Origin of the sequence: Streptosporangium sp. NPDC048047, assembly GCF_040653115.1 — a bacterium.
Classification (GTDB): Bacteria; Actinomycetota; Actinomycetes; order Streptosporangiales; family Streptosporangiaceae; genus Streptosporangium.
This window is the reverse complement of record NZ_JBEZNH010000028.1, coordinates 24,312-81,982: the sequence shown is the minus strand read 5'-3', so window position 1 is coordinate 81,982 and position 57,671 is coordinate 24,312. Positions and strand designations below refer to the sequence as shown.

Annotated in this window: 46 protein-coding genes (1 of these 46 only partly in view); 19 read left to right on the top strand and 27 right to left on the bottom strand. The window is 74.0% G+C overall.

All coding sequences use genetic code 11. The features are described 5' to 3' along the window. Positions 1-467: the 5' portion of an enoyl-CoA hydratase/isomerase family protein gene (locus AB0D67_RS23310; protein WP_362939352.1), read on the bottom strand. Its footprint begins 319 nt before the window's first position; the window shows 467 of its 786 coding nt (coding positions 1-467); it begins with the start codon at positions 465-467; the stop codon falls past the left edge of the window. A gap of 353 nt (positions 468-820) precedes the next feature. On the opposite strand from AB0D67_RS23310, the gene AB0D67_RS23305 reads away from it, so the two are divergent. Together AB0D67_RS23305 and AB0D67_RS23300 are read left to right on the top strand one after the other, a co-directional pair. Next, positions 821-1,921: a ThiF family adenylyltransferase gene (locus tag AB0D67_RS23305; protein WP_362939349.1), complete on the top strand. Its 1,101-nt coding sequence runs from the start codon at positions 821-823 to the stop codon at positions 1,919-1,921. A 63-nt stretch (positions 1,922-1,984) separates the two neighbouring features. After that, complete coding sequence (locus AB0D67_RS23300) at positions 1,985-3,319, top strand: AarF/UbiB family protein (protein WP_362939346.1); 1,335 nt, start codon at positions 1,985-1,987, stop codon at positions 3,317-3,319. 281 nt (positions 3,320-3,600) lie between these two features. On the opposite strand, the gene AB0D67_RS23295 is transcribed toward AB0D67_RS23300, so the two are convergent. The 4 genes from AB0D67_RS23295 to AB0D67_RS23280 form a co-directional block, all read right to left on the bottom strand. Beyond that, the gene (locus tag AB0D67_RS23295; protein ID WP_362939343.1) at positions 3,601-3,795 is read right to left on the bottom strand and encodes a hypothetical protein; all 195 of its coding nucleotides are present in this window, start codon (positions 3,793-3,795) and stop codon (positions 3,601-3,603) included. 121 nt (positions 3,796-3,916) lie between these two features. After that, positions 3,917-4,186, bottom strand: coding sequence for a WhiB family transcriptional regulator (locus AB0D67_RS23290; protein WP_179826406.1), 270 nt, complete (start codon positions 4,184-4,186; stop codon positions 3,917-3,919). A gap of 582 nt (positions 4,187-4,768) precedes the next feature. Continuing rightward, the gene (locus AB0D67_RS23285; RefSeq protein ID WP_362939340.1) at positions 4,769-5,635 is read right to left on the bottom strand and encodes an acyl-CoA thioesterase II; all 867 of its coding nucleotides are present in this window, start codon (positions 5,633-5,635) and stop codon (positions 4,769-4,771) included. After that, positions 5,632-7,752, bottom strand: a complete 2,121-nt coding sequence (locus AB0D67_RS23280; RefSeq protein ID WP_362939385.1) for an ATP-dependent DNA helicase UvrD2 — start codon at positions 7,750-7,752, stop codon at positions 5,632-5,634. The genes AB0D67_RS23285 and AB0D67_RS23280 overlap by 4 nt, the downstream gene beginning before the upstream one ends. Before the next feature lie 188 nt (positions 7,753-7,940). Here AB0D67_RS23280 and AB0D67_RS23275 point away from each other — a divergent pair, with 188 nt between their 5' ends. After that, positions 7,941-9,005 (top strand): alpha/beta hydrolase, encoded by a 1,065-nt coding sequence (locus AB0D67_RS23275; RefSeq protein WP_362939337.1) that lies wholly within the window; start codon positions 7,941-7,943, stop codon positions 9,003-9,005. A gap of 220 nt (positions 9,006-9,225) precedes the next feature. Then, positions 9,226-9,483, top strand: a complete 258-nt coding sequence (locus AB0D67_RS23270) for a mycoredoxin (protein ID WP_362939334.1) — start codon at positions 9,226-9,228, stop codon at positions 9,481-9,483. A gap of 248 nt (positions 9,484-9,731) precedes the next feature. Here AB0D67_RS23270 and nudC read toward each other — a convergent pair whose 3' ends face one another. Next, complete coding sequence (gene nudC / locus AB0D67_RS23265) at positions 9,732-10,709, bottom strand: NAD(+) diphosphatase (protein WP_362939331.1); 978 nt, start codon at positions 10,707-10,709, stop codon at positions 9,732-9,734. Positions 10,710-10,974: 265 nt separating this feature from the next. On the opposite strand from nudC, the gene AB0D67_RS23260 reads away from it, so the two are divergent. The 5 genes from AB0D67_RS23260 (at position 10,975) to AB0D67_RS23240 (ending at position 18,250) form a co-directional block, all read left to right on the top strand. Then, the gene (locus tag AB0D67_RS23260) at positions 10,975-12,234 is read left to right on the top strand and encodes a siderophore biosynthesis protein (RefSeq protein WP_362939328.1); all 1,260 of its coding nucleotides are present in this window, start codon (positions 10,975-10,977) and stop codon (positions 12,232-12,234) included. Between the two features lie 113 nt (positions 12,235-12,347). Continuing rightward, on the top strand, positions 12,348-14,195 hold the full coding sequence (locus tag AB0D67_RS23255; RefSeq protein ID WP_362939325.1) for an IucA/IucC family protein: 1,848 nt from the start codon (positions 12,348-12,350) through the stop codon (positions 14,193-14,195). Then, positions 14,189-15,766 (top strand): IucA/IucC family protein, encoded by a 1,578-nt coding sequence (locus AB0D67_RS23250; protein ID WP_362939322.1) that lies wholly within the window; start codon positions 14,189-14,191, stop codon positions 15,764-15,766. The genes AB0D67_RS23255 and AB0D67_RS23250 overlap by 7 nt, the downstream gene beginning before the upstream one ends. Next, positions 15,763-16,962: an alanine racemase gene (locus AB0D67_RS23245; protein ID WP_362939319.1), complete on the top strand. Its 1,200-nt coding sequence runs from the start codon at positions 15,763-15,765 to the stop codon at positions 16,960-16,962. Before AB0D67_RS23250 ends, AB0D67_RS23245 begins: the two co-directional genes overlap by 4 nt. Before the next feature lie 85 nt (positions 16,963-17,047). After that, positions 17,048-18,250 carry an erythromycin esterase family protein gene (locus tag AB0D67_RS23240; RefSeq protein ID WP_362939316.1) on the top strand — a complete coding sequence of 401 codons (1,203 nt, stop codon included), beginning with the start codon at positions 17,048-17,050 and terminating at the stop codon, positions 18,248-18,250. A 44-nt stretch (positions 18,251-18,294) separates the two neighbouring features. On the opposite strand, the gene AB0D67_RS23235 is transcribed toward AB0D67_RS23240, so the two are convergent. From AB0D67_RS23235 to AB0D67_RS23225, 3 genes are read right to left on the bottom strand one after another with little or no spacing between them, the layout of a single operon-like run. Further along, positions 18,295-19,833, bottom strand: coding sequence for an FAD-dependent monooxygenase (locus tag AB0D67_RS23235; protein WP_362939313.1), 1,539 nt, complete (start codon positions 19,831-19,833; stop codon positions 18,295-18,297). A gap of 1 nt (position 19,834) precedes the next feature. Next, a complete protein-coding gene (locus AB0D67_RS23230) occupies positions 19,835-21,106 on the bottom strand; it encodes an erythromycin esterase family protein (protein ID WP_362939310.1) in 1,272 nt (423 codons plus the stop codon). 54 nt (positions 21,107-21,160) lie between these two features. Next, entirely contained in the window at positions 21,161-21,808 is a 648-nt protein-coding gene (locus AB0D67_RS23225; protein WP_362939307.1) for a CatB-related O-acetyltransferase, read from the bottom strand. A gap of 230 nt (positions 21,809-22,038) precedes the next feature. Here AB0D67_RS23225 and AB0D67_RS23220 point away from each other — a divergent pair, with 230 nt between their 5' ends. Further along, complete coding sequence (locus tag AB0D67_RS23220) at positions 22,039-22,650, top strand: TetR/AcrR family transcriptional regulator (protein WP_362939304.1); 612 nt, start codon at positions 22,039-22,041, stop codon at positions 22,648-22,650. A 99-nt stretch (positions 22,651-22,749) separates the two neighbouring features. Here AB0D67_RS23220 and AB0D67_RS23215 read toward each other — a convergent pair whose 3' ends face one another. The 11 genes from AB0D67_RS23215 to AB0D67_RS23165 form a co-directional block, all read right to left on the bottom strand. Further along, positions 22,750-26,388: a UvrD-helicase domain-containing protein gene (locus tag AB0D67_RS23215; RefSeq protein WP_362939301.1), complete on the bottom strand. Its 3,639-nt coding sequence runs from the start codon at positions 26,386-26,388 to the stop codon at positions 22,750-22,752. 118 nt (positions 26,389-26,506) lie between these two features. Then, positions 26,507-29,791 (bottom strand): ATP-dependent DNA helicase, encoded by a 3,285-nt coding sequence (locus AB0D67_RS23210; RefSeq protein WP_362939298.1) that lies wholly within the window; start codon positions 29,789-29,791, stop codon positions 26,507-26,509. A gap of 360 nt (positions 29,792-30,151) precedes the next feature. Further along, positions 30,152-33,058, bottom strand: coding sequence for a CDP-glycerol glycerophosphotransferase family protein (locus AB0D67_RS23205; RefSeq protein ID WP_362939295.1), 2,907 nt, complete (start codon positions 33,056-33,058; stop codon positions 30,152-30,154). A gap of 68 nt (positions 33,059-33,126) precedes the next feature. Further along, the gene (locus AB0D67_RS23200; RefSeq protein WP_362939292.1) at positions 33,127-33,453 is read right to left on the bottom strand and encodes an MGMT family protein; all 327 of its coding nucleotides are present in this window, start codon (positions 33,451-33,453) and stop codon (positions 33,127-33,129) included. After that, positions 33,441-33,809 (bottom strand): hypothetical protein, encoded by a 369-nt coding sequence (locus tag AB0D67_RS23195; protein ID WP_362939289.1) that lies wholly within the window; start codon positions 33,807-33,809, stop codon positions 33,441-33,443. The genes AB0D67_RS23200 and AB0D67_RS23195 overlap by 13 nt, the downstream gene beginning before the upstream one ends. A gap of 134 nt (positions 33,810-33,943) precedes the next feature. Continuing rightward, positions 33,944-35,410: a S8 family serine peptidase gene (locus tag AB0D67_RS23190; RefSeq protein ID WP_362939286.1), complete on the bottom strand. Its 1,467-nt coding sequence runs from the start codon at positions 35,408-35,410 to the stop codon at positions 33,944-33,946. Next, positions 35,404-36,357: a hypothetical protein gene (locus tag AB0D67_RS23185; RefSeq protein WP_362939283.1), complete on the bottom strand. Its 954-nt coding sequence runs from the start codon at positions 36,355-36,357 to the stop codon at positions 35,404-35,406. The genes AB0D67_RS23190 and AB0D67_RS23185 overlap by 7 nt, the downstream gene beginning before the upstream one ends. Positions 36,358-36,389: 32 nt before the next feature. Then, on the bottom strand, positions 36,390-37,658 hold the full coding sequence (locus tag AB0D67_RS23180; protein ID WP_362939280.1) for a S8 family serine peptidase: 1,269 nt from the start codon (positions 37,656-37,658) through the stop codon (positions 36,390-36,392). Further along, positions 37,652-38,377 carry a hypothetical protein gene (locus tag AB0D67_RS23175; RefSeq protein WP_362939382.1) on the bottom strand — a complete coding sequence of 242 codons (726 nt, stop codon included), beginning with the start codon at positions 38,375-38,377 and terminating at the stop codon, positions 37,652-37,654. Before AB0D67_RS23175 ends, AB0D67_RS23180 begins: the two co-directional genes overlap by 7 nt. 224 nt (positions 38,378-38,601) lie before the next feature. Continuing rightward, complete coding sequence (moeZ, locus tag AB0D67_RS23170; RefSeq protein ID WP_362939277.1) at positions 38,602-39,783, bottom strand: adenylyltransferase/sulfurtransferase MoeZ; 1,182 nt, start codon at positions 39,781-39,783, stop codon at positions 38,602-38,604. A 90-nt stretch (positions 39,784-39,873) separates the two neighbouring features. Continuing rightward, complete coding sequence (locus AB0D67_RS23165) at positions 39,874-40,842, bottom strand: alpha/beta hydrolase (protein WP_362939274.1); 969 nt, start codon at positions 40,840-40,842, stop codon at positions 39,874-39,876. A gap of 299 nt (positions 40,843-41,141) precedes the next feature. Here AB0D67_RS23165 and AB0D67_RS23160 point away from each other — a divergent pair, with 299 nt between their 5' ends. Continuing rightward, positions 41,142-41,507: a hypothetical protein gene (locus AB0D67_RS23160; RefSeq protein WP_362939271.1), complete on the top strand. Its 366-nt coding sequence runs from the start codon at positions 41,142-41,144 to the stop codon at positions 41,505-41,507. 385 nt (positions 41,508-41,892) lie between these two features. Beyond that, positions 41,893-42,264: a hypothetical protein gene (locus AB0D67_RS23155; protein ID WP_362939268.1), complete on the top strand. Its 372-nt coding sequence runs from the start codon at positions 41,893-41,895 to the stop codon at positions 42,262-42,264. Positions 42,265-42,509: 245 nt separating this feature from the next. Here the strand turns inward: AB0D67_RS23155 and AB0D67_RS23150 are convergent, their stop codons facing one another. After that, on the bottom strand, positions 42,510-43,394 hold the full coding sequence (locus tag AB0D67_RS23150) for a Ku protein (RefSeq protein WP_362939265.1): 885 nt from the start codon (positions 43,392-43,394) through the stop codon (positions 42,510-42,512). Between the two features lie 207 nt (positions 43,395-43,601). Between AB0D67_RS23150 and AB0D67_RS23145 the strand changes: the two genes are divergently transcribed. From AB0D67_RS23145 to AB0D67_RS23135, 3 genes are all read left to right on the top strand, one after another. Next, positions 43,602-43,922, top strand: a complete 321-nt coding sequence (locus AB0D67_RS23145) for a hypothetical protein (RefSeq protein ID WP_362939262.1) — start codon at positions 43,602-43,604, stop codon at positions 43,920-43,922. A 59-nt stretch (positions 43,923-43,981) separates the two neighbouring features. Beyond that, positions 43,982-44,611 (top strand): TetR/AcrR family transcriptional regulator, encoded by a 630-nt coding sequence (locus AB0D67_RS23140; protein ID WP_179825285.1) that lies wholly within the window; start codon positions 43,982-43,984, stop codon positions 44,609-44,611. Positions 44,612-44,779: 168 nt separating this feature from the next. After that, positions 44,780-45,010: a DUF3107 domain-containing protein gene (locus AB0D67_RS23135; RefSeq protein WP_362939259.1), complete on the top strand. Its 231-nt coding sequence runs from the start codon at positions 44,780-44,782 to the stop codon at positions 45,008-45,010. A gap of 404 nt (positions 45,011-45,414) precedes the next feature. Here the strand turns inward: AB0D67_RS23135 and AB0D67_RS23130 are convergent, their stop codons facing one another. Then, complete coding sequence (locus AB0D67_RS23130) at positions 45,415-46,065, bottom strand: ferritin-like fold-containing protein (RefSeq protein ID WP_362939256.1); 651 nt, start codon at positions 46,063-46,065, stop codon at positions 45,415-45,417. A 155-nt stretch (positions 46,066-46,220) separates the two neighbouring features. On the opposite strand from AB0D67_RS23130, the gene AB0D67_RS23125 reads away from it, so the two are divergent. Continuing rightward, positions 46,221-48,404 carry a DEAD/DEAH box helicase gene (locus tag AB0D67_RS23125; protein ID WP_362939253.1) on the top strand — a complete coding sequence of 728 codons (2,184 nt, stop codon included), beginning with the start codon at positions 46,221-46,223 and terminating at the stop codon, positions 48,402-48,404. 178 nt (positions 48,405-48,582) lie between these two features. Beyond that, positions 48,583-49,455 (top strand): alpha/beta hydrolase, encoded by an 873-nt coding sequence (locus tag AB0D67_RS23120; protein ID WP_362939250.1) that lies wholly within the window; start codon positions 48,583-48,585, stop codon positions 49,453-49,455. A gap of 87 nt (positions 49,456-49,542) precedes the next feature. Here the strand turns inward: AB0D67_RS23120 and AB0D67_RS23115 are convergent, their stop codons facing one another. From AB0D67_RS23115 to AB0D67_RS23105, 3 genes are read right to left on the bottom strand one after another with little or no spacing between them, the layout of a single operon-like run. Beyond that, positions 49,543-50,451 (bottom strand): PD-(D/E)XK nuclease family protein, encoded by a 909-nt coding sequence (locus AB0D67_RS23115; RefSeq protein WP_362939247.1) that lies wholly within the window; start codon positions 50,449-50,451, stop codon positions 49,543-49,545. A gap of 4 nt (positions 50,452-50,455) precedes the next feature. Further along, positions 50,456-51,181 (bottom strand): MBL fold metallo-hydrolase, encoded by a 726-nt coding sequence (locus tag AB0D67_RS23110; protein WP_362939244.1) that lies wholly within the window; start codon positions 51,179-51,181, stop codon positions 50,456-50,458. A gap of 54 nt (positions 51,182-51,235) precedes the next feature. Beyond that, complete coding sequence (locus AB0D67_RS23105) at positions 51,236-51,898, bottom strand: DUF6758 family protein (protein ID WP_362939241.1); 663 nt, start codon at positions 51,896-51,898, stop codon at positions 51,236-51,238. Positions 51,899-51,972: 74 nt separating this feature from the next. Between AB0D67_RS23105 and AB0D67_RS23100 the strand changes: the two genes are divergently transcribed. After that, positions 51,973-52,371, top strand: coding sequence for an NUDIX domain-containing protein (locus AB0D67_RS23100; RefSeq protein WP_362939238.1), 399 nt, complete (start codon positions 51,973-51,975; stop codon positions 52,369-52,371). An 87-nt stretch (positions 52,372-52,458) separates the two neighbouring features. Here AB0D67_RS23100 and AB0D67_RS23095 read toward each other — a convergent pair whose 3' ends face one another. Both AB0D67_RS23095 and AB0D67_RS23090 read right to left on the bottom strand, forming a co-directional pair. Further along, positions 52,459-55,503, bottom strand: coding sequence for a hypothetical protein (locus AB0D67_RS23095; RefSeq protein ID WP_362939235.1), 3,045 nt, complete (start codon positions 55,501-55,503; stop codon positions 52,459-52,461). Between the two features lie 439 nt (positions 55,504-55,942). Next, entirely contained in the window at positions 55,943-56,884 is a 942-nt protein-coding gene (locus AB0D67_RS23090; protein ID WP_362939232.1) for a CoA ester lyase, read from the bottom strand. A gap of 162 nt (positions 56,885-57,046) precedes the next feature. Here AB0D67_RS23090 and AB0D67_RS23085 point away from each other — a divergent pair, with 162 nt between their 5' ends. Further along, positions 57,047-57,616 carry a biotin transporter BioY gene (locus tag AB0D67_RS23085; protein WP_362939230.1) on the top strand — a complete coding sequence of 190 codons (570 nt, stop codon included), beginning with the start codon at positions 57,047-57,049 and terminating at the stop codon, positions 57,614-57,616. Positions 57,617-57,671: the final 55 nt, after the last annotated feature.

The following is a 57,671-nucleotide window of genomic DNA, read 5'->3' as shown; positions in this document are numbered from 1 at the left end:
ACGCCGGCGACCCGGGGGAGCAGGTACGTCGCGGCCATCCCGGGGTGCAGGCCGAGCGAGGTGAAGGGGGCGAGCAGCTTGGCCTCCTCGGAGGCGTAGACCAGGTCGCAGGCCAGGGCGAGGCACAGGCCGGCCCCGACGGCGGCGCCGTTGACCGCGGCGATGGTCGGCACCTCCAGATCGGCGATCGACAGCCAGGTCCGGTAGAAGTCCAGCATCCGGTCGCGCAGGCCGGTCACCCCCTCGGCCGCGCGCTCGGCGAGCCAGGACAGGTCTCCCCCCGAGCAGAAGGCGCTCCCCGCACCGGTGACCACCACGCATCGCACTTCACGGTCCCGCCGCAGGGCCGCGACGGCGCCGCGCCACTCCTCGGTCATCCCGTCGGTCATCGGGTTGCGCCGTTCCGGGCGGTTGAGGGTGAGGACCGCGACTCCGCCGTCGCGCCGGTCGATCAGGAGCTCGTTCATGCGGGGAGCGTAGTGCAGGCCGCCCGGACGCCGGGGGCCGGAGCCCGATGGGTTTTCCACAGGTCACCGACCACGGTGCCGGTTATCCACAGGCCGGGGGAAACGCGGACGGGATCTTCCGTTCGCGTGGCACGCTTCCGGCACGTCGCCGTGAGGCCGTCAGGACACGGTGACGTCCCTGCCGGTGCGGCGTCCGCGAGCACTCCGCGAGCACGACGTCCTCGAAAGGCCACATCGCCGACACGGCACCGCCTCACCGGGCTGCCGGGGAGGCGTCACGGCAGGGTGACCGTCCCGCACGCCGGAAGGAGATCCCGTTGTCCCCGTCGAGATCACCCGAAGTGTCCATCCCGATGCGGCCTCGGCTGAAGCCCGCGTTGCGCCGGGTCGCCCGCGACGAACGCACCCTGCAGTTCGGGCTGCACCCCCGGCACGCCGTGATGCTGGCCGACCTGGAGCCGGAGGTCCGCCGCTGGGTGGAGGGCCTGGACGGCGTGCGCGACCTCCCCGGGGTGCTGGCGGACGCGGCCGACATCGGGATCGGTGAGGAGGGAGGCCGGGCGCTGCTCGGCATGCTGGCCGGCCGGGGTCTGATGGACGACGCGGCGGCGGGTCTCGGCCCGCTGCGCACGCTCCCGCTGGCCGAGCGGGACCGGCTCCAGCCGGATCTGGAGATGCTGTCCCTGTCCCCCGGCGCCACGGACGGCGGGGTGGGCGCGCTGGCGCGCAGACGCGAGGCCCTGGTGCGCGTCCACGGCGCCGGCCGGGTGGGCGCGCAGGTCGCCGCGCTGCTCGCCGCCTCGGGCGTCGGCAACGTCTGCGTCGTCGATCCCGGATCGGCCCGGCCATGCGACGTCGTGCCCGGCGGGCTGACCTGGGCGCAGGTGGGGATGAGCAGGCAGGACGGCGCGGTCGCCGTGATCACGGCCCTGGCTCCGGGGGTGAACGCCTGGACGGGTGAGCGCGCGGCCCGGCTCGCCGACGGCGCCAGACCGCCCGATCTGGTGGTGCTCGCCCCGGTGGAGCCGCTCGACGGCCTGCTGGTGCGGGATCTCCTCGACCGGCGGGTTCCCCATCTGCTGGTGACCGCCTTCGAGGGGTTCGGTTCGGTCGGTCCCCTGGTGCTGCCTGGACGAAGCACCTGTCTGCAGTGCCTAGATTTGACGAGACGCGACCGTGATCCCGGCTGGCCGATCGTCAGCGCCCGCCTGGGTGGCTTCCCCGCGGGTGAAATCGCCTGCGGAACGGTGCTCTCGGCACTGGTGGCGGCCACAGCGGCAGGTCAGGCGCTTGCCCTGCTCGACGACCGCGAGCTTAATGTGACCAACAGCACATTGGATGTATTGCCTGATTGGAGATGGAAGCGGCGATCCTGGAGTGTTCATCCTCAATGTCGTTGCTTCCGAAACGACTTTGGTTCACCAACAATGGTCGCGTCGGCTACCTGCCGCTGATAGACACCACACCGAAGGGAGGGAGCGGCGTCTCGCTGTACGGGGACCGGCCGCGAAGCCAAGGTGAGTGACCTTCCGCGCCGCGCCGTAGCGCGCTCCGCCAAACTGGCGTCCCTTCCGATCGGTTTCGCCGGTCGCACCGCTCTCGGCCTGGGAAAGCGGATCGGGGGCAAGCCCGCGGAGATCGTCACCCAGGAGATCCAGCAGCGCACCGCCGAACAGATCTTCAAGGTCCTCGGAGAGCTCAAGGGCGGGGCGATGAAGCTGGGCCAGGCCCTGTCCATCTTCGAGGCCGCGCTGCCCCAGGAGATCGCCGGGCCTTATCGCGCGACCCTGACCAGGCTCCAGGACGCCGCTCCGCCGCTTCCGGCGGCGACCGTGCACAAGGTCCTCGTCGAGCAACTCGGGGACGACTGGCGGGACAACTTCCTGTCGTTCGAGGACAGGCCGACCGCGGCCGCGTCGATCGGGCAGGTGCACAAGGCGGTCTGGCACGACGGCCGTACGGTCGCGGTCAAGATCCAGTATCCGGGTGCCGGCAAGGCGCTGCTCTCCGACTTCGCCCAGCTCGCCAGGCTGGGCAAGCTCTTCGGCGCGCTGCTGCCCGGCCTCGACGTCAAGAGCGTGCTCACCGAACTGCGCGAGCGGGTCGCCGAGGAGCTCGACTACCTCAACGAGGCCCAGGCCCAGCACGCCTTCGCCCTGGAGTTCAGGGACGACCCCGATTTCGTGATCCCCGACGTCGTCGCCGCCAACGAGCAGGTGCTGGTCTCGGAGTGGGTGGACGGCACGCCCCTGTCGCGGATCATCACCGACGGCACCAAGGAGGAGCGCGACCGCGCCGGGCTCCTGCTGGTCCGGTTCCTGTTCTGCTCCCCCGCGCGGGTGGGCATGCTCCATGCCGACCCTCACCCGGGAAACTTCCGGGTCACCGGCGACGGACGGCTGTGCGCCCTCGACTTCGGTGCGGTCAACCGGCTGCCGCAGGGATACCCGCCCGCCTTCGGTCAGCTGACCCGCATCTTCAACAGCGGTGACATGGCCAGCGTGGTGCAGGGGCTGCGGGACGAGGGGTTCATCCTTCCCCACATCGAGATCGAGCCCGAGTCCCTACGGGCGTTCCTCGCTCCCTACGTCGAGCCGACCACGGCCGAGGAGTTCACCTTCAGCCGCGAGTGGCTTCAGGAGCAGGCCGCGACGGTCACCGACCTGAGGCCCGGCAACGTCGCGCGCCAGCTGAACCTGCCGCCCTCCTACGTGCTCATCCATCGTGTCCACGCGGCCGGGATCGGCGTGCTCTGCCAGCTCGGCACCACCGCCCGCTTCCGCGACGAGGTGGTCCGCTGGGTTCCCGGTTTCGACGAGGACGACCCCTGGGAGCAGGCCGCCGCGGGCTGAGGCCGCGGACCGGAGCATCGGGGCCGGACACGGGTAAGACGGCATCGGGGGCCGAGGCGACGCGGGGAGACGGCATCGGTCTGGATGCCGCGGGGAACCGTCTCGGGAGGGGCGGCAGACGAAGAAGGGGCCCGCCGTGGCGGGCCCCCGTGACTCAACTCAGATCGCATATGCGGCCGCGTGGGCGTCCGGTCCATGCGGAGCGGACGCCCTTCACGAGGCCGGGTGGCCGGCCGGCCGGCCGGTGTGGCGGCCGGTCTACCCGATCTCTTCCTCTTCGGTCAGCTCAGGCGTAGCAGCGCCTGATGGAGACGCGAGGTGGCGCGCTCGGCGTCACGGCGCGCGCGCCGGAGGCGCAGGACGCCGGAGGCCAGGCGCTGCTCCTCGGCCTCGCGGTGAAGGGTCCGTATTCGGTCCCTGACCAGTTCTTCTTGCATAGAGGAGGCGGTCTGGCCCTGGGTGGTGGAGTAGGTCATCGGAAGTGGTCCTTTCGAAAGGTCTCAGGTTCTCGGTCGATCAGTTCTCGGTCACCGGGTCTCGGTCACCAGGTCTCGGTCACCGGATCTCGGTCACCGGATCTCGGTCACCGGGTCTCGGTCAGGCGGCGAGGGGGGTCTTGCGCGGACGTCCACGCGGACGCTTCCTCGGAACGATGACCCCCCTCAGGATGAGCTCGCCGCCCCACACGCCCCACGGCTCCTCGCGCTCGAGCGCGCGGGCCAGGCAGGCCTGCCTGATCGGGCAGCCTCCGCAGAGCGCCTTGGCGAACTCCACATCCTCAGGAGACTCGGCGAACCAGAGGTCCGGGTCGGTACGACAGGGGATTTCGGCTTCGTCGATCAGGTCCATGATCGTCTGGGCCCCCATCTTGTTCACCTCTCTGTATGGGTGTTGATCTTTGGTTACCTCTGGGTGGGGGTCAGGAATGACGCGGACAAACAAGAAGGCCGCGGATCCTGATTGCGGATCCGCGGCCTGGAGGCTATTAACCCCGGTCAGGTGATGACCGGAGGTTTCCTCCAGGGATGCGGACCACGCAGTCCACCGATTCGGACGTGCTGGGCCGGTGCGTAGCTTCCGTCCACAAGGGCCGGAGCACCTGCGGGAGCCGGAGCGCCCGCGAGAGCCGGAACGCCCGCGACGCCTGCGGCCACCGGCTCGGCGGTGGCAGCGGCGGCGAACAGACGACCGGCCTGAGACCGGGCAGACTCCTCCTGCCGACGCCGGGAGACCGGACCAGCCGTGAGGATGGACCGGTCGCCACAAGGCAGGGCGGTGTCACCGCATGCGAAAGCGAGCCCCAGCTGGGACGGCATCATCATGTTGATTTTCACAGCGGACTCACCTCCGTCTACGGATCGTCGGGCTACGACACCCGACTTGCTTGACCATGACCCTAAACCCGGCCCCCGGGGGCGGGCAACATATTTTCTACCTGCAGTTTCCCACCTAATTGACCCGGATCATGGCCTCCTGGACCACCGACACGGCCAGCTCCCCGGAACGGGTGAACATCTCGCCCCGGGCCAGCCCCCGCGCGCCTCCGGACCACGGAGACTCCTGGGCGTACAGCATCCAGTCGTCGACGCGGAAGGGACGGTGGAACCACATCGCGTGGTCGAGCGACGCACCGGAGATGTTCGAAGCCCCCCAGGCCAGCCCGTGGGTCAGCAGGACCGTGTCCACGAGGGTGAAGTCGGAGGCGTAGGCGGCGAGCACCACGTGCAGCAGCGGGTCGTCGGGAAGCTCGGCGTCGTAGCGGAACCACACGTTCGTGTTCGAGCCGCGCAGCTCGGGATCGCGGTGGGCCTCCCAGGTCAGGGGTGTGACGTAGCGCAGCTCCACCGGGCGCGGCCGGGACAGCCACTCCCGGTAGGGGGAGTCCTCATCGACGATCTGACGCATCCGGTCCTGGAACGAGGGCAACCCCTCCGCCGGCGCCACCTCCGGCATGACGGCGGCCTGGTGCTCGACGCCGGGCTCCATGATCTGGAAGGAGGCGGAGAGAGTGAAGATCGCCTTGCCGTGCTGGATGGCCACGACCCGGCGGGTGGTGAAGGACCGGCCGTCGCGGACCCGCTCGACGTTGTAGACGATCGGGACCGACGGGTCGCCCGGCCGGATGAAGTAGGCGTGCAGCGAATGGACGTGGCGGTCCGCCGGGAGCGTCCGCCCCGCGGCCACCAGGGCCTGCGCGGCCACCTGGCCGCCGAACACCCGCTGGATGCGCTCCTCCGGGCTGCGGCCACGGAAGATGTCGAGCTCGATCTGCTCCAGGTCGAGCAGGTCCAGCAGCTCCTTGAGCGCCTCGTTCACAGGTCCTCCGTCTGGGTTCCGGCAGCGCGGCACAGGCGGAGCACCGCCTCGCCGTACCGGTCAAGTTTGACGCGTCCGATTCCCGGTATCGCCATCAGGTCCCGTTCGGACAGGGGCGCCCGTTCCGCGATGGCCTGCAGGGTGACGTCGGTGAAGACCACGTATGTCGGGATCTTGGCTTCCTTGGCGGCGTCCGCGCGCCAGGACCGCAGGGCCGCGAGGAGCCCCTCGTCGTAGTCGGCGGGGCAGGTGGTGCACCGGCCGAGCTTCTGCTCGGCCGCGGCGATCAGGGTCTTGGCGCACACCCGGCAGCTCACCGGCGCGGCGACCGTACGGCGTTCGCGGCGTTCGCGGTGCTCCCCGCCGGTCCCACCGGTCCCACCGGTCCCGTCGCGCCCGCCGCGACCCGGCGACGGGACGCGGGCGGCGGCCCGGCCCATGAGGCCGTCGAGGAACCGGGACGGCCGGCGCGAGCGGCGCCCCCCGGGTGAGCGCGCGAGCGCCCACGACACGCCCAGGTGGACGCGGGCCCGGGTGATGCCGACGTACAGCAGGCGGCGCTCCTCCTCGATCTGCTCGGGCGTCTCGGCGTAGACGATCGGCAGCATCCCGTCGGTGACTCCGGCCAGGAAGACCGCGTCCCACTCCAGGCCCTTGGCGGCGTGCAGCGAGGCGAGGGTCACCCCCTCGATCGCGGGCGCGTGCTGCTCGGCGGCCCGCCGTTCCAACTCCGCCACGAACCCCGGCAGGTCGGCGCCGCCCGCGGCGAGCTCCTCGGCGAGGTCGGCCAGCGCCTTCAGCGACTCCCACTTCTCACGTGTCCTGCCCCCGCCCGGTGGCTGGGCGGTGAGGCCGATCCCGGACAGGACGCCGTGGGCGGTGGAGACGAGGTCGTCGCCGGCCGAGGCGGAGCGGGCCGCGCCGCGCAGCAGCACGACCGCCTGCCGTACCTCGGGGCGCTCGAAGAACCGGTCGGCGCCGCGCAGCAGGTAGGGGATTCCGGCCTCGGTGAACGCCTGCTCGTAGACCTCCGACTGGGCGTTGACGCGGAACAGCACGGCGATCTCGCGGCTCGGCACGCCGCTCCTGATGAGCCCGGCGGCGGCCCGGACGACCCCCTGGGCCTCGGCGACCTCGTCGTCGTACTCGGTGAAGACCGGCTCCGGGCCGTCGGGGCGCTGGGCGAGCAGGGTCATCTTGTGGGGGGTCCGCGCCCGGTCGAGCACCCGGTTGGCCAGCGAGACGACCTGGGGGGTGGAGCGGTAGTCGCGGAACAGCCTGATCACGGCGGCGTCGGGATGCTCCACCGGGAAGCCGGTGAGGTAGCGGGGGGTCGCGCCGGTGAACGAGTAGATCGTCTGGTTGGGGTCGCCCACCACGCACAGGTCGTCGCGCCCGCCGAGCCAGGTGTCGAGCAGCAGCTTCTGCAGCGGGTTGACGTCCTGGTACTCGTCGACGACGAAGTAGCGGTACTGCCGGCGGATCTCGCCGGCCACCTCGCGGTGCTCGGTCATCACCGCGGCCGTGAGCTCCAGGATGGTCTCGAAGTCGACCAGGTGCCGCTCCCGGCGGAGCCGCTCGTAGGCGTCGTAGAGCCGGAAGACCTCCTCGGCCGGGAGCGGCGGGGTGCGGCCCGCCTTGGTGACGGCCTGGGCGTAGTCCTCGGGGCCGATCTGGGTGGCCTTGGCCCATTCGATCTCGGAGGCGACGTCGCGCAGCTCCGAGCGGTCGAGGTTCCTGCGGAGGGAGCGGCCGGCGTCGGCCAGCAGCGGCAGCTTCGACTCGATCACGCTGGGCGGGTCGCCGCCGATGACGCGCGGCCAGAAGTAGGTGAGCTGGCGCAGCGCGGCGGCGTGGAAGGTGCGGGCCTGCACGCCCGGCGTGCCGAGCAGTCGCAGGCGCTGCCGTAGCTCCCCGGCCGCGCGTGTGGTGAACGTCACCGCCAGCACGCTCTGCGCCTCGACCGCGCCGCTGCGCACGGCGTACGCGATGCGGTGGGTGATGGCCCTCGTCTTGCCGGTCCCGGCCCCCGCCAGCACGCAGACCGGGCCGCGGACGGTCTCGGCCACCGCGCGCTGCTCGGGGTCCAGGCCCGCCAGGACGTCATCGAGGTCCACGTCGAGTTCCACGAGCGCCCCCACAGACTGTCGAACGGGTCGGACGAAAACATCTTTCCAGCCGATGGCCACGACCCGGTAAGGCCGCCACCGTGCCGCGGCCAACCTATGTCGCCCCCCGAGATGCATAAACCGCCTTCTTTACTCCACAATGTGAGCGAAGTGGACTTCGGGGAAGGACGAGACTCGTGCGAACAGCGGTGACGGTGAGTGCGCTGGCCCTGGCGGCGTTGGCGTCCGGGCCCGCGATGGCGCACGCCTCCTCCATGTCCCTGGCCGTCCACGTGTCGGCGGCCTCGCCGGCCACGCCCGTCACGGCGGGGTCCATCGGCGTGGCGGGGGCCGTCATGCCGGGGTCCGTCGTCACGGCGGGGTCCGCGTCCGCCGCGGCGGCGAAGGGCGACCCCACCCCCACCCCGACCCCGACGCCGTCCTCCACCTCCTCGGCGCCCGCCACCGGCGACTCCGACCCGCTGGCCAGGGGGACCATCGTCGACACCGTCGCGTACGGCCGGCACACCCTGCAGCGGATGGACGTCTGGTACCAGCCCGACGAGCTCAGGCGGCCGGGTGTCTTCCTGATCCACGGCGGCTGGTGGTCGACCGGCGACAAGAAGCAGATGTCGGAGATCGCCCGGAGCTACGCCGAGCTGGGCTACACGGTCTTCAACCTCAACTACCGCCTCTCCGGCAACGCGGCCTGGCCCGCGCCCCGCACCGACACCTTCGACGCCATCGCCACCGCGCGCAAGCACGCGGCCCTGTGGTCCTTCGACCCGAACGACTACGTGGTGATCGGCTTCTCCGCCGGGGGCCACCTGGCCACCGCCGTCGGCACCTACGGCGAGCGGAGGCTGCCGGGGCTGCGCGGCGTGGTCGGCGTCTCCCCCGTGATCTCGCCGATCACCGCCTACAACGACGGCGCCGACACCACCGACGCCTACCGGCGCAAGCTGCGCGAGTCCGCCGTCCGCCTCGCCGGAGGGTGCGAGCCCGTCGAGTGCCCGAAGGTCTGGAACAGCATGGAGGTGCCGCTGCACGCGAGCCGCGGTGACGCCCCCATGCTGACGCTGCATTCGGAGGAGGAGTTCGTGCCGGTCGAGCACAGCCTCCGGCTCCAGGAGCGCCTGAAGCGGTTCGGCGTGCCGATGACGGTGCTGACCCAGCCGGGCGCCGACCACAGCTCGCCGATGTACCGGCAGCCCGGGGTGGCCGAGACGGTGCAGGAGTGGGTCGCGTCCCGGCTCCGCTGACGGCTTTCCCGGCCGCCTGCCGGAAAGGGTCCGGGGCCGGGCAGGAGGGGTCCGCGGGATCAGGCGGGAAGGGCCGGGGTGCCCGCCCGGGAGGGTTCGCGGACCGGACGGGAAGGATCCCGGAACCCGCCGGGAGAGGTCCGTGGATCGGGCGGGAAGACGAACGGCCTTCGCTTTGTTGCCATGAGCGCCGAACATCACATGAGGGGATGATCAAGACATGGCGCTCACCGTTTACACGACCAGCTGGTGTGGTCCCTGCCGGCGGCTGAAGTCCCAGCTCACCCGCGAGGGCATCGTCTACCGGGAGGTCGACATCGAGCGGAACCCCGACGCCGCGGAGTTCGTCATGAGCGTCAACAACGGCAACCAGGTCGTGCCGACCGTCGTCTTCGACGACGGCACCGCGGCGACCAACCCCTCGGTGATCGAGGTCAAGGCGCGGCTGCGGGCCGCGGCGGCCGTCGCCGGCGAGTAGCCTCCGCGCCGGCCGTCCCGCCGCTCCGGCGGGGAGCACGGCGGCGGCCAACGGTCCCGGTGGGGTGGTTCCCCCTGCCGGGATCGGCTTTCCCCGGACCGCGGAACCCGGCGGAACCCTGCGAACCCGGCGGGACCGCGTCGCGGATCACCGGCCCTCGCACGGCGACCCGCCGTACCTGCGGGACGACGTCGCGGATCACCGGCCTCCGCACGGCGGCTCGCCGTACTGCGGGACCGCGTCGCCGATCACCAGTCGCCGGACAGCGGCTCGCCGTACCAGGTCTCGATCAGCCTCCGGGCGATCGAAAGCCCGGACGGCAGCCGCACCTCGCCGCTCTCCAGCGCGGCCAGCAGCTCCGCACGGCCGAACCAGCGCGCCTCGGCGATCTCCTCCGGGTCGAGGACGAGCTCGGTGGAGGTGGCGCGCGCGAAGAAGCCCAGCATCAGGCTGCGCGGGAAGGGCCACGGCTGGCTGCCGAGGTAGCGGGCGCCGGTGACGCTCACGCCGACCTCCTCGGCCACCTCGCGGGCCACCGCGTGCTCCAGCGACTCGCCCGGCTCCACGAACCCGGCGAGCACCGACATCCGGCCCTCGCCCCACTCCGGACCCCTGGCCAGCAGGCAGCGGTCCTGATCGTCGTGGACCAGCATGATCACCGCGGGATCGACCCGGGGGAAGTGCTGGCTGGCGTCGCGGGGGCAGACGCGGACGTGCCCGCCCGACCGCACCTCCGTACGGCTGCCGCAGCGCGGGCAGAACTCGTGGGTGGAGTGCCACGCCTCCAGCGCGACCGCGTAGACCAGCAGCCCGGCGTCCAGGTCACCGAGCAGCGCGCCGATCTGGCGGAGCCCGGCGACGACGACCTGTCCGTCCGGGACGGCGGAGGCGGCGACCGGGGAGACGATCCGGCCGTGCGAGGCGCCCAGGACGGGCTCCGGCAGCGGCGCGGAGGCCGCGAAGTAGGCGACGCCCCCGGCGTCCACGCCGAGGAGGTAGCGCTCGCCCGCGGGCGCGTCCTCCGGGGCCGAGAGGACCAGCGAGAACTCGTCGCCCGACCGCCTGACCAGGGTGTTGCCGTCGTCGATGGTCAGGACCCGGGTGGCGGGATCGGCCCAGGCCCTCTCCAGCCACGCGGCGTCGCCCCGCAGCAGCGCCGAGCGGTCGACGGCGCTGCGCGCGAGGAGCAGCGGCCCCAGTAGTCCGTCCTGTGCTGTGATCTCCACGCTCTCCACGCCGTTCGCCTCCCAGACAGACTGGCCATCCTACGCCGCGCCCCCGGACGCCTCCCGCCGCGACTCCCGGACCGGCCCGCCGGAGCGGTGCGGAGCGCCTCGCCGGGCCCGCCGCCGGACCGTCCGGGGTGACTGGCATCCTCATGTCAGGCCGGACATGTACCGTGTTTACGCCGAGACGCCAGCGTGATGATCTCCACCCGGTTAAGATGAACCGAGTTAGGTTAGCCTTACCTGATAAACGGGGGTCCCCGCATTGCGCCTGTACCTCACCGCGCTCAAACCGACCGACTCGGTCACGGACGGGTTCCTCCCCGCGGCACGCGCGCTGGCCTGCGACGTCACGATCCTGACCGACCGCCCCGAACGGCACGCGGCCTCCGGGGCCGAGGTGCTGCGGTGCGACGTCCGCGACGCCCGCTCGGTGATCGACCTCATCGCCCACCACCACGCGCCCGACGCGATCTTCTCCAACTCCGACCACCTCCAGGCGGAGACCGCCCTCGCCGCCGCGTACTTCGGCCTGCCGGGCAAGGACTGGCGGGCCTGCCTCGCCGCCAAGAACAAGGCGCTCACCCGGCGGCGGCTGGCCGAGGCCGGGGTCGAGACCGTCCGCTCGGTACGGCTGGCACCGGACGACCCGGTCCCTCCCGACCCGCCGTTCCCCGCGGTCGTCAAACCGCGCGAGGGCGTGGCCAGCGAGGACGTCGTGCTGGTGGCCGACGCGGGCGAGCTCGCCGCGGCCGTCCGGGCGATCCGTGACCGGCGGCCGGGTGAGGCGCTGGTGGTGGAGGAGTACCTCGACGGGCCCCTGCACACGCTGGAGACCCTCGGTGACGGCACTGACCTGCGGGTGCTCGGCGGCTTCCGCACCACGCTGGGACCACCGCCGCACTTCGTGGAGGAACGGCTCGACTGGGCGGACCCTCCCGGAAGGGAGCACGTGCTGCGAGCCCTCGCCGCGCTGGGCGCGGGCTTCGGGGCCTGCCACACCGAGTACGCGATGACCCCGGCCGGGCCGCGGATCGTCGAGGTCAACTACCGGGTCATCGGAGACCACTGCGACTTCCTCCTCGCGGACCTGCTGGGCGTCCCCCTGTTCGAGCACGTTCTCGCCGTCCATCTGGGCGAACGGTTCGGCGCCCGGCCGGGGAACCCAGCGGGGGCGGACGAGCGGGCGGGACGGGCCCCGGGGATCCCCGGGGGCGGCAGCGGCCTCCCGGACCTCCCGGACCTCCCGGACCCGGCGGGCCGGCCCGCTGGGCACGGGACCATACTGAGCCTGGTGGCCGACCGGCCGGGGACCGTGACCGCGGCCCCGGGCGTGGTGGACCCCGCCCCCGGCGACCGGGTGCGGCTCTGGCACCGGCCGCTGCGCGCCGTCGGCGACCGGATCGAGCCGTCCAACACCAACCGCGACTACCTGGGCATCGTCCGCGCCATCGGCCCCGACCGGGCGAGCGTGGACGACGCCCTCGCGGCCTTCGCCGCAACCGCGCGCTGGGAGGTCGCATGAGCCACGCGAACGGCGGGCGCGGCACGGACGGCAGGCGCCCCGCGGACGGCGGGCGTCGCGTGAACGGCGGGCGCCCCGTGAGCGGTGCGCGCCCGGTGAGAGGAGGGCACGGCATGGACGGCGAGCACCGCGCGGGCGGGGCCGGCGGGCGGGAGCCGTACCTGGCGGCCCGGGTCCTGAACGCGCTGCTGCGTGAGGACTACGGCGGTCTGGCCGGGCGGGTCACGCGGAGCAGGGACGGCGTCGTGCTGCTGCTGCCCACCGGGCGGCAGGTACGGCTGGCGGCGGGGTCGCCGTTCCAGGACTTCGTGGTCGCCCCGCAGGAGGCGCTGCGCCTGGCGGAGGTCCTGCACGCGCTGCGGGAGGTCTCCGCGCCCGCGGACGCCGCCGGGGTGGAGGCGTTCGCCCGGGAGTGCGGGGAGGCGCTGCGCGCCCTCGAACTCCATGACGCCCACCGCGAGGAGGTGCTGGCCCGCCTCGCCCGCCGTACCCCGGTGGGCCGGCGGACCGGCGGTGGCCCCGGCGGGCGGCTTCCGGACGGACGCGGCGACGGCTCCGGCGGGCGGGCCCCCGTCGATGTCGGCTCCGGATCCGGGACCGGGACCGGGACCGGGACCGGAGCGGGGACCGGCCCCCGGGCGGAGGCGGACGCCGGGCGGCTCGACGCGGTGCGCTACGAGGCGCTGGCCGCCTTCGTGGACCACCCGGTCTACCCGACGGCGCGCTGCCGGACCGGGCTGACCGACGAGGAGCTGGTGGCCTACGCGCCGGAGTTCGCGCCCGCCTTCGAGCTGCGCTGGGCGGCCGTGCCCCGGGAGCGGGTCACCGGGGCGGCACTGCCGTGCGCGCCGGAGTTCCCCGCGGTCGGGCTGCCCGGCGAGCTCGCCGGGACGCACGTGCTGTTCCCCGTCCATCCGCTGACGGCCCGCGCGGTCGAGGAGATCCCGTGGGCGGTCCTGGCGCCGGAGCCGTACCTCGAGGTCCGGCCGACGCTCTCTACGCGCACGGTCGCGCTCGACCGGCGCGCGCACCTGAAACTGCCGCTGACCACCAGCACGCTGGGACTGCGCAACCGGCGGTCGATCAAGCCGGAGACGCTGGCCGACGGGGCGCGGGCCGAACTGCTGCTGCGCCGCATGCCGGACCCGCGGGTGCTGCTGGCCGACGAGCAGACCCACGCCCACGCCGGGCACGAGTACCTCGGCTGGATGCTCCGCCGCCACCCGGCCGGGGAGATCGTCCCGGTGGCCGCGCTGCCCGCTCCCCTGCCGGGCGGCGGGCTGGTCGCCGAGGAGCTCGCCGGGCGGTGGTACCGGGGGGAGGCGGCGGAGATGCTCCAGGACTACCTGCGCCTGCTGTTCTCCTACAACGTGCGGCTCTTCGTCCGGTACGGCACCGCGCTGGAGGCCCACCAGCAGAACCTGTCACTGGTGTTCGGCGACGGACCGGCCAGGCTGCTGGTCAAGGACTACGACGGCCTGCTGACCTCCCCGGGGCGGCTGCGGGCGGCCGGGATCGAGGTGCCGGACTTCGCCGACGAGCGGATGCTGACCGACGACCCGCACGCGCTCGCCGACGTGTTCGTGACCATCACCCTGCACCTGGCCGCGACCGCGGTGACGTCCGGGGTGCTGCCGCCCCCGCGGGCGTTCCGGCTGGTCCGCGACGCCCTGGCCGAGGCTCTCGACGAGCACGGCTACGACCCCATGGCCAGGCTGCTGCGGGCCAGGACCCTCGACGCCGCCCGGCTGGTCGGCAAGTCGATGGTCACCGCCGGGACGCTGGTGGACAAGGCCCGCACCGGGGCGCGCGACGTGAACAAGTTCTACGGCACCAGCGGCCCCAACTACCTGCGCCAGATCCCCGCCGGTCCCCCGGCCCCCCGCGACGGCTCCACCCGTGACGGATCGGCCCGTGACGGCTCCGCCCGTGGCGCGGCCGGGAGAAGGGCGCCGTGTTGACCGGCCTCGCGCTCACCTCCCCGGCCGCCGCCGCCGAGGAGGCGTCGCTGGCCGCGCTGCTGCGCTGCTGCGTCCGGGAGGTGGCCGGGCCGCGCGGGCTGGTGTGGCACGCCGAGCCGTACGTGCTGCTGCGGGTGGCGGGCACCCTGCTGCGGGCCCGGACGTACGGCGGGCTGGCGCTGCGGTTCGACGGGCCGCCGGAGCGGCTGGACGAAGGGCGCTGGCGGCCCCTGTCGGTGGACCTGCTCGTCCGGCTCGTCGAACGGGAGCTGGGCGAGACCGCGGACGCGGCGAACGAGGAGTTCGCGACCCAGGTGGGGGCGAGCCGGGAGGCCATGGCGGCGCTGGTCGCCGCCCGCCGGGACGTCCCGCCCCCGGCCGACCCGTGGCTCGCCTCGGAGCAGGGGCTGGTCTTCGGCCACCCGTTCCACCCCAGCCCGAAGGCGCGCGGCGACGCGGGCTGGCTGCGGCACGCCCCGGAGGCGCACGCGAGCTTCCCGCTGCGGCTGCTCGGGGTGCGCGACGACGTGCTGGCCGGGGCGGGCGACACCGGTCCGCTCGACGGGCTGGGCGCCGCACCGCCGGGCTACACCCTCCTGCCCGCGCATCCGTGGCAGCTCGATCTGCTCGCGGCGGAGCTGGCCGCCCCGCTGGCCGACGGGAGGCTGACGGACCTGGGAAGCGCCTCGCGGGCGTCGGTCCCCACCTCGTCGGTCCGGACGGTCTACGAGCCGGGGATCGACCGCTGCCTGAAGTTCAGCCTGGACGTGCGGATCACCAACTGCGTCCGGAAGAACTCCTGGTACGAGCTGGCGGGCGCGGTGGAGCTGACCCGGCGCCTCACGCCGGTGTTCGCCGGCCTGGCCGAGCGGTTCCCCGGCACCCGGTGGCTGCCCGAGCCGGGCTACCGCTCCGCGGCCCTGGGCACCCGGCTGCTGGAGGGGCTGAGCGTGATCGTCCGGGCGAGCCCGTGGTCGGTCTGCCGTCCGGGGGTGACCCCGCTGCTGAGCGGCGCGCTGGCCGCCGCCGGCGACCGGCCCGCCGACCCCGCGCGGTGGTGGCGGGCCTACGTGGAGCGCGTCGCGCCGCCGGTGCTCGACGCCTACCTGACCCACGGCGTGGTGCTGGAGGCCCACCTGCAGAACGTGCTCGTCGGCGTGGACGCGGCCGGGCTTCCGGTGGAGGCCGTCTTCCGCGACATGGAGGGCGCCAAGCTCGTCGCCGGCCGTCACGACCTCGCCGGACTGCCGGGCGAGGTCGCCGCGGCGCTCACCTACGACGAGGAGGGGGGCTGGAACCGGGTGGTCTACTGCCTGATGGTCAACCACCTGCCGGAGATCGCCGCCCGGCTGGCCGGCCCCGACCCCGGCGCGGCGCGGGAGCTGTGGGCGGTGGCCGGGGAGGTGCTGGCCGGGTACGCCGGGTCGCGGGGCCGGCAGCGCCGGCTGTCGGACCTGCTGGCGGGCGCCCCGCTGCCCGCCAAGGCCAACCTGTCGGTCCGGTGGGCCCGCGCCGCCGACCGCCGCGCCGGATACGTGCCGGTCGCCAACCCGCTGGCGATGGTCTCGTGACGGCCGCCGTCCCGCCGTACGGCCCGGCGCCCGCGGATCCGGCCCCGGCTCCAACCCCGGCCACGGGGCCGGGCCGCGGTGTCCCGCCGTACGGCCTGGCGACCGCTGACCTGCCCGCCTACGTCTACGACCTCGCCGCGCTCGACGGGCACGCCGCCGCTGTGCGGGCCGCGCTGCCGGGGATCGAGCTGTACTACGCGGTCAAGGCCAACCCCGACGCCGAGCTGCTGAGGGTGCTGGCCCGGCACGTGGACGGCTTCGAGGTCTCCTCGGCGGGCGAGCTTGCGCACGTCCGGAGGCTCTTCCCGGACGTCCCGACGGCCCTCGGCGGTCCGGGCAAGACCGAGACGGAGCTGGAGCTGGCCGCGGACGTCGCCCGGCTGCACGTGGAGAGTCCCGGCGAGCTGCGGCGGCTCCTGGACTCCGGCCGCCGCGCCGACGTGCTGCTGCGGGTCAACCTCGACGTGCCGGTGGGCGGGGCGTCGCTCGCCATGGGCGGCGGCGCGACGCCGTTCGGCATGGACCCCGCCGACGTCGCCCGCTGCGCGGCGGCGCTGGAGGGGCAGGACAGGGTACGGCTGCGCGGCGTTCACGCCCACCTGGCCAGCGGGCTCGCCGCCGCCGACCTGCTGCGGCTGGCCGGGGCCGTGCTGGAGTACGCCCGCGCGCTCGGGGTGACGGAGGTCAACCTCGGCGGCGGCATGGCGGTGTCCTACGCCGACCCGGACGACCGCTTCGACTGGCGCTCCTACGGCGAGGGCCTGGCGCGGCTGCGCCGTCCGGGCGAGGTGCTGCGGATCGAGCCGGGACGGTCCCTGACCGCCTACTGCGGGCGGTACGTGACGCGGGTGCTCGACGTCAAGCGGGTCCACGGCGAGCTGTTCGCCGTGGTCGCCGGGGGTACCCACCACCTGCGCACCCCCGCCGCCAAGGGGCACTCCCAGCCGATGGCCCCGCTGCCGCCGGGCGAGCCGGTCACGATCGCCGGGCAGCTGTGCACGCCCAAGGACGTCCTCGCCCGCCGGGCGCCGGTCGCGCTGGCCCCCGGCGACGTCGTGGAGTTCACCATGGCGGGCGCCTACGCCTGGAACATCTCCCACCACGACTTCCTGATGCACCCGCCGCCGTCGTTCCGCTATCTGGGCCGGGCGGCGGTCCGGGACGGCCACCGGAGCGGCCGCCATGCCGAGGAGTGACCCACCGTTTTGAGGGTTTCGTCTCGTGATGCCGGGCGCATTGGGCAAAAGTGCCAACCGGGGGTTCAAAGATAGCGTCGAAGGCATGGTCAACGACATGAAAGACGCCGTCCACGCCGTCCACGCCGCCGCCGTCATGGGGCTGCTCCCCGCCCGTCCGCGGGTGCTCGCGCTGGGCGAGCCCACCCACGGCGAGGACGTCCTGCTCGACGTGCGCAACGAGCTCTTCCGGCAGCTCGTCGAGCGGGAGGGCTACCGGACGATCGGGATCGAGAGCGACTGCCTGATGGGCCTGGTCGTGGACGACCACGTCACCTCGGGCACCGGCACCCTCGACGAGGTCATGGAACGCGGCTTCAGCCACGGGTGGGGAGCCGCCGCGGGCAACCGTGAGCTCGTGCGCTGGATGCGCGCGTACAACGAAGGCCGGCCGCCGTCCGAGCGGGTGCGCTTCGCCGGTCTCGACGGCCCGCTGGAGATCAGCCACGCCGCGAGCCCCCGTCAGGCCCTCACCGCGCTCCACGGCCACCTCGCGGCCCGGGTGGACGCGGATCTGCTCCCCTGCGACGCGGAGACGCTCGACCGCCTGCTCGGCGACGACGAGCGGTGGGCGAACCCCGCCACGATGATGGACCCCTCCGAGTCCGTGGGGCGGTCGGCCGAGGCCGGGGAGCTGCGGTTGATCGCCGACGACCTGGTGGCGCTGCTCGACGCGGAGACGCCGCACCTCGTCGCGACCTCCTCACGGGAGGAGATGGAGCGGGCCCGCCTGTACGGGCGCGCCGCCGTCGGCCTGCTGCGCTACCACCACTGGATGGCCGACACCTCGCCGGGCCGCATGCGGCGGCTGCTGGGCCTGCGGAGTTCGATGATCGCCGCCAACGTCCTCGCCGTCGCCGAGCGGGGCCCGGCGCTGGTCCACGCCCACAACGCGCACTTCCAGCGGGAGAAGAGCACGATCCGGATGGGTGACGCGCCGTTCGAGTGGTGGAGCTCCGGCGCGATCGTGAGCGCGTTCCTGGGTGAGGAGTACGTCTTCCTGGCCACGGCCCTCGGCACGATCCGGCACCGGGGGGTGGACACCCCGCCCGCGGACACCGTCGAGGGACTCCTGTACGGGCTCCGGAAGGACCGCTGCCTCCTCGACCCCCGCCGGCTGGCCGCCGCCCTCGGCGACACGCCGCCCTCCCCGCGCGTGTCCCCCTGGTTCGGCTACGCCCCCCTGGACCCGGCCCACCTGGCCGGGATCGACGGGATCGTGTTCGTCGGAGACCTCCCGCCGAACTAGGTTCCCCGGCCTCCGGGACGGGGATCGCCGATGCCCAGGCCGCGTCAGGGTGTGCCGAACCAGGTGGAGAGCGCCTCGCGCAGCGCGGGTACGGCGGTGCCGGCGGGCTCGTCGACGGGTGCGGCCCAGGCGATGTGGGCGTCCGGGCGGATCAGCAGGGCGTCGGCGGGCCGCCGGTCGGTCTTGGCGGTGTGGATGTCGACGCGGTCCTTCCAGTCGCGGGCGGCCTCGCGCAGATCTGCACGGCCGGCGAGGTCGAGGAGGACGGGCCGGGCGGGGTGCAGAAGTCCGGCGACGCCGGTGATCCCCCGGTCGGTGTGCAGGGTGAGGTCGGGGGCGAAGGTTCCGGCCAGCGGGTGGTGGCCCGAGCCGGGCATGGGGTGGCGGATGTCGGTTCCGGCGACGAGCGCTCCCATGCGGCGCAGCGGCTGTTCGTCGGCGAGCAGTTCGGAGAACACTTCGCGCAGTGCTTCGGCGGCCTCGTCGTGCCCGCGTCGCAACGCCACCTGGGCCCGGGTGTGCAGCATGGTACGGGCGCCGGCGAGGTGGCGTTCGTCGTGGTAGGTGTCCAGCAGGCCGCCCGGCGCCCGGCCGTGGAGTTCCGCGGCCAGTTTCCAGGCCAGGTTGACCGCGTCCAGCAGGCCGGCGTTGAGCGCCACCCCGGTGGCGGGGAACAGATGTGCGGCGTCACCGGCCAGCAGGATGCGCCCGGCCCGGTAGCGCTCGGCCTGGTGGGCCTTGAAGGTGAAGCGCGACAGCCGCGTCGATCCGGCCAGGGGCAGGTGCGCGCCGAGTACGCGGTGGATGCTGTCCTGAAGCTCGGTCAGCGTCATCGGGACGTCGTCGTCGTACTCGGTGCTCTCGTCCTCGATGGTGTAGAGGGAGACGCTCCGGGCGCCGGGTGAGGAGCCGACGCCGAGCAGGCCCCGGTCCGTGCGGGTGAAACCCGCACGGACCGTGCCGAAGCCGGGGACGTCGAGATCGCCGTTGTCCAGCACGGTCACCTCGTCGGACAGGGTGACCTGGGCCAGCCGGTTGACCTCCGGGTAGGTGACGCCGGGGAACGGGATGCCGGCCCGGTCCCGGATCCCGCTGCGCGCGCCGTCGCAGCCCACCAGGTAGCGGGCGTTCACCTGGTACGGACCGTCCGGGCCCCGCACGTCCACCGTCACCGCGGTGTCGTCCTGGCTCACCCCGGTGACCTCGTGCCCGCGCCGGACGTCCACGCCGAGCTCGCCGGCGCGTTCGTCGAGCAGCCTCTCCAGCGACTGCTGCGGCAGCGGCAGCGCGTGCAGCGGCGGATCCGCCATCCGGGTGAAGTCCAGATGCACCCCGCCGAACGGGAACCGGGGCGCCGGGACGGGGCCGGTGCAGGCCGCCTGGAAGCGTTCCAGCAGGCCACGGTAGCGCAGCAGCTCCAGGATCTGCCCGCCGAGACCCCCGGCCTTCGGGGTGTCGCGGCGGTGCGGGTGCCGCTCCAGCACCAGCGGCCGCACCCCGGCCAGGCTCAGTTCACCCGCCAGCATCAGGCCGGTCGGGCCGGCTCCAACAATGACCACGTCGGCGTTCTTCATGTGTCGCATCTCAGTCCTCGATGTCGGCGACGGTGGAGACCGGGGTGGTGAGGACGGCGTCGAACGCGTCCAGGACGGGCGTGTGCAGGTAGGCGCTCTGGATCCGGTAGCGGTCGGGGCCGGGGGTCTCGCGGGGCGCCCTGCGGAGGTCGGCGATGCTCAGTCCGAGCCCGGCCTCGGCGAAGGCGGCCTCGACGCTTCCCGGCTCGGGCGGCTGCAGCTCGGTGTCGTCGATGGTGAAGCCGAAGCGCGCGTCCTCGTCGGGACGCATGTCGGCGGTGTGCCCGGCGGAGCTGGTCAGGGCGAGGGCGACGTAGTCGTCGCCGAGCGCATGGTGGAGGTGCTGTCCCATGGGCAGCCCGGTGAGATGGCCGTCGAAGGAGACCGGCGTCTTCTGGATGTGGGCGTTGTGGGCCGCCAGCACGATGCGGGCAGCGGGGCCGAGGCGTTCCAGGTGCCACAGGACCGACCCGGCCATGTAGACGTCCCTGGCCGAGGTGTCGGCGGTCAGGCCGGTGCCGGCGAACAGGCCGGCCATGGCGCGGAAACCGTAGTCGGCGGCGCAGGCGGCCTCAAGGCGGCGCAGGGCGATGTCGTAGCCGTCCCGGCCGGTGCGGGAGACGTACAACGGCTCGACGGCACGGAACCGCATGAGCAGCCGCATCAGGGCCGCGCTGAGAGCGTCCTGCTCGGCGGCGGTCAGGCGGGTCCAGGCCGGTGCGGCCGAGGCCGCGGAGGCGCCGGCGAACGACCCGGCGATCCGCATCGCCTCCTGGATCATCGGGAGGACCTCGGGATCGGCCTCGCGCAGGTAGTCGGCGACCGGGGCGAGCGCGGGCAGCAGGGACCCACCGGCCGCCGGGACGTCGATCCCGGCGAAACGCACCGGCACCCCGGCCGAGGCGTTGTGCCGGCGCATCCAGCGCAGCGGTTCGCCGACCCCGACCGGGATCGCCTCGGCGAGCCGGGCCCGCAGCTCGTCGTCGGGGCCCTCGCCCTGGGCCCAGGCGTCCAGCGGGAACCCTTCGCTGAAGCCGTACTCGAAGGCCAGAACGGTGAAGCCGCAGCGTTCGGTCAGGAACCGCAGGATGCGCCGGCGCATGAGCGAGAACTCGGTGATGAAGTGGGAGTTCTCACCGATCGCGACGACGCGGGCCGCTCCGACGAGTTCACGCAGCGGCTCCAGGTCGTCGAGCGGCGCCTCCGGGTCGAGGTGGGTGAGCGGGGCGGCGTGGTCGCCGAGCCAGTCGGTGAACGAGCCGGGATGGGACGGAGCAGACATCGGGCAACTCGATTCTGTGGTGAAGGGGATTTCAACGGCGGGTGGGGGCACCGGTCACATCCGCGCGGGCGCCGCCTTCTCCAGGTCGTCGACGCTGCCGGACATGATCGTGCGGATGTGAGCGGTGATGTGCTCCAGCGGCCAGTCCCACCAGGCCAGGGCCAGGAGACGCGCGATGTCGGCGTCACTGTGGCGGCGGCGGATGAGCCTGGCGGGGTTGCCGCCGACGACGCCGTAGTCGGGCACGTCCTCGACGACGACGGCGCCCGAGGCGATGATCGCGCCGTGGCCGATGCGGACGCCGGGCATCACCGTGGACCGGTAGCCGAACCAGACGTCGTTTCCCACCACGGTGTCGCCCCGTCCGGGTAGGCCGGTGATGAGGTCGAAGTGCTCGGCCCAGGAGCCGCCCATGATCGGGAAGGGGAACGTCGAGGGGCCGTCCATCCGGTGGTTGGCGCCGTTCATGATGAACCGGACGCCCTCGCCCAGCGCGCAGAACCTCCCGATGACCAGCTTCTCCGGCCCGTAGTGGTACAGCACGTTGCGGGTCTCGAAGGCGGTCGGGTCGTCGGGGTCGTCGTAGTAGGAGAACTCCCCGGCCTCGATCAGCGGCGAGGTGATGAGGGGCTTCAGCAGCACCAGGCGCGGCTGGCCGGGCATGGGGTGCACCACGGTCGGGTCGGCGGGAACGGGTATCACGGGAGCGTCGTCTTTCCGGTGAGGTGAGGTGAGGTGGTGGTGAGGAACGTCAGACCCGGTCACCCGGACGTCGTGCGCGCCGAGGCGGGGCGCACCCGCTCGCGGGCCCCTGAGGACGGACTCCGGTCTGGCCGCTCTTATCTGTACGGAACGTACCGTACCGATAAGACGATGTCCAAACCGGGATTCAGCGTCAAGTACGGACCGTTCCGTACCGATAAAGTGGCGGCATGACCGACACGCCCCATCGTCGCGGCGCCGACCGGACCGAGGCCATCATGCGGACCACGCTGGAACTCGGTCAGGAGATCGGCTACGCGAAGCTGAGCATCGAGGCGGTCGCGGCCCGCGCGGGCGCCGGCAAGCAGACCATCTACCGCCGATGGCCCTCCAAGGGAGCCCTGCTGCTCGACTCGCTGTTGTCGCTGAACGAGCCCGGCCTGGACTACCCCGACACCGGCGACCTCGTCGCCGACCTGCGCACGCAGATCTACGCGGCCGTCGACCTGCTGGGCAGGCCACCCTTCGGCCCCTTGTTCAAAGCCCTGGTCGGCGAGGCCCAGCACGATCCCCGGATCGCCGCCACGCTCAACGAGCGCTTCATCACCCCGCAGGCGGACAAGACCGTCGCCCGGCTGAAGACGGCCCGTGACCAGGGCCAGCTGTCGCACGCCTTCGATCTCGGCCTGGCGATGGCGGTCCTGTCCGGCCCGCTGTACTTCCAGCTCCTGATCACCCAGGAGCAACTGACCCATGAGTACGTCGACCGGATCCTCGACGCCCTCTTCGCCGGGATGAGGCCCCGGCCACAGGCCGACCGGGATCTCCCCGGAGCCCGGTGAGCCCTGACGCCCCCGCCGCACTCACGGCGGCCGTCGTCTCCGCCGGTCGCGGGACACGCCGGGTCCTCGGCGAACGCCGCGGAGACCCGGAACGGAGTGTCAGCCGACGGCGGGGACCGACTCGATGAGGGCGGCCAGGCCGCGCTCGTCGAGGAGGTCGGCCGGGCGGACGGTCTCGTTGGACCTGACGTAGTGGAACGCGGCGCTCACCGCCGGCAGGGGGACGCCGGCCAGGTGGGACCAGGCCAGGCGGTAGGCGGCGAGCTGCACCGACGCGGACGTCTCCGCCTTCCGGCCCTCGGGGCGGCGGCCGGTCTTCCAGTCGACGACCTCGTAGCGGCCGTCCGGGGTCTGGAACACCGCGTCCATCCGGCCCCTGACCAGCCGGTCGGCGATCATCGTCTCGAACGGCACCTCGACCTCGATCGGCTCCCGGGAGGCCCACTCGCTCTCCTCGAACCGGGCGCGCAGCTCCTCCAGGCGGGCGTCGGCCTCCTCGAAGCCGTCGTCGAAGGCGCCGGGCAGGTCGAGCTCGTCGATCAGCCGCTGCTGGCCCCAGCGGGACTCCAGCCAGCTGTGGAAGGAGGTGCCCCTGCGCGCCAGCGGCGCGGGCCTGCGCGGCACGGGACGGCGGATCCGCCGGGCCAGGGCCTTGGGGTCGGAGGCCAGCGTGACCAGGGAGGAGACGGTCAGGTGGGTGGGCAACTCGACCCGGCCGCCGCCGCGCCGCCGGTTGGTCTCCCGCTCCCTGAGCAACAGCTCGGTGTCGCGTGCCCACGCCCTGGCCCGTTCGCGGTCCCAGCCGCGCAGTTCGGCGAGGGTCCTGGCGTGCCGGTTGCCCGGGTCGTCCCCGAATCCGGCGAGGTGGGCGGCCTGGTCGGCGATGGTCACCGCCGCGTCCTCCCGCCCGTCCTGACCGGCGACGGGCTCCGCGGACTCCGCGGACTCCGGGGCCTCCGGATCCGCCGGGGCGGCGCCGCCGGAGGCGTCCCACGCGTCCTCCGGGACGTCCCAGGGATCGTCCGGGAAGGGGACCTCCTCGTCCTCCGGCGGGAGGGGGATGTCGCCGAGCGGCACGTACGGGTCCGCCGTACCGGCTTCGGAGCCGCCCACCGTACCGGGCCCGCCCGCCGTACGGCCGGACGGGTCCGCGGGGGCGTCGCCGCCGGTGAGGGCGGCGAGGGCGGCCTCGACCAGGTCGGCGCCGTCGCGGACGGCGATGTAACGCGCGTCGTCGGGGCTGACCGGCCAGGCCGACTCGGCGGGTTCGGCGAGCAGCGGGTTGACGGCGTCCTCGGCCGCCTCGGGCGCCCAGGCCGCCACCCGGCCGCAGGTGTCGCGGATCTCCAGCAGGAACTCGGACGGCAGGAGCGGCTTGGACCCGGTGCCCCAGCGGTAGCCGGAGGCGATCAGCAGGTAGTGGGCGCGGGTCACCGCGACGTAGGCCAGGCGGCGCTCCTCCAGCAGGTCGCGGTCGCGGCAACGCTCGTCGAAGTCGCCCAGCTCCTCCTTCGACAGCCCGGTCAGCCGGGGCAGGTCCGAGGCGTCGCCGCGCAACGGGTAGGGCAGCTTACGGGCGTTCTCCGTCCACCGGGGACTGGTCGTCGGACGGGCCGGGAAGATCGTTCCCACGGTGAGCGTCCCGGCCTTGGACAGCGCCTGCGACATTCCGGGCACCACGACGACCGGCCACTCCAGGCCCTTGGAGGCGTGGACGGTCATCAGCTTCACGCTGTTGCTCTCGCCCACCCGGCCGGCGTCCAGGCCGTTCTCCTCCTCGTCGGCCGCCTTCAGGAACGCCAGGAAAGCCCCCAGCGTCGGGTCCTCGGAGTCCCCGGCGAACCGGGCGGCGGCGTCGAGGAACGCGTCGAGGTCGGCGCGGGAGGCGAACGGGCCGACGGCCGTCCCCCGGGCCGCCACCTCGATGTCCAGGCCGAGCCTGCGCTCGATCTCGGCGATCAGGTCGGGCAGCGGCTGACCGGTGTGGGCGCGCAGGGTCCGCAGCTCCTGGGCCATGGCCAGCAGCCGCACCCGGGCCAGCGGCGAGAACGCCTCCTGCCACTCGGGGCGTTCGGGCAGCTCGTCGAGGGCGTCGACCAGGCTGCCGCGTTCCTCGGCGAGGTCGGCCACGACCTGGTCCAGCGGATCGGACCCGGCGGACGGGCCCTCGGACTCCTCCCGGTGCTCGCGGTTCAGCTCGCGCGCCCGGTCGCCCAGCTCCTTGAGGTCGGCCGGGCCGATCCGCCAGCGCGGACCCGACAGCAGGCGCACCAGGGCGTCGCCCGCCGACGGGTCGTAGACCACCCGCAGCGTGGCCACCACGTCGGCGACCTCCGGTACGGCGAGCAGCCCGCCCAGGCCGACCACCTCGACCGGGATGCCGCGGGCCTCCAGCGCCCGGCGCAGCGCGGGGAACTGCGACCGCTTGCGGGCCAGGATCGCCACGTCGTGGGGTTGCAGGCACTGCGGGCCGCCCCAGGCGCTCTGCTTGGCCTTCCTGCGCTCGCCGTCGCCCCACGGCAGGCCGTCGGGCGCGCTCTCACTGCCCAGCAGCCGCGCGATCTCCGCGGCGACCCACTCGGCCTCGTCGTCGGCGGTTTCGTGGAAGGCGCACGTCACCCGCCCGCGCTGGATGCGGTTGCCGCCCGGAACCAGCACCGGCACGTCCCGCGACTCCATCCGGAGCCGGAGCTGCACCCGCGCCGCGACGTCCAGCACGGCGTCGCCGTTGCGGAAGCTGACCGACAGGAACCTGACCGGGGCCGGCTCCCCGGAGGGGGTGCGGAAGTCGCGGGGGAAGCGGCTGAGGTTGCCCGACGACGCGCCGCGCCAGCCGTAGATGGACTGGCAGGGGTCGCCCACGGCGGTCACCGGGTGGCCGCCGCCGAACAGCGCGCGCAGCAGGACGAGCTGGGCGTGGCTGGTGTCCTGGTACTCGTCCAGCAGGACGACGGCGAACCGGCCCCGCTCGATCTCCCCGACCTCGGGGTGGCCGGAGGCGATCCGGGCGGCCAGCGCCATCTGGTCGCCGTGGTCGACGACCTCGCGCCGCCGCTTGAGCCTGCCGTACGCCTCCACCAGCGGCAGGAGCTGCTCGCGGGCCCGCTGGGTGACCAGCGGGCGGCGCTGGGCCAGGGTGGGCGAGCCGGGCAGCTCGCCGTAGCGGTCGGTGAGCCAGGCGCCGACCTCCCGCACGTCCGCCGGGGTGCGCAGGTGTTCGGCCAGCTCACCGGCCAGCTCCAGCACCGCCCGGGTGACGGTGGCCGGGCCCCACTCGATCTGCTCCATCGGCCCGTCGTAGCCGCTGACCACCCGCTGGGCGAGTTGCCAGGAGACGGCCGGGCTGATCAGGCGCATGGTCGGCTCCAGCGCCTCACGCAGGGCGTGGTCGGTGACCAGCCGGGCCGCGTAGGCGTGGTACGTCGAGATCGTCGGCTCGCCCTCCAGCAGCTCGGCGGGGACCTGCGCGGCGGCGACCAGGCCGGCCAGGCGCTCGCGGACCCGGTGGGCCAGCTCGCCCGCGGCCTTGCGGGTGAAGGTCAGGCCGAGGATCTGGTCGGGGCGGACCAGGCCGTTGGCCACCAGCCAGACGACCCGCCCCGCCATGGTCTCGCTCTTGCCGGACCCGGCGCCCGCGACGACGACCATCGGCTCCAGGCCGGCCTCGATCACCGCGGCCTGCTCCGGGGTCGGGGGGAGGATGCCCAGCTTCTCGGCGAGCTGGATCGGGCTCAGCACGCGGCGCCCCCGCGCGGTACGGCCCGGCCGGGCGCGACGCGGCGCTCCCGGGCACGGCACGGCGTGGCACGGGACGCCGGGGAACGGCGCGGCGCGGCCCCGCGCCGGGTGGTACGGCTCAGCACACCTGGTCTCCGTTCTTGCTGACCGGGCAGCTCGACCGCACGGCGCACGTACGGCAGCCGTCGTTGACCTTGGCCTGGAAGAACGGACCCGACATGCCGGTCGCGACGGTCTCGACCATGTCGCGGGCCCAGCCGGGGTCGGTGTCCTCCGCCAGGGGCCGCTGGATCTGCTCCTTGGCGTCCTTCTTGCCCGCCGCGTCGCCCACCTGGACCAGGGCCGCCCCGCCGGGCTCGGTCATCCCGTGCCGCTGGAAGGCGCCCAGCAGCGCGGCGAGCTGGTACACCCCGAGCTGGGGGTGGCGGTCCAGGTCGGCGTCCTTGGGGCCGTTCTTGCCCGTCTTGATGTCGATGATCACCGCCCGGCCGTCGGCGTCGCGCTCGACGCGGTCGACCCGGCCCTTGATCTGCACGCCGTCGGCGAGCGTGGCGACGAACGCCTCCTCCAGGCCGACCAGCTCGCGGGGGTTCTCCCGGTGCCAGCGCAGGAACTTGGCGACCATCTCCTCGGCCACCCGGCGCTGCTTGCGGTTGTACCAGAGGCCGCCGAAGTCGAGCTCGCCCCAGACGTCGTCCAGGCGCTTGCCCAGCGTCTCCTCGCTCGGCATGCCGGTCGCGGCCAGCACGGCCAGGGCGTGCACGACCGTGCCCAGGCCCCGGGCCGCGTCGGTGCCGCCCGCGCCGACGGAGGTCTCCAGCAGCCAGCGCAGGCCGCACTTGGTGAAGTTCTCCACCGCCGAGGGCGAGATGCGCACGATGCCGTCGGGCCAGTTCAGCGGGCGGTCGTCGGAGACCGGGGTCAGGGCGTACCACTCGTCGGGGTGCGCGCCGGGCACCCCGGCGACGGCGAGCCGGGCCAGGTGCTCGGCGGCGGCCCTGCGCAGCGGGGCGGGCCGGGTCGAGTCGGTCACCGCCGAGCGCAGGTCGGCGACCAGCGCCGACATGCTCAGCCAGCGGGAACGCTCGTCGACCCCGACGTCCTCGCCCGAACCGGGCACCAGCTCGGTGAGGAACCGGGAGGGGCGCTCCTCGCTGTCCTCCCCGCCGACGGCGGTGACGACGAGCCGCTTCCTGGCCCGGGTCGCCGCGACGTAGAACAGGCGGCGCTCCTCGGCCAGCACCTGGGAGGTCAGGGCGGCGGCGACGGCGGACGGGCTCTCGTTCTCGGAGCCGCGGGCCCGGGCGACCATGTCGTCGGTGCGCAGGACCGGGCCGTGCGGCCGCAGGTCGGGCCAGACGCCCTCCTGGACGCCGGCGACGACCACCACGTCCCACTCCAGGCCCTTGGAGCGGTGCGCGGTCAGGATGCGCACCGAGTCGGCGTCGGGGGCGCGCTCGGCGAGGGAGTCTCCGGGGATCTCCTGGGAGACGAGGTCCTCCACGAACACCTCGACGCCGGCGTGCGGGAGCCGGTCGACGAACTTGGCCGCGTGGTCGAACAGCGCCACCACCGCGTCGAGGTCGCGGTCTGCCATGGCGCCCCGGAACCCGCCCGAGAGGCTCGTCTCGGTCCACTTCTCGGCCAGGCCGGTGGTCTTCCAGACGGTCCACAGCACGTCCTCGGCGGTGCCGCCGCGCCGTACGGCCTCGGTGGCGCCGGCGATGAGGCGGGCCACCCGCTCGGCGGGCAGCGCCACGTGCGGCTCGACCCGGACCAGCTCCCGGGAGTCCTTGAGCGCGGCGACGAGGAGCTCACCGGACGAGCGGGGCGCCGGCGCCTCGCGCTCCTCCAGCGGGATCGGGAACCCGTCCCCCTCCGGCGCGCCGGCGTCGTCCCGCGGGCCGGGCACGTCTCCGCCGGGGATTTCGTCCTCGCGGGACGGGTCGTCGCCGGGGGCGTCGTCGTCACGGGGCTGATCGCCGCCGGGGACGTCGCGTTCGTCGGGGTGGAGCAGCGCCTCGTGCTCGGCGATCCGCAGCGCCCTGCGCAGGCGGCGCACGCCGATCATGTCGGTGCCGCCGAGCGCGCCGGTCAGCAGCTCCTCGGCCATGGCCTCGTCGAGGTTCTCCGGGTGGAGCGCGACCTGGATCAGCCGGATCAGCGGCCGCACGCCGGGCTCCTGGAACAGCGGCACCTCCCCGCCGCCGACCACCGCCGGCACCCCGGCGCTCACCAGCGCGCGGCGCAGCAGCGGGAGCTGGCGGGTGGCCGAGCGGACCAGCACCGCCATCCTCGACCAGGGGACGCCGTCCAGCAGATGGGACCGGCGCAGCGTGTCGGCGACGACGGCGGCCTCCTGGGTCGCGCCGTCGGTCACCACGACCCGGACCTCGCCGGGGACGGCGTCCGGCAGGGCGCGCAGGTCGCGGTGGTGGGCCGCGCCGCCGAGCGGGGAGGGCAGGCGGGCGGTGACGCGGCGGGTGGCCCGGAGCAGCTCCGGGCCGCTGCGGCGGCAGACGCGCAGTGCCAGGACGGGCGCCCCGGAGCCGTCGGCGCGGCGGAACCGGTCGGGGAAGTCCATGATCCCGCGCACGTCGGCGCCGCGGAAGCCGTAGATCGACTGGTCGGGGTCGCCGACCGCGACGAGGTCGCGGCCCTCCCCCGCGAGCTGCTGGAGCAGCAGTTCCTGGGCCGGGTCGACGTCCTGGTACTCGTCGACGAAGACGACGTCGTAGGCGGACCGCTCGCGCAGCCGCGCCTCGGGCTCGGCGAGCAGGGCGGCGGCGGCGCGGATCAGGTCGGCGTAGTCGAGCACCGGCTCGGCGTCGAGGTCGAACCGGGTGTGGTAGCGGTCGGCGAACCGCCCGGCGGCCACCCAGGAGGGGCGGCCGTGCGTGCGGCCCAGCTCGACGAGGTCGCGCCCGCCGAGGCCGATCTCGGTGGCGCGGGCCAGGAAGTCGCGCAGCTCCTGGGCGAAGCCGCGGGTGGCGAGGGCCTCGCGCATGTCCTCGGGCCACTGGAGGGCGCCGTCCTCCAGCTCGCCGTGGAGCAGCCGCCGGATCTCCAGCAGCTGCTCGGGGGCGGTCAGCACACGCGGCGGAACCCGTCCGGCGAGGACGGCCTCGCGGCGCAGCAGGGCGTAGGCGTAGGAGTGGAAGGTCATCGCCAGCGGGGTGCGGGTCGTACGGCGGATGCGGGCGGTGATGCGCTCGCGCAGCTCCTCGGCGGCCCTGCGGCTGTAGGTGAGGACCAGCACCCGCTCGGGGTCGGCGCCCCGCCGCTCGACCCGGTCGACGACGCTCTCCACGATCGTGGTGGTCTTGCCGGTGCCGGGTCCGGCGAGCACGAGCAGCGGGCCGCTCCCATGCGCCACCACCGCACGCTGGTGCTCGTCGAGCACGGGGGCAACAGCCTTCCCCGCGCCCTCACGACGTACCAGACGCCAACCCTGACCACTCACAACTCGTCATTCCACCAGATCCCGGGCGATGATCGTGCCGAGTCGGCGCGAGTCGCACGGTGAAAGACGCCGCGGCGGCGGGCGGGCCGCCCGGGGGACCCCGCCGGACCTCGGAGGGAACGCTCCCCGGCGGCCAAGGGCCGTCGGAAATCTCACAGAATGTCTGAAGATCTCACCGGAGCCGGGACGCCGCGGGACACCGGAGCGCCCCGCGGGCCTTCCGGGCCGGATCCCACCGGTCCCGCCGGGGAACAGCGGGACCCGCGGACCGGGGCCTCACCGCGGCCCGGCCCCCGCGTGTCAGGAGCCGCCGAAGACGTGGTCCACCACCCGGCCGGTCGCCTTGCCGTCGTCGCGGGGCGCGTAGGTGCGGCGGAACCGCTCGTAGCGGTCGGCGTGCGCGGCGGCCACCTCGTCGATCGTCCGCAGCGCCTCCGTCACCTCGGCGGCGGTCGTCAGCAGCGGCCCGGGGACCTCGGCCGCGAGGTCGAGGTACAGGCCCCGCTTGGCCGAGTAGCGCTGCGCGTCGTAGGTGAAGAAGAGCATCGGACGGCCGGTCGCGGCGAAGTCGAACATGATGGCCGAGTAGTCGGTGATCAGCACGTCGGCGATCAACAACAGATCCGTCACTTCCGGATATGTCGTGACGTCCAGTGCGAGGTCGCGCGACACGTTCGGCGCCGCCTGCATCGGGTGTCCCCTGACCAGGAACGTGTGGCCCTCCCCGAGGACCCGCCGCGCCTCGGCGAGGTTCAGCTTCACCGAGGCGTTCCTGCGGTCGTAGTCGCGGAAGGTCGGCGCGTAGAGCACCACGGTGGAGCCCTCGGCGATGCCCAGCTCGCGCCGCACCCGCGCGGCGACCTCGTCCCGGTCGGGGGACGACAGCACGTCGTTGCGCGGGTAGCCGCTCTCCAGGATCTCCCCGCGATAGCCGAACGCCTTGCGCAGGATCGGGGTGGCCCACGGGCTCTGCGAGATCAGCAGGTCCCAGCCGCGCACCTCGGCCGCCTGGCGGTGCCAGGCCGCCGGCTTCGGGTCGCGCGACATGTGCGGCAGGTCGTTGCCCAGGCGCTTGAGCGGGCTGCCGTGCCAGGTCTGCACGACCGTCTGGTCCTCGCGGGCCCGGAACCACGGCGGCAGGAAGCCGTTGGCCACGACGTACCGGGAGCGCGCGAGCGCCGCGTAGTGCTCGCGGCTGCCGGAGCGGACCACCGTCGGGCGGATGTCCGGGCCGAAGCCCAGCTCGGCCGAGCCCGGCGGGACGAACGCGCCGTCCTTGACCACCCAGATGTGCTCGCGCTCGTCGCCGCGCCGTACGCGCTCCTCGTAGATCGCGCGGACGTTGCCCTCGTACTGGCGGCCGTCGTAGGAGACGTAGACGGTCGCGTCGGTCGGCTCCATGGCCCGCTGGGCGGGATAGAAGGTGCGCTGCAGCGCGTACAGGCCGCCGGCGCCCTTCTCGTCGTCGGGCACGTGCTCGGCGACGGTCAGCACGGGGACGTCGAACCGCGTGGAGACCAGGCGGTACTCCCGCCCGTCGCGGATCCTCGTCTCCTCGTCCAGCGAGCCGAGAAGGGCGTGGTCGGTGCGGACCGGCACGATCTTCCCGCCGGGGTCGCGGACCGCCATGCTCCAGGTGCCGCTCGCCAGCGAGACGGTCCCGGCGAAGCGGGGCATCGCGGCGGGCGCGAACCGCACCGTGAAGCGTTCGCCGTCACGTTCCAGCGGCACGGTGTGGATCAGGCCGGTGCGGTGCTTGAGGCTCAGCTCGACCGCGCCGGGAGCGGCGGGGTAGGTGCCGGCGAGGGTGAGCGTGCCGTCCGCGGACCAGGCCGCCTCGGAGACGACGGGGCGGACGCGCTGGGCGGAGACCGACACGCGGTCGCGCCGGTCGCCCAGCACGGTGATCTCCCGCTCACCGATCACCGAGCGGCTCTCCGCGGCGCCGCCCAGCATCACCGGGGCCGCGGGCTCGCCCTTGGGCTCCACCCAGAGCCTGCCGCCGTCGCGCTCCTGCAGCAGGGACGGTACGGCGAGCGGCACGACGACGTCGGTGCCGCCCTCGACGGGGGTGAAGTCCGCAGCGATGCGGTGGCCGTCCAGCCGCGCGTTGCCCCTGGCGTGCTGCTTGCCGGGGAGGAAGACCCGCAGCTCCAGCCGGTCGCCGTCCAGCGTCACCCCGGTCAGCTCGGCCCGGGTGGGCTGCAGCGCGACCTGCAGGGCGCGGTCGGAGGTCCAGACCGGGCGGATCCACCGGCGGTCGCCGATGTCCAGGCCCGCGGGCCGCTCGGTGCGGCCGGTGGAGGGGCCGCGCAGCAGGCCGACGGCGCGGGCGCCGCGGCTCCAGATCACGATCTCCGCGCGCCACGTCGTGGTGTCGCGCACGACGGAACGGCGGCGCAGCAGCCGCCTGCCGCCGCGCAGCACGGTCCGCGCCCCGGCGCGCCAGCGCAGCGACCAGGGACGCAGCTCGGCGACGAAGCCGGACCAGTCGTAGTTGCAGCCCGCCTCGGCGGCGCCGTGGGTCGCCGAGGGGTCGAGGACGCGGCGGGTGCGCAGCCGTACGGGCGGCAGCCAGCGGGGACCGCGCAGCACGACGGTGGCGTGGTTGAAGCGAGGGCCGCGGACCGACAGGCCCGCGAGGTAGGCGTGGCCGGTGATCCGCAGCCGTCCGCCCGACCAGGAGATGTCCTCGATCCGCGTGATCGGGACGAGGTCGGCGGCGCGCAGCCGGAACATGCTCTCCGGGAGCTCGTCCTGGAACGGCAGGTCGGCGTACCAGCGCATCTTCCTGCGGACCCGGCGCGACGGCTCGGCGCCCGCCGCGACGATCTTCTGGAGCGTGTCGCCCTCGACGAGATCGTCCGCCTCGCGGGTGTCGACCAGGTGGAAGGCGATCCTGCGCGCCACCGGCAGGTCGCGCTTGACCTTGGCGTCCACCCCGGCGAGGTACGGCTTGACGAGGGTGACGAACTCGCGCCTGCGGGCCGCGCCGCGCTTGACCGCGAGGTCCAGCCGGGCGCCGAGCGGGCCCGCCAGGACCTCGGCGTCGAGCCGGCGGCGCTGGGCGGGCGTGAGCCCTTCGGCGAGCACCGTCGCCATCATCGATTCCAGGGGCTCCCCGCGATCGCAGAGATCCTGGACGACCTTCAGGCGGTCGGCGACGGGATCGCCGCCTGCCCGCGAGGGTGTGACGCCGGTGGCCATTGGGGGGAGGCACCGCCTTTCGGACAGATCGCTGTCCTACGCCATCGTAGTGGGCCCGCGGACGTCGATTACGCCCGATTTCTGGGCGTGCCATCCCATCTGGCCGTACGGATGTCCGCACGGGAACCCGAACCCCGCAGCGGGGTGCCCTCCCGGCGCCAGTGCTCCAGGCACCGCCGCTCGTGACCCGGCGGCGGGGTGCCGTCGGCGTGCACGACGCGCCACCAGGGCACGCCGCCGCCCCACAGGGACATCACCCGGCCGACCTGCCGGGGACCGCCCTCACCGAGGTACTCGGCGATGTCGCCGTAGGACATGACCATTCCCGGTGGGATCCGCTCGACCACGTCGAGCACCCGCTCGGCGTACGGTGTCGGGTGGCCTACCGGCTCCATGCGGCCGGTCCGGCGGCCAGGATCTCGTCGACCTTGCCGAACTCGTAGGACGCCGGGCCGTTCAGCTGTTCCAGACGGCCCTCGCGGATCGCGTAGGTCTCGCCGTCCTCGCCGACCAGGCTGGCGTTCAGCAGCGTCGAGACCCGGGCGAGCTGGGCCACGTGCCAGTCGGACCCGGGCGCGCCGGACAGGCCGCCGTCCCAGACCGCGACGGCGTGCAGGCCGTCGGCGTGGCGGGCCAGCACCTCGCCCTTCTCCTGTGAACCGCGGAACTCGAACCCCGCCTGCCCCAGCACAGTCGCGAGTTCCGCGAAGGCGAGAGGCGCCGGGCGCTCCACGCGCAACTCGTACCCCATGAGGGGCGACCTTAGCGAACCTTTGATCGCCTTCGTGCCGGAGATCCGAAGTTCGGACGGCACCGCGCACGAAGAGTGTCCGAACGGTGTCCAAACCGCGTTCGAATCGAGTTCGAACCGGCTCCTGGAGGCGCTTACCCCTCCGGTCCGCGCCGCGGCCCCGGCCACCCCGGCCGGCGCCGCCACGGAGGGCCGCCGGATCCGCCGGAGCGGACCGGTCCGCCCCGCCTCCCGGAGCCGGGGACGCCGCCCGGATCACCGGGGCCGCTCGATCCGCCGGGTCCCCCCGATCTCCCAGATCCCCCGGGGCCGTCCGATCCTCCGGAGCCGCCCCGGCCGGACGGCGCGGGCCGCCGGTTGAGCGCCACCGCGGCCCCGGCGAAGGCCAGCACCCCGGTCAGCAGGCCGGTGCCGTACAGCCACAGGCGCAGCGGGTCCGGGCCGGGCCGTTCCGGCGCCGGGGCCTGCGCGCCGGCGCCGAAGTGGCCGCCCGGAGGCCCCCCGGCCTCGGCGCGGACGCCCGCCAGCTCCCCGGCCCTGGTCAGCGCCGCCGCCGCGTCGACCACGCCGAACCCCACATGGTCGTCGTATCCGGCGGCGGGCGGGGAGGTGGCGGTGGAGGTCAGGGCCCGCGACACGAGATAGGGCGGCAGATCCGGATATTTCGCTTTTATCAGGGCGGCGACCCCGGCCACCAGCGCGGTCGCCGCACTGGTCCCCTCCGACGTGCCGTACCCGCCGCCCGGAAGGGCCACCGGCACGCCCACCCCCGGCGCGGCGACCGCGACCGACAGGTTGTCGCTGCTGAACGGCGCCGGCTCGCCGCGGGCGTCGACCGCCCCCACCCCGATGACCCCGGAGTATCCGGCCGGGAAGCTCCAGAAGGAGGTGCCGTGGCGCGCGGTGTAGGGCGATCCGCCGTCGTTCCCGGCCGCCGCGACCAGCACCACGCCCCGCGACAGCGCGTAGGAGACCGCCTCGCGCTCGGCCCGGTGCGGCCCGTAGGCGCCCAGCGACATGCTGACGACCTTCGCCCCGTGGTCGGCGGCGTAGCGGATCGCGCGGGCCAGCGTGCTGTCGGCGCCCTGCCGCCGCTCCACCCTGGGCGGCGCGGCGGCGATCCCGCCCTCGCCGTCCTCGTCCTCGCGCGGGATCAGCGGCAGCGAGAGGATCCCGGCCTCCGGCGCGACGCCGAGCAGGCCGCCGTCGCCCTTGCCCGCCCCGGCGATGAGCGAGGCCATCGCGGTGCCGTGCATGCCCGGCTCGGGGCTCCCCTGGAGCACGCTCTCTGGGGAGCCCATGTCGGGCCCGGAGACGACCCTGCCGCGCAGTTCGGCGACCCCGGCGTCCACCGCGCTGTCCACCACGGCGACGGTGACCCCCGCGCCCCGGGTGACCTTCCAGGCCCGCTCGACGTCGAGTGCCCGCAGCACCCAGCGCTGGTCCCGGCGCACGTCCGCGGCGGCGGGCGGCACGGGGACCAGCACGTCGGCGGCGGGCGGCGCGGAGACCAGCGCCTCCGCGGCGGCGGGCGGCGCGGGGACCAGCAGGAAGATCGCGGCCAGGGCGCCCGCCACCCGCGGCCGGCCCGGCCTCAGCACACGTTCCCCTGGGTGCACTGGGGAACGGCGCTGGGCTCGTCGCCCAGCGCCCTGGCGATGCGCCCGGCGACCGACTGCGCCACCGGCCACAGTTCGCTGTGCAGGATCTCCTCCGGCGCGACCGCCTCGCGGGTGCGCCCGTCGGCGTATCCGGCGGTGAGGAACACGACGTAGGGGCCCACCCCGATCCAGGCGTTGCGCTGGCGCTGGGCCGCGCCGAACAGTGCGGCGGCCGTACCGGGGAACGCCACGGGCCGCACCCCCACCCGGTCGTCGACGGCCAGCCGGGAGGTGGCCGCCATCCGCCGCTCCTCGTCGCCGAGGACGGCGACGCCGACGGTGATGACGAAGGTCGAGGTCTGGTCGGCGTAGGTGGCCCGCAGCAGCGTGCGGCAGCCCTGCTCGGCGAGGGTCGTGCCGACCGGGGCGTCGGTGCCGGCCCGGCAGGGGACCTCGGGCGCCAGGCCGATCCGGCGGGCGTACTGCTGCGCCCCACCCAGGCCGACGTACTGCAGCTCGGTGGGGAAGACCAGGGTCGCCGGCCAGGTGCGCCAGCGCCCGGCGATCTCGTCCTTGACGTAGCGGTCCTGCTCGGCGGGGGTGAGGGGGCGCGATCCGCTCTCGTGGACCAGCCCGGCCGCGCCGATCAGCACGTCGGTCATGGCGATGACCAGGATCAGCCCGGCCAGGAGCAGGAAGACCGCGCGGAACCGCACTCCCTGTTCCAGGGCCGCCCGCGCGGCGCGCTCGGTGGCGGCCCGGTCGCGGGACGCGGCCGGCCAGGGGCGGACCCGCCGGGGGACGGCAGGGGCGGCGGAGGCGGGAGTCCGCCGCGCCCGCGCGGCGCCGGACGTCCGGGAGCCGGGCGGCGGCCACCCGCCGCGGGCGCCGGACGCCGGGGCCGTCAGGCGCCGCCGCGGCTCCTGCGAACCCCCGGGCATCGACATACTTCGATGCTACGTCGCCGGGCCCCGCCGCCCTATGCCTCCCCGCCACCCGGGACCGCCCGCGTGTCCGCGCCGTCCGGGACCGGCAGGGCCGTCCGGCGGCGGCGTACGGCGCGGGCGGAGACGGCGAGCACCGCCAGGGACACGGCGGCCCCCAGTCCCGCGGCCCCCGCGATCCCCCCGTACAGGTTGATCCTGTCCCGGTCGCGCCGGACGACCTGGACCGGTCCGGCCGCGCGGCCGACCGGGCGCGCGGGGTCCTGGACCGCTCCCGCCCCGGCGGTCAGGGTGTGGCGGTGGATCCTGGCGGCCTCGGCCAGCGCCCGGGAGGCGTTGACCACCCCGAACCCCAGGCCGGTGTCGTAGCCGCCGCTCGGCCGCCGGGTGGCTCCGGCGGTGAGCGCCTGCGCCACCAGCGCGGGCGACATACGGGGATATTTCGCTTTGATCAGCGCGGCGACGCCCGACACCAGCGCAGCCGCCTGGGAGGTGCCGCGGCCCACCCAGTACTCGTCCCCGGGGCCCGCGCCGAGGACGTCCACCCCGGGCGCGGCCAGCAGCACCGAGGGGTTGCGGTTGGAGAAGGACGCCCGGCGCAGCCTCCGGTCCGCCGCGGCGACCGAGACGACCCCGGGGAAGGCGGCCGGGTAGGAGTAGGGGGCGTAGCCCGTCCCGGCGGACTCCCGGCCCCCGTCGTTGCCCGCGGCGGCGACCAGCACGACCCCCTTGGAGATCGCGTAGCGGACCGCCGCCCGCTCCTCCTTCGTCGCCAGTTCCTTGGAGATCGACATGTTGATCACGTCGGCGCCGTGGTCCACCGCGTACCGGACCCCCCTGGCGACCACGTTCTCGAACCGCGCGGCGGTGTTGAACCGCTGGAAGCCCGGCTCCTCGTCCTCCAGGATCACCCGCACCGACAGCACCTCGGCCTCCGGCGCGACGCCGACGACCCCGTCGGCCCCGCCGGGACCGTGCCCGTGCCCGGCGATGAGCGAGGCCATGTAGGTGCCGTGCAGCCGCGCGGGGGCGACGCCCGGGGGGTTGGCTCCCCTGGTGAAGTCCCTGCCCCGCACCACCGAGCCGGTGAGGTCTCGGTGGGCGGCGTCCACCCCCGAGTCGAGCACCGCGACCGTCACGTTCTCGCCCCTGGAGGTCCGCCAGGCGTTCGGCAGGTCCAGCGTCCGCAGCACCGGCTCCTGGGCGGTCCGCACGTCGTCGGCGCGGGCGGCGCCGGCGGGCCCCGCCGTACCGGCCGCAGTCAGGAGGAGCACCGCGACCGCCGGGGCCGCGCGCCTCAGCACCGCCACTCCCCGGAGGCGCAGTCCGGCCGCGCGGGCGTGGCGAGGTCGGCGAGGATCCGGTCGGCGATGTCGCCGGCGAAGGAGAACACGGTCGGCCGCTGGATCCCGGCCGCGCGGGCGGGCCTGCCGTCCACCTGCCCGAACGTGGCCAGCACCAGGTACGGCCCGGCCCGCCGTGCCAGGCCGCCCTGCCGCTCGTCCTGGCCGAACCGGTCGGTGACGGTGCCGGGGAAGGCGAGCGCCCGCAGTCCCGGCGTCGGGAGGCCGCCCCTGGGCAGCGCCGCCTCCGCCGCGGTGGCGCCCTGCTCCGTCCCGAAGGCCGCGACGCCGACGGTGACGACGACCCCCTGGAGCCCGTCGATGTAGGTGGCGCGCAGGATCCCCCGGCAGCCCGCCCGGCGCAGCGCCCCGCGGAGCGCGGCGTCCACCGCCCGGTCGCACCGGGTCTCCGGTGAGATGCCCACGCGCAGGGCGCTCTCCCGTCCGCCCTGTTCGGCGGCGTAGCCGACGGTGCCGGGGAAGATCCGCCCGGCGGGCCAGGACCGCCAGCGCCGGGCCAGCTCGCCGAGGGAGGCCCGCTCCAGTTCCGCGGGGGTCGGCCCGCGGGTGAGCTCGGCCGCGGCGGTGCTCGCCGCCACCGCGGCCACGATCGCGCAGGCCAGTGTGAGCAGCGAGGCGATGACCGGCGTCGGCCAGGCGCGTCCTCGCCGATCATGCATCCCGCTCACGCATTGACCTTAATGCGGTCGGACGACTGCGAACCGCCACAAATGCAAGTGTGAACCGCCACTGAACCCGTGGAACCCGTGGAAACGACGACCGCCCGGCCGCGCGGGGTGCGCGGCCGGGCGGTCGTACGGAGGGCGGCCGCCCGTACGGCGGCCGGTGGACCGGGGTCGCCCACGGCCACCGAGCCGCCGGGACGACGCCGCCCCCTGTCGGATCAGTAGGTCGGCAGGCTCGGGTCGATCGTCTTGACCCAGCTCAGCACGCCGCCGCCCACGTGGACGGCGTCGGAGAAGCCGGCGTTCTTGACGATGGCCAGGCACTCGGCGGACCGGGCGCCGGACTTGCAGTGCAGGACGATCTTCCTGTCCTGCGGGAGCCGCTCCAGCGCGGAGCCGTTGAGGAACTCGCCCTTGGGGATGAGCACGGCGCCGGGGATGGAGACGATCTCGTACTCGTTCGGCTCGCGGACGTCGACGACGAAGACGTCCTCGCCGGCGTCCTGCATGGCCTTGAGGTCGGCCGCGCTGATCGTGGAGCCGGAGGCGGCCTCCTGGGCCTCGGCCGAGACCGCGCCGCAGAACGCCTCGTAGTCGTCGAGCAGCTCGGTGACCGTCGGGTTCTTGCCGCAGAGCACGCACTCGGGGTCCTTGCGGACCTTGACCGAGCGGTAGTTCATCTCCAGGGCATCGTAGATCATCAGGCGGCCGACCAGCGGCTCGCCGATGCCGGCGATGAGCTTGATGGCCTCGTTGACCTGGATGGAGCCGATCGAGGCGCACAGCACGCCGAGCACGCCGCCCTCGGCGCAGGAGGGCACCATGCCGGGGGGCGGGGGCTCGGGGTAGAGGCAGCGGTAGCAGGGGCCGTGCTCGGCCCAGAACACGCTGGCCTGGCCGTCGAAGCGGTAGATCGAGCCCCAGACGTACGGCTTGCCGAGCAGCACCGCGGCGTCGTTCACCATGTAGCGGGTGGCGAAGTTGTCGGTGCCGTCGACGATCAGGTCGTACCCGGAGAAGATCTCCATGACGTTGTCGGTGCTCAGCGCGACGTTGTGCACGACCACGTCGATCAGCGGGTTGATCTCCCGGACGCTGGCGGCGGCGCTCTCGGCCTTGAGGCGGCCGACGTCGGACTGGCCGTGGATGACCTGGCGCTGCAGGTTGGACTCGTCGACGACGTCGAAGTCGATCACGCCCAGCGTGCCCACGCCCGCGGCCGCGAGATACAGCAGCGCGGGTGAGCCGAGACCTCCGGCGCCCACACAGAGCACCTTGGCGTTCTTCAGACGCTTCTGACCGGCCATCCCCACGTCGGGGATGATCAGATGGCGCGAGTAACGACGCACCTCGTCGACGGACAGCTCGGCTGCCGGCTCTACCAGCGGTGGCAACGACACAGTTCTGCTCCCGTTTCAGGGGTCTTCAAGAGGCGGCCGGGCACAGGGCGAGCACGGCGCGCACCACTGACAACCCGGGGGTCGTCCCGGTCATTCCCCGATCCGTGACCGGGCACCCCCGGCGTCTCCGGCACTCCTGCCATCCCCGGCGCTCGCGGCACTCCCGGCACTCCCGGTGCTCTCGGTGATGAGCTGCCTGGCCTCCCGGGCCACCCGTCCCGGGACCTCCATCTGCGCCACGTGCCCGGCGTCGGGCAGCAGCACCAGTCGCACGCGCGGGAACGTCTGTCCGGCGCGGGCCGCCATCCGGGGATTGACCAGCCGGTCGTAGCGGCCGTGGACGACCAGCGTGGGCGCGGTCACCCGGGCCGCCTGCCGCCACAGGTTGTCCTCGCCGCGCCGGAAGTACTCGGCGACGAGCCCGCGCGCCGAGCCGATCATCGACTCCCCGGCGTACGGCAGGCCGTCCCGGCGGCGCAGTTCCTCCGCCGCCTCGCGCAGCCGGTCGGGGTGGACGCGGCCGAGGTCGGCGTAGCACATGGCCATCGTGGCGTTGATCCTGCGCTCGGGCGGCAGCATGCTCAGCCGGCTCGCGGCCCAGTCACCCAGCCTCGGCACCGCCGACAGGGCCACCCGCGCCGGGCCGTACCGGGGGGTCAGGTCGGGCAGCGCCGGGGAGACGAGCGTGAGGGAGCGGACCAGGTCCGGGCGGGTCGCGGCGATCCGCACGGAGACCGCGCCGCCCAGGGAGTTGCCGAACAGATGGACGGGCCCGGCCGAGATCCGCTCGACCAGCGCGGTCACCGAGCGGGCGTGGGCGTCGATCGAGTAGTCGGCGCCGGGCGGCTCCGGGGAGTAGCCGGCGCCCGGGAGGTCGACGGCGTGCCCGGTGACCAGATCCGACAGCTCGGCCATCAGGTCGGTCCAGTTCGTCGCGGAACCGGCCAGCCCGTGCACGTAGACGGCGGTCTCGGCCGGTCCCCGCGGGGTGGAACGCACGTGGAGGCGCTGCCCCCCGATGTCGACCATCTCGCCCGGCCAGGGCGGAATCAGCTTCATGACCCCTTGTCCTCTCGCGTCGCGCCCGTGACGGCCTCTGATCCGACGATACCGGCCACTGCCCACCTCAGCACAAAAGCGACATTAAAGACATTTCACAGCAAAACAATTAATAAGAGTCTAACCGCGTCGATAAATAGATAAGGCAGAAGTAAAAGCCGCCAATCTCTGTTTGTCGCCCAAGGGGGGCGGAAATCAAGTCTGCGAGAGATCGGCCCTTAAGGGCCATCTCGGGCGTTTTCCGAGAAATCAAGAAAACGCCAGAGCGGGGCAACCGATCCTTTCAAGGGGGAAACGCAATGCCCAAGTTCAAGAGCGTCTTCGCGGGGGTCGCGGTCAGCACGGCGCTGGCCGGCGGCATCGTCAGCCTCGGTGCGGCCACCACCGCGACCGCGGCCAACGCCGCCGTGGCTCAGACCACCGTCGCCGGCTTCCAGACCTGCGGCGGCTGCGGCGGCGGCTGCGGCTGGCGTCGCTGCGGCTGCGGCGGCGGCTGCGGTCGTCGTTGCAGCCACAACCGCTTCCGGCTGAGGGTCATCACCGTCAACAACAACCACAACAACGTCCGGGGCGACAACCTGCAGGCTCAGCGTCAGCGCCAGTTCCAGGAGGACCGGGACTTCGACTTCAACCGGTTCGACCCGTTCGTGGGTGGCGGGGACTGACCAGTCGCCCGGCCGGGACGCGGCACGCGCCCCTAGCGGGTGACCGCGCGCGACCCGGCTCGCGACCGTGACGAGTTCCAACCCGCCCGGGGGGTGAGGCCCGGGCCCGCACGAGGACACCGTTCTCCGCGAAAGACGGTGCCCGACCGGCGGGCCCGGGTGCCCCCGGGGGGAGACGAGACGACTCGGCACGGCACGGCACCCGTCGGCCGGTACGGGACATTCCCGTACGGCATTTACCGAATGGGACCGGGCGGCGGGCGCCGCCGGAAAACCCATTCCATGGCCACCGCTCGCAACGGCGCGTCATCCGCCGGACGGCGCGCATTTTCAAGAAGCGCAGAGAAACGAGCGGGAAACCGCTCATCGAAAAGGGGAAAGACAAATGTTCAAGACTGTTCTCGCGGGCGTCGCGATCAGCACCGCGCTGACCGGCGGCATCGTCAGCCTGGGTGCGGCCACCACGGCCGCCGGCGCCACCGTGGCGCAGACCACCGTCGCCGGCTTCCAGACCTGCGGCGGCTGCGGCGGCTGCGGTTGGGGCGGCCGCCGCTGCAGCCACCGTCGCTTCAGGCTGCGGGTCATCACCGCCAACAACAACTACAACACCGTGCACGGCGACAACGCCCAGGCCCAGCGCGAGCGCCAGGCCCAGACCCGCCGTGACTTCGAGTTCGAGCGCTTCAACCCGGTGATCGTCGGTGGCGGCCGTGACGAGGGTGCCGCGGGCGGCGCCGGCGCCGCGCCGACCAGCTGACACTCGGCCGATCACGGGCGGACCTCGCGTCCGCGCGCAACGACGGGGGCCTCACCGGCATCGAGCCGGCGGGGCCCCCGTCCCCATGTCCCCGCGTGTCCCCGGCGTCCGGGAGCATGTCTCCGCGCTCCGGGAGCGGGACGGTCCCGCCGTACGGTGACCGTGCCGTACCGGGGACGACCGCCGGACCGGGCGGCGGCGGAGCGGCGTGCCGGGCGGGACGGCGTGTCAGACGGAGCGGCGTGTCAGGCGGGACGGCGTGCCTTCCCCTTGCGCGGCGTCTTCGCCTCCCCGCTCTCCCCGCTCTCCCCGGTGGACCCGGCGGACCCGCGCGCGGCGGCGGGCGCCCCGCCGGGCGGCCGCCGCTTGGCCGCCTCGACGCTGGCGCGGAGCGCGGCCATCAGGTCGGGCGCGGGACCGGGCTCGGGCGCGGCGGCCGGCGTGACGACCTCGCGCCCCGCCACCTTGGCCTCGATGACCTCCTGGAGCGCCTCCCGGTAGGCGTCCCTGTACAGCGCGGGGTCGAAGTCGGCGACCATGCTGTCGATCAGCGACTCGGCCATCCTCAGCTCCTGGGCCCGTACCTCGGTCTCCTCCTCCAGGAACCCGAAGTCGGCCTGGCGCACCTCGTCCGGCCAGAGCATCGTCTCCAGCACGAACACCCCCTCCCTGACCCGGAGCACCGCCAGCGACTCGCGCTGCCGCAGCGCGACCTTGACGATCGCCACCCGGCGGGAGCGTTCGAGCGCGTCGCGCAGCAGCACGTAGGGGCGCACGCCCTCGGAGTCGGGCTCCAGGTAGTAGGACTTGTTCAGCAGGATGGGGTCGATCTGGTCCGCCGGGGAGAACTGGAGCACCTCGATCCGCTGCGAGGTCGAGAGCGGCAGGTCCTCGAAGTCCTCGCTCTCCAGGACGACCACCTCTCCGGTCGGCAGTTCGTAACCCTTGGCCACGTCGGCGTAGGGCACCTCCTGCTCGCAGACCTCGCAGATCCTCCGGAACCTGACCCGGCCGGCATCCTCCCGGTGCACGAGGTGGAAGGCGACGTTGCGCTGCTCGGTCGCGGTGTGCACCCCGACCGGGATCGTGACCAGCCCGAACGCGATCGCGCCCTTCCAGATGCTCCGCATGGTCTCTCCCTGTCTCGGGACCGCCCCCGCCGATCTTCGCACGTACGTTCGGAACATGAACGAGGTGGATGTAAAAACTCACCGACAGGGCAGTTACCCGCCATGGGGGTTCCGATGCCCCGCCTTTCGCGGCGGGCGGGACCCGAGGTCGTACGCTGGGCGATGTCCGATGTTCGCCCGGTCACACGGAAGAACGGAAGCAGACGAGTGGCTGAAATCAACGCACGCGGTCAGGGTCCGGCGGATCTGGACGACGAGACGCTCACGGATCTTCCCGAGGGGGAGGAGATCGGGATCGAGGCGACCGAGGCCGACGCCGCCGAGCAGTCCCGCCCGGCGCGCGACGACGCCCCCGGCCAGGTCTCGGGGATCTCGCCCGAGACCCCCGAGGCCGACGCCGCCGAGCAGACCCGCCCGGTGCGGGAGGACGGTCCGGACTGGCCGGATCACATCCCCCTCGACGCCGACCCCGCCGACGCCGCCGAGCAGACCCGCGTGGTGGAGCTCGACGAGGACGACTATCGCTGACCTGGTTACCCACGCGTAGGATGTCGCAGGACAGCAGGAGCACCCGCAAGGAGAACGCCGTGACCGCTACCCCGGACGCCAAGCCCCGGGGCACCCGGCTGCCCCGGATGGCCCGCCGTCGCCAGCTGCTCAGCGCCGCCCAGGAAGTCTTCGTGGAGAACGGCTACCACGCGGCGGCGATGGACGAGATCGCCGAACGGGCCGGCGTCAGCAAGCCGGTTCTCTACCAGCACTTCCCGGGCAAGCAGGAGCTCTACCTCGCCCTGCTGGACGTGCACGTGGACGACATGATCGCCCGCTGCCGCGACGCACTGGCCTCCACCACCGACAACAAGCAGCGGGTCCAGGCGGCGATCGGGGCGTTCTTCGACTTCGTCTCCACCCAGGGCGAGGCGTTCCGGCTGGTCTTCGAGTCCGACCTGCGCAACGTCGCCCCGGTCCGCCAGCGCATCGAGCGCAACCTCCGCGAGAGCGCCGAGATGATCAGCCAGGTCATCCAGGAGGACACCGGCTGCTCCAGCGACGAGGCCCGGCTGCTCGGCGTCGGCCTGGTCGGCATGGCCGAGGTCAGCGCCCGCTACTGGATCAGCAGCGGCGGCTCCATCCCCAAGGACGCCGCCACCCAGCTCATCGCCCGCCTGTCGTGGCGCGGCATATCGGGCTTCCCCCGCACCACCGCCGAGCACTGACGGGACGGCACGGCGAGCACCCGCGGGGCCGTACGGCCGAGCACCGGCGGGCGTCCGGCCGGACGCCGGCGGAAGGCGACGCGTCTGTTCGCTTGACGCGATCAAGCGGCGCTCGCGGCTCCGATGGGGCGACCATGGGACGAGCAACCCTCGTCGAAAGGGAGCAGGATGGAAATCAAGATCGGCGTACGCTCCGTGCACCGCGAGCTCATACTGAACACCGAGCTGACGGCCGAGCAGATCGAGGAGGAGCTGCACCAGGCCCTGGCCCCCGAACGCGGCGTGTTCAGCATCACCGACACCGGCGGCCGCAAGGTGCTGGTCCCCATCGCCTCGCTCGGTTTCATCGAGATCGGCGAGGAGGAGAACCGGCCGGTCGGCTTCGGCGGCACCCTCTGACGAGACGGGAGTCCCCGGGGGACCGACCGGCACGGGCCGGTCAGTCCCCCGGGCACCGTCCCGGACGGTCCTCCCGTCCCGGAAGGCGGCAGCCCGGCGGGCGTCTGCCCCGATGGACGGGGTGGCGGCCCAGGCTGACGGCGGGGCAGTCCGCGTCCCCCCGGCGCAGCACGGCGCGGAGCGCCCAGCGGTTCGGTCCACATCTGGTCGGAGGAGTGCCGTAGCGGCGCGGGACCCTCATGTCTCGCACCGTACAACCGTCCGGCGACTTCACGCTCCCCGATCAGCCGACATATCCGGGGGCGGCGCCTCGGCTCCGGGTGGCCTTTCGGGGGCACCCGGTCCTGCGACCCGGTCCTGTGCGACCCGGACCCGCGGCGCGCCCGTCCGCCGTCCGGCCGGGCTCAGGGGCCGGGGGTCAGCCCCAGGGCCGACATCCGCTCGCCGTGGGCCTCGGTCAGCCGGCCGAACATCCGGGTGATGTCCTCCCCCGCCGCCTCCACCAGCAGCGCCGCCAGCTCCGGCCGGGCCTCGGCCACCCTCCGGCCCTGGTTGAGCGACTCCCCCACGAGCCGCCTGGCCCACAGCGCCAGCCGCCCGCACACCACGTGATCGTTCTCGATGGCCGCGCGCACCCGCTCCACCGCGAACTGCGAGCGTCCCTCATCGACGAGCACCTCGTCGACGAGCCGGCGGGTCTCATCGTCGACCAGGGTGGCCGCCTCACGGTAGAAGTCGAGGGCCATCCCCGTACCCACGTACGCCTTGACCAGGGCCTCCAACCAGTCGTGCGGCGCGGTCCTGGCGTGCCAGTCGTCCAGCGGCCCGACGAACGGCGCCATCGCCTCCTCCGGGTCCGTCCCCAGCGCGGCGAGCCGGTCGCTCAGCAGCCGGAAATGGGCGTACTCGGTCACGGCCAGGTCGCCGAGCGCGGCCCGGTCGGTCAGCGTGGGGGCGAGCCGGGCGGCGTCCTCGGCGAGCCGTAGGAAGGCGGTGAGCTCGGCGTAGGCGAGGACACCGAGCAGGTCGGCGACACCGGGAGGGGAATCACTCATGCAGGGAAGCCTACGAGCTACCGGGCCCCGCCATTCCGCAGGAATACCAAGAAATCGGTTCCGCGTTGTGGTATCGAGTACACTGCTCTGTGAAAGTGCGACCGCACCCGTGTTAACCCAGGAGATTTCACCTCCTGGACGCCCCCGAAGTCGGCATGACGCCGCAGCGGTCGCTGATGACATCAGAGGGCCGGCCCTTCCGCGAGGACCCGGGCACGGGGAACCATTTCAGCCCGTGGTCCCGGCAGGACTGCCTTCAACGGAGACTTAGGCAGGCCAAGCTGACGACGTTCCGAGACCTCGGAGTCAACCCGGAGATCGCTGACGCCCTCGAGACCGAGGGCATCACCACGCCGTTCCCCATTCAGGAGATGGCACTCCCCCTGGCGCTCAACGGCCAGGACATCATCGGACAGGCGCGTACCGGCACCGGCAAGACGTACGCCTTCGGCGTCGCCATGCTGCAGCGGGTGGGCAAGCCCAGGAAGAACCGCAAGAAGCCGCGCGGGCTGGTCGTCGTGCCGACCCGCGAGCTGGCCGTCCAGGTCACCGAAGACCTGGTCACGGCGGCGGGAAAGCTGGGCTCGCGGATCCTCACCGTGTACGGCGGGCGCGCCTACGAGCCTCAGATCGAGGCGCTCAAGCAGGGCGTCGACGTCATCGTCGGCACCCCGGGCCGTCTGCTCGACCTGGTCAAGCAGAAGCACCTCGACCTCAGCCAGATCAGCGCCCTCGTCCTGGACGAGGCCGACCGCATGCTCGACCTGGGCTTCCTGCCCGACATCGAGCGGATCATCAAGCTCATCCCGGCGGAGCGGCAGACGATGCTGTTCTCCGCGACGCTGCCGGGTGAGATCGTCGCCCTGTCCCGGCGTTACCTCAGCCGCCCGACCCACGTGCGGGCCGAGAACAACGACGCCGAGGCCGAGGCCACGCCGCAGACGACGCAGTTCGTCTGGCGTGTGCACCGGATGGACAAGGTCGAGATCGTGGGCCGACTCCTGCAGTGCGAGGGCCGCGGACTCACGATGATCTTCTGTGAGACCAAGCGGGCATGCGACAGGGTCGTGGAGGACCTCAAGGAGCGCGGCTTCGCCGCCGCGGCCGTCCACGGGGACCTCGGTCAGGGCCAGCGCGAGCAGGCGCTGCGCGCCTTCCGCAACGGCAAGATCGACGTTCTCGTGGCGACCGACGTCGCGGCGCGCGGCATCGACGTCGACGACGTCACCCACGTGGTCAACTACGACTGCCCGCAGGACGAGAAGGCCTACGTGCACCGGATCGGCCGCACCGGCCGGGCGGGCAAGACGGGCGTCGCGGTGACCTTCGTGGAGTGGGAGGACCTCACCCGCTGGAAGGTCATCAACAACGCCCTGTCGCTCGACTTCGCCGAGCCGGTCGAGACCTACTCGACCTCCGCGCACATCTACACCGACCTGGGCATCCCCGAGGGCACCAAGGGCGTGCTGCCGCGCGCCAACCGCTCCCGGGCGGGCCTCGCGGCCGAGGAGATCGAGGACCTCGGCGAGACCGGCCGCAGCCGCTCGCGCGGTCCGCGCCGGGGTCGCGAGGAGGAGTCCAGGGACCGCCGGGGTCGCGAGGAGGAGTCCAGGGAGCGCCGGAGCCGCGAGGAGGAGTCCAGGGAGCGCCGGGAGCGTCCGGCCCGCACCCCCCGGGAGCGTCGCCGTACCCGGGGCGGCCGGAACGCCCAGGAGGCCGTACAGGCCGCCGGAGCGGTGGAGGAGCCGTCCCGGCCCGACGCCGGGGGCGCCCGTGACACCGCGGTCCCCGAGACCGCCGTGGCGGCCGGGGCCGTCGGCGAGCAGAACGCGCCGCTCGTGACCGAGGAGGCGCGGCGCCCGGTCGCCGAGCCCGCCGTGCCGGAGACGGACGCGGCGCCCCGCGAGGACGCCCGGGAGGAGCGCCCCGCGAGGTCCCGTCGCCGTAAGTCCGGCCTGAACCCCGAGGTGAGCCTCGGCGGAGAGGACCGGAGCGGCCCCTCCCCGGACGACGCCGTCCGGGAGGAAGCAGTCCAGAGCGACGCCGTCCGGGACGAAGTCGCCCGAGACGACGCCGCCCGGGACGACGTGGTCCGGGACGACGTGGTCCGGGAGGAGGAGCCGGCGACCGGCCGGTGGGACGACGAACCCGACGTCCCGGCCTCCCGCCCGCAGCCGGAGAAGATCGTTCCGGCGAGTCCGTTCACGGTGATCTTCCAGTCGCCGGACCTCGCGACGGACGACGACGAGATCGCCCCGTCGGCGGCGTCGGAGCGGGCGCAGAGCCGCCGCCGTCCCCCCGCGCGGGGGCAGCAGCGGGGTCCGCGCCGCCCGCAGTAGGCGGCGGAGCCCGGCGGAAGGCACGGAGGAGAACGAGGAGGGCCCGGACCGCACCCGCCCCGGAGGGGGAGGGCGGCCCGGGCTCCCGTCGAAAGGGGTGCGACCCATCGGGTCGCGCCCCTTTTCCGCATCTCAGGCGCACGAAGGCACTCCGCGGGGAGAGGTATCGTGGGGCCACGTGAGTACGCCACGATTTCTGACCCTGCCTCCTGGCGTCCGTTCCCGGCGGATCGAGACGGCCGTGGGGACCTTCGCCGCGCTGGAGGCCCTGCCGGTCAGTGGCATAGCCGAGCGCTGGCCCGCGCTCCTGGTCCCCGGCCTCACCGGCAGCAAGGAAGACTTCATCGCGGTCCTGCAGACCCTCGCCCAGGCCGGCCGCGAGGTCATCGCGATCGACATGCGGGGCCAGTACGAGACGGAGGGCCCCGACGACCCCGCCGCCTACACCTGCGCGGCGCTCGGCAACGACGTCGACGTCCTGGCCCAGCACGTCGGCGGGGGCGGCCCCGTCCACCTGGTCGGCCACTCCTTCGGCGGCCTGGTCGCCCGCGAGGCGGTCATCGACGGCCGCACCAAGTTCGCGTCCTACACGCTGATGAGCTCGGGCCCCTCCTCGATCCCGGGGGTGCGCGCCCAGGTGAGCCGCGCCATGCTCGCCGAGCTGCCCGAGGCGGGCATCGAGCGGCTGTGGCAGACCCGGATGGAGCCGGAGGCGCTGGCGGCCGGCGTGCCCGACGAGATCGTCGAGTTCCTGCGCGGGCGGCTGCTCGCCAACTCCGTGACCGGGATGGTCGCGATGACCCGCCAGGTGCTGTCGGCGCCGGACCGCTGCGACGACCTCGCCCAGGTCGGGGTGCCCACGTTCGTGCTGTGCGGCGAGCACGACGACGGCTGGCCGCTGGAGACGCAGGCGGAGATGGCCCACCGGCTGGGCACCGAGTGCGTGGTCCTGCCCGGCGCGGCCCACTCCCCCGCGGTGGAGGCCCCGGAGACGACGGCCGCCGCGCTCACCCGGTTCTGGAACGAGTCCGAGGCCCGCCTGCTGAACTGAGCGGCCCCGACGGCCCCGACGGGCAACCGGTCCCCGGACCGGCCCGGCGGAACGAAGGCTCCCGAGCCGGGCCCGGCGGGGCCGGGGTCAGTCGTCGGCCAGGGCGGCCCAGGGGTCGCGGTCGCCGGCGGCGGCGCGGCCCTCGGGGCAGTGCTTCCGGAAGTCGCACCAGGAGCACAGGGGACCGGTCCGGGGCGGGAAGACCGCGTCGATCTCCGCGGGGACCTCCGGCGGCGTACGGCCGGCCTCCGGCTGCGTACGGCCGGCCCGCCCGGTGGAGCGCGCCGGGCCCGCCCAGGCGCGGTAGCGGTCGTCGGCCTCCGACGCCTCGGTCGCGATCTCCTCGGCCCGCCGCAGGTGACCGGCCAGCGACTCCTCGGTGTGCTCCCACTCCACGATCGAGCCGCTCGGAAGGTGGTGCAGCTCCACCCGGCGGCAGGGGGTGCGCAGCATCCGCTCCGAGGCCACCGCGTAGACGGCCAGCGCCAGAGAGAACCGGGCGTCGTCGGTGGTGGAGGGCCGGCGGCCGGTCTTGTAGTCGACCACGACCAGCTCCCCGCCGCGCCGGTCGAGCCGGTCGACGCGGCCGGAGAGCGCGATGACCGGTGTCCGCGCGGCGACCGTCCGCTCGACGCCGACGGGCTCGTCGGCGGGGTCGAGGGTCGCGGCGTAGGCGCCGGTCATCTCCGCGGCCCGTTTCCGCCAGGCCGCCGACTGCTCGGCGTCGCGGAAGCCCTCGCCGATCCACCCCCTGCCGACCAGGGCGGCCGCCGTCTCCGGCGTCCGCCGCTCGTACGGCTCGCGCCACCACCCCGCGAGGGCGTTGTGCACGCTGATCCCCACGCTGTTGTGCGCCCACGCCGGCCCCCTGGACGGCGCGGGCCGGTCCATGTAGGTGAACCGGTAGCGCCGGGGGCAGTCGAGCCAGGTGTTCAGCCGCGACGGCGTGCAGGAGTAGAGCCGCCGCGGCATGCCCTCCAGGGGTAGCTGGTCCACGGGGTCACTGGTCGCGGAGGTCGAGGCGGATGCCGGCCGCCTTCGTGCCGTCGGTCAGCGGACCCTCTGCCTCACCGGTCCCGCCGGTCTCCGGGCCGCGGAGCAGCGAACCCGACAGCCAGTCGTCGAACTGCGGCTCCAGGGCGCCGATCGTGGTCTCCTCACCCTGCGAGGGCAGCACGCGCGTGGCGTGGGGCAGGGTGAACAGGCGGCCGCCGATCGCGGTGAGCTGGTCGGCCAGCGCGGGGTACTCGTCGCCGAGCCTCCCCGGCCCGTCGGCCTGCAGGGTCTTGCCGGTGAACACCGCCGACAGGGCCTCGCAGTAGAGGGAGACGCCGCCCTGCGAGACGCCCGGGGTGGACATCACCTCCAGCTCGACGTCGGCGACGCCGAACACGCCCTCGTCCTCCATCTCGATGTCCGGCCAGGTCTCCGGCCACGTCCGCCGCCACAGCGGCCGGTCCTTGGGGTGCAGGGCGACCACGGCCTCGTCCCGGGCCGCGACCTCGATGGCCGCGCCCACGTGGTCGGGCAGGCCGTGGGTGCAGACGACGGCCAGCACCTCCCGCTCGCCGACCTCCGCCAGGATCGTCTCCGCGTCGCGCGCGGGGTCGATGACGATGACCTCCTCGTCGTCACCGATGATCCAGGTGTTGTTCTCGACCTCGTACTCGACGCCGTCGACGTCGACGGTCCCCTCGGTCACCACTCGTTCGATACGCGCTGTCACGCTTCCGAACTTTACCCGCAAGCCGCCGGGGACCCCGTCTTCCCGGCTCTCTTCTCAGCCCTCTTCGCCGGTCTCCACCGGCCCCTCCCCGCCCAGGCGCGGCGAGAACGCCCCGAACGGCAGGTCCAGCGCCTGGTCGTGGTCGCGCAGGTCGCGCAGGGACAGCTCGGCCAGGGTGATGAGGTAGCCCGCCTCTGGCGGCCAGATGACCAGCCACAGCCAGTTGCCCAGCGCCTCCCCGGCGTACACCGCGCGGTCGGGCGTGCCGGTCACGCACCACAGCGGGGTCGGCCGGCCGTTGATGTCGAGTTTGGCGTGTGCCGGGCCCTCGTCGAACCCCATGCCGGGGTCGGGACCGTCCAGCCCCGCGTACCCCGCGCCCAGCCCGACGCCGGGCTCCTCGGCGACCACCAGCATGTCGGCCGGCCCCCGGGTCAGGGACGGCCCGGAGAGGGCGACCACGGTGGCCCTGGCCCCGGTGCGGTCGTCTCCGGCCTGGGCCAGGCCGTTGACCAGGAACCCCTGCGGCAGCGGCCAGGGCAGCCAGACGGGCACCTGGGCGTCGCGGGCGACGGCCTCGACGGCGGCGGCGGAGGGGTGCATCGGCGCCTGCAGCGGCAGGACGTCGCCGTGCCGGGCGCATCTCCAGGCGCTCGACCAGACGCTGGGCGCGCGGAGCGGGCCGAAACACCGTGGGCAGGTAGGCGCGGCTCTCACGATTACCCACGGTGCGTCCTCGGCGCCCCCTCCGTCAAGGGCACTGCTCGTTATCCCGCCGTAATCTTCTCAACGTGCGGGTAAATTGTGTGGGCGCGATCGTCCGTGACGGTTCGGGGCGGCTGCTCCTCGTACGCCGGGGGCGCCCGCCCGGCGAGGGGTTGTGGTCGATACCGGGCGGCCGGGTCGAGCCCGGCGAGTCCGACGCCGAGGCGGTGGCGCGCGAGGTGCTGGAGGAGACGGGCCTGACGGTCGCCGTGGGCCGCCTGGCCGGCTCGGTGGACCGGCCGGGGCCCGGCGGCGTCGTCTACGAGATCCGCGACTACCTCGCGGAGGTGCGCGGCGGCGTCCTCGCGGCCGGCGACGACGCCGCCGACGCGGGCTGGTTCTCCCCCGGCGAGCTGGCCCGGCTCCTGCTGACCCCCGGCCTGCTCGCGGCCCTCACCGAGTGGTCGGTCATCGCCCCGCGGTGATTCCGGCCACCGTACGGTCTCCGTACGGCACGACGGCCGGCCGTCGCCGCGCGGTGCGCGCCGGGCGCCGTACGGCACGGCGGCCGGTCATCGCTCCGGGGCGAGCGTCGAGCGCCACACGGTGAGGTGGTCGGCGTCGTAGGTGGTGGAACGGCCCAGCGCCACCACCCGGTCCCCGGCGATCGCGACCGCGCCCAGCCACTGGGCGCCCTCGCCGCTCTGGTTGCCCTGTTCGGGGTCGTGCCGCAGCCAGGCCGCCCCGTCCTCGGAGGTCCAGACCGCGCTGTCGCCGTCACCGGGGACGCCGTCCCAGCCGACCGCCACCACGCCGTCGTCCGTGGCCGCCAGGTCCTGCACGGCGGCGGCCCGGCCGGCCGGGAGCCAGGAGACGCGCCAGGTCGTCCCGTTGTCGGCCGAGACCGCGCCGAAGGGCCGGTCGCCCTGGTCGGTCCGGGCGGAACCGGTCGCGACGATGCTCCCTCCGTGCAGGACGACGTGGCGCAGCCCCGCCGACGTCGCCCCCGGCGGCAGGAACGGTTTGCGCGCGGTCCAGGCGACGCCGTCGGCGGACACCCAGACCACGCCGGTCTCGTGCCCGGCGGTGCCGGCGCCGCCGACGGCCACGTAGCCCGTGGAGGTCGCCGAGACGTCGTGCAGCCGCACCCCGCTGCCGCCGGCGGGCAGCTTCTCCGCCCTGGTGTAGCGCTTGAGGTCCGGGGTGAACCACAGCACGGGGACGCTCCCGGCCGGGCCGCGGTCCTCCCCGGCCAGAACGTAGCCCGAGGGCCCGGCGGCCACCGCGTGCGGGGCGAGGAAGTCGTGGTCGGCCGCGGGGGCGAGGGGGCCCGCGATCGGGACCCGCCGCCAGTTCGCGCCGCCCGCCGAGGTGCCGCCCGCCGAGGTGAGGAGCAGCGGCTCGGTGGAGGAGGCGTCGGTCATGGTGCCGCCCACGGCCAGCCAGCCGTGCCTGCCCTGCGCGACGTCGGCGAGCGACTGGCGCCGCGGGCCACCGAGGGCCTGCGCCGGGCCCGCGGCCGTCCAGCCCTGCCCGTCGGCGCTGGTCCAGACGCCCGCGTCGCCGGAGGCGGTGCCGACGGCGACGAACCCGTCCTCCCCCGCGGCCACCCGGGCGGTCTCCCGTTCGGCCCTGGCCAGTCCCTCGATCCCGCCCAGCGGGACCGGCGCGGCCCGGCCTCCCCTGGGAGCGGTGATGAGGACCAGCCGGTTGTCCACGTCGGCGGCGCGCTCGTCGCCGCCGACGACGAGCGTGCCGGTGCCGGAGACGGTGACCGCCCGCAGCGAACCGGGGACCTGCCCGAGGTCGGTGGACCTCGCCCAGTCGTGGCCGTCCTTGCTGGTGTAGACGGCGTAGCGTTCGAAGGCCGTCTCGGCGATCGCGGCCACGCCCTGCGGCGAGGAGGTCAGCCGCCGGACGCCGGTGCCGTCGGGGTCCATCCCGGTGATCTTGCCGCACCGGTTCCAGTCGTCGCCCTGCGAGGAGCAGCGGACCTGGACGTCGCCCTTCTCGCCGCGCTGCTGGGCCGGGACGAGCACGAACCCGCCGGCGGAGGCCGCGAGCGTGCCCGGCTCGGGGATGACGCCGTCCAGCTCCGTCCCCGTCCGCAGCCAGGTGCGTCCGCCGTCGGCCGAGCGGAGGATCACCGAGGACGACCGCCCCTGCCCCGGATCGCCGAGCGCGACCACGGCGTCTCCCCTGGCCACGACCGCCTTGAGGCCCCGCACCCTGTCCGGGGCGCCGATCTTCGAGGTGTCCACCCTGCTCCAGCCGCGCCCGTCGGGCGAGACCCAGGCGACGGCCCCGGCGGTGCCGTCCGGGAGCACGGCCGTGCCGACCGCGACGAAGCCGGAGGACGTCCTGGCCAGCTCCATGATCTTGTCGCCGGTGACGAACGCGCCCGTGCCGGCGGGATCCACCGCGGTCCACTCGTAGCCGTCGGCGCTGGCCCACAGGCCCTGACCGGTGCCGAGGAGGTCGTTGCCCGCGGCCAGCCAGCGGCCGTCGCCGCCCGCCACCACGCCGACGGCGGTCGGCCCGCCCTGGAAGCCCGCGGGCCCGTTCACCCTGCCGAGCCGCCAGGTCGAGCCGCCGTCGGTGGAGACGAGGAAGAGCGGCCTGGGCACCGGGCTGGTGGTGTCGCTGCCGACGGCCACCACGGTCGAGCCGTCGGCCGCCATGGCGTTGAGCACCTGGCTGGAGCCGGTGCCCCCGGCCTCGGGCTGCGCGACGAAGGCGGAGTCGCCGGAGCCGCTCTCGTCGCCGACCAGCCGCAGCCCGGCGCCGAAGGGGTCGCCGACCCATCCCCACAGCGCCAGGCCCCCGGCGACCGCGACGGCGAGGACCATGACGACCGCGACCGGTACGACCAGGCCGCGCACGCTCCTGCGCCGCGTCGGGCTGGAGCGGCGCACGGCCGAGGGCGGCGGGGAGGAGCGGTGGTGCCGGCCGCCGGCCGGTCCGCGCCTGCCGGGCGGGCCCTGGGCGACCAGCAGGTCGGGCCGGGCCGGGCGGCCTCCCGGGGGACGCCCCACGCGGCGCACCGGCTCGAAGTCGTCGTCGTCGGGTACGGCGTCCGCCCCCGGCGCCTCGAACCCGGGCGCGCCGCCGGGCACCCGCGGCGGGCCGGAGGCCACGAGCATGTCGGGCCGTACGGCGCGACGGGGGGCGGGCCGCGGCGAGGCGTCCCGGTCGCGGTCGCGGTCGCGATCCCGATCGCGATCGGGATCGCGATCGCGGTCCCGATCCCGATCGCGGTCGCGGTCTCCGGGAACGAGGTCCCCGGGAGCGGAATCCTCGGGGAGGCCGTCGCGGGAGGAGGAGTAGGGGCGGGTGTGCGGGCGGCGACGCTCGCCGCCCAGTCCCTCGGGGCGCGCCCGCAGGGGCTCGTCCTCCTCCGGGACGGGAGCGGAGAACGGCGGGAGCATCCAGGGGGAGGCCAGCGGCAGTCCCCGGGGGCCGTCGTCGGAGGGGCCGGGCGGGAAGTGCCGGAGGGTGGGCGGGTAGTCCTCGGGGCGGCGGGGGCCGCCCCCTGGGATCGCGTCGTCACCGGCGCCGTCGTCCGGCGACCGTTCCGGTGAGCGCGGGTCGTGGGGGCCCGGGACCACGCTCAGCACCTCCTCGCAGGAAGCCCGTCTCGGCCCGGGATCACCCTCCCGGACCGTTCCAGCCGTCTCCGTGACACCCCGCCGCGATTGACGGCCGGGCGGTGAAACCCACGGGACCTACTCCTACCCCGTTCCGCCTAAACGATCACCTCCGCGGGGCGGCCGGGGCCGGAACCGTACACAGTCCAGAGCAACACGCCGGAGCCACGCTGGCGAGACCTCTCTAGTCAGATTTACACGCGACCCACCAGAAACATCATCTTTTAAGACCGTATTTCCGGAATCTCGGCGGACCGAAAACACCGTCCGCCCGCCCACCTGTCCGCCACGGCCCGCACGCCCCTCCGGCCCGGCCGCCCAGCCGCCCGGTCGCCCGGCCGCCCGGACCCCGCGCTCCCGCCCGGTCGCCCGTACCGCGATCGGGCCCGGCCGCCCGGTCCGACCGGGGTCAGGCGGACGGCGGGGTGAACGACGCGGTACGGCCCAGCCCGGCGGCCCGCCCCTTGGCCGCGACCACCAGCGCCATCTTCCGGGACGCCTCGTCGATCATCTCGTCCCCGAGCATGACCGCGCCGCGCCTCTCGACCGTCGTGTAGTACTCGTAGGCGTCGAGGATCAGCTCGGCCCGGTCGTAGTCGTCCTGGGACGGCGAGAACACCTCGTTGGCCGCCTCGACCTGCGTCGGGTGCAGCACCCACTTGCCGTCGAAGCCGAGCGCCGCCGACCGGGCCGCCACCCGGCGGTAGCCGTCCAGGTCCTTGATCGCGAGGTACGGGCCGTCGACGGCCTGCAGGCCGTGCGTGCGGGCCGCCATGAGGATGCGCATCAGGACGTAGTGGTAGGCGTCGCCCTCGGTGTAACCGGGGGGCTGCTCCCCGACGACCATGGTCCGCATGTTGATCGAGGCCATGAAGTCGGCCGGGCCGAAGACCAGCGTCTCCAGACGCCGGGAGGCGCCGCCGATGGCGTCCACGTTGACCAGGCCCCGGGCGCTCTCGATCTGCGCCTCGATGCCGATCCGGCCGACCGGCAGGCCGTTCGCCATCTCGATCTGGGTGAGCAGGACGTCCAGCCAGGCCACCTGGGTGGCGTCCTCCACCTTCGGCAGCATCAGGCAGTCGAGGAACTCCCCCGCCCCCTCCACGACCTCGATGACGTCCCGATAGGTCCACCGGGTGCCCAGGTCGTTGACCCGCACCACCCGTGTCTTGCCCGACCAGTCGCCCTCGCGCAGGGCGGCCACGACGTTCCGGCGCGCCTCCTCCTTGGCCGGCGGCGCGACGGAGTCCTCCAGGTCGAGGAAGACCTCGTCGGCGGGGAGGCCCTGGGCCTTCTCCAGGAAGCGCGGGTTGCTGCCGGGGACCGCGAGACACGAACGTCGGGAGCGCATGGCGACACCGTAACGGGACGCCGCCCGCCCCGGCGCGCCGGACCCGGGGCTATGGCTGTCATACAAAGTCTCACCCCCGTTCTTGGCGGTGCCCCCGTGCGCGCCGCGCCGGAGATGTCCGAATAATGAGGAACCAAGCTTCAGCAAAGGGAGACGAGAACGATGGCAAACGCTTCTCCGGCGGTCCGGCCCGCCGTACTGTCCGACCTCATCCCCGGGTCCCGGGTGCGGGACGCCGCGCTCGTCGCCGGCGGAGCGGTCCTGACCGGGCTCGCCGCGCAGCTGACCGTTCCCATGTGGCCCGTCCCGGTCACCGGCCAGACCTTCGCGGTCATGCTCGTCGGCGCGGCCCTCGGCATGAACCGCGCGGCGCTCAGCATGATCCTCTACACCGTCGTCGGCGTCGCGGGCGTGCCGTGGTTCCAGGGCGCCACCGCGGGCTTCGGCGGGGCCACGTTCGGCTACGTCGTCGGCTTCATCGCCGCCGCCGCCCTCGTCGGCAGGCTCGCCGAGCGCGGCGGCGACCGCACCGTCGCCCGCACGGTCGGCACGATGGCCCTCGGCAACCTGGTGATCTACGCCTTCGGCGTGCCGGTGCTGATGGCCGTCACCGGGCTCGGCCTGGGCGGCGCGCTCGCCGCGGGTGTGATCCCGTTCCTGCTCGGCGACGCCGCCAAGATCGCGATCGCGGCCGGTCTGCTCCCGGCGGCCTGGCGGCTCTCCCGCCGCTGACCCGGACGCGAGGACACGCGGGGCCCGGACGCGAGGACACGCGGGGCCCGGACGC

Bases quoted from the DNA above. Each gene is read 5' to 3' on its own strand.
- AB0D67_RS23305 (WP_362939349.1), top strand. From the start codon at position 821: ATGCGGCCTCGGCTGAAGCCCGCGTTGCGCCGGGTCGCCCGCGACGAA.
- AB0D67_RS23295 (WP_362939343.1), bottom strand. From the start codon at position 3,795: ATGACCTACTCCACCACCCAGGGCCAGACCGCCTCCTCTATGCAAGAA.
- AB0D67_RS23290 (WP_179826406.1), bottom strand. From the start codon at position 4,186: ATGGGGGCCCAGACGATCATGGACCTGATCGACGAAGCCGAAATCCCC.
- AB0D67_RS23270 (WP_362939334.1), top strand. From the start codon at position 9,226: ATGGCGCTCACCGTTTACACGACCAGCTGGTGTGGTCCCTGCCGGCGG.
- AB0D67_RS23255 (WP_362939325.1), top strand. From the start codon at position 12,348: ATGGACGGCGAGCACCGCGCGGGCGGGGCCGGCGGGCGGGAGCCGTAC.
- AB0D67_RS23240 (WP_362939316.1), top strand. From the start codon at position 17,048: ATGGTCAACGACATGAAAGACGCCGTCCACGCCGTCCACGCCGCCGCC.
- AB0D67_RS23235 (WP_362939313.1), bottom strand. From the start codon at position 19,833: ATGCGACACATGAAGAACGCCGACGTGGTCATTGTTGGAGCCGGCCCG.
- AB0D67_RS23230 (WP_362939310.1), bottom strand. From the start codon at position 21,106: ATGTCTGCTCCGTCCCATCCCGGCTCGTTCACCGACTGGCTCGGCGAC.
- AB0D67_RS23220 (WP_362939304.1), top strand. From the start codon at position 22,039: ATGACCGACACGCCCCATCGTCGCGGCGCCGACCGGACCGAGGCCATC.
- AB0D67_RS23205 (WP_362939295.1), bottom strand. From the start codon at position 33,058: ATGGCCACCGGCGTCACACCCTCGCGGGCAGGCGGCGATCCCGTCGCC.
- AB0D67_RS23200 (WP_362939292.1), bottom strand. From the start codon at position 33,453: ATGGAGCCGGTAGGCCACCCGACACCGTACGCCGAGCGGGTGCTCGAC.
- AB0D67_RS23195 (WP_362939289.1), bottom strand. From the start codon at position 33,809: ATGGGGTACGAGTTGCGCGTGGAGCGCCCGGCGCCTCTCGCCTTCGCG.
- AB0D67_RS23185 (WP_362939283.1), bottom strand. From the start codon at position 36,357: ATGTCGATGCCCGGGGGTTCGCAGGAGCCGCGGCGGCGCCTGACGGCC.
- AB0D67_RS23175 (WP_362939382.1), bottom strand. From the start codon at position 38,377: ATGCATGATCGGCGAGGACGCGCCTGGCCGACGCCGGTCATCGCCTCG.
- AB0D67_RS23165 (WP_362939274.1), bottom strand. From the start codon at position 40,842: ATGAAGCTGATTCCGCCCTGGCCGGGCGAGATGGTCGACATCGGGGGG.
- AB0D67_RS23160 (WP_362939271.1), top strand. From the start codon at position 41,142: ATGCCCAAGTTCAAGAGCGTCTTCGCGGGGGTCGCGGTCAGCACGGCG.
- AB0D67_RS23155 (WP_362939268.1), top strand. From the start codon at position 41,893: ATGTTCAAGACTGTTCTCGCGGGCGTCGCGATCAGCACCGCGCTGACC.
- AB0D67_RS23150 (WP_362939265.1), bottom strand. From the start codon at position 43,394: ATGCGGAGCATCTGGAAGGGCGCGATCGCGTTCGGGCTGGTCACGATC.
- AB0D67_RS23135 (WP_362939259.1), top strand. From the start codon at position 44,780: ATGGAAATCAAGATCGGCGTACGCTCCGTGCACCGCGAGCTCATACTG.
- AB0D67_RS23130 (WP_362939256.1), bottom strand. From the start codon at position 46,065: ATGAGTGATTCCCCTCCCGGTGTCGCCGACCTGCTCGGTGTCCTCGCC.
- AB0D67_RS23125 (WP_362939253.1), top strand. From the start codon at position 46,221: ATGACGCCGCAGCGGTCGCTGATGACATCAGAGGGCCGGCCCTTCCGC.
- AB0D67_RS23090 (WP_362939232.1), bottom strand. From the start codon at position 56,884: ATGCGCTCCCGACGTTCGTGTCTCGCGGTCCCCGGCAGCAACCCGCGC.
- AB0D67_RS23085 (WP_362939230.1), top strand. From the start codon at position 57,047: ATGGCAAACGCTTCTCCGGCGGTCCGGCCCGCCGTACTGTCCGACCTC.